Annotated in this window: 58 protein-coding genes and 2 tRNA genes (1 of these 60 running past the window's edge); 43 read left to right on the top strand and 17 right to left on the bottom strand. The window is 47.0% G+C overall.

Annotated features, from left to right (window positions below; all coding sequences use genetic code 11):
• The 4 genes from napA to BIZ37_RS05685 all read left to right on the top strand — a co-directional run.
• Positions 1–2,411 carry the 3' portion of a periplasmic nitrate reductase subunit alpha gene (gene napA, locus BIZ37_RS05700; RefSeq protein ID WP_187460660.1) on the top strand. Its footprint begins 76 nt before the window's first position, so only the last 2,411 of its 2,487 coding nucleotides appear in the window; its start codon lies off the left edge, out of view; the stop codon is at positions 2,409–2,411.
• A 124-nt stretch (positions 2,412–2,535) separates the two neighbouring features.
• Complete coding sequence (locus tag BIZ37_RS05695) at positions 2,536–2,967, top strand: nitrate reductase cytochrome c-type subunit (RefSeq protein WP_370577310.1); 432 nt, start codon at positions 2,536–2,538, stop codon at positions 2,965–2,967.
• A gap of 31 nt (positions 2,968–2,998) precedes the next feature.
• Positions 2,999–3,574 (top strand): NapC/NirT family cytochrome c, encoded by a 576-nt coding sequence (locus BIZ37_RS05690; protein ID WP_187460659.1) that lies wholly within the window; start codon positions 2,999–3,001, stop codon positions 3,572–3,574.
• A 20-nt stretch (positions 3,575–3,594) separates the two neighbouring features.
• Entirely contained in the window at positions 3,595–3,729 is a 135-nt protein-coding gene (locus tag BIZ37_RS05685) for a TIGR02808 family protein (protein ID WP_107299272.1), read from the top strand.
• 69 nt (positions 3,730–3,798) lie between these two features.
• On the opposite strand, the gene BIZ37_RS05680 is transcribed toward BIZ37_RS05685, so the two are convergent.
• The 3 genes from BIZ37_RS05680 to BIZ37_RS05670 form a co-directional block, all read right to left on the bottom strand.
• Positions 3,799–3,981, bottom strand: coding sequence for a hypothetical protein (locus BIZ37_RS05680; RefSeq protein ID WP_187460658.1), 183 nt, complete (start codon positions 3,979–3,981; stop codon positions 3,799–3,801).
• 76 nt (positions 3,982–4,057) lie between these two features.
• Positions 4,058–4,474, bottom strand: coding sequence for a DUF1499 domain-containing protein (locus BIZ37_RS05675; protein ID WP_187460668.1), 417 nt, complete (start codon positions 4,472–4,474; stop codon positions 4,058–4,060).
• Between the two features lie 63 nt (positions 4,475–4,537).
• A complete protein-coding gene (locus BIZ37_RS05670) occupies positions 4,538–4,885 on the bottom strand; it encodes a DUF2956 domain-containing protein (RefSeq protein WP_187460657.1) in 348 nt (115 codons plus the stop codon).
• Positions 4,886–5,379: 494 nt separating this feature from the next.
• On the opposite strand from BIZ37_RS05670, the gene BIZ37_RS05665 reads away from it, so the two are divergent.
• Both BIZ37_RS05665 and BIZ37_RS05660 read left to right on the top strand, forming a co-directional pair.
• The gene (locus BIZ37_RS05665) at positions 5,380–5,841 is read left to right on the top strand and encodes a DUF2919 domain-containing protein (protein WP_107299274.1); all 462 of its coding nucleotides are present in this window, start codon (positions 5,380–5,382) and stop codon (positions 5,839–5,841) included.
• Positions 5,842–5,846: 5 nt separating this feature from the next.
• A complete protein-coding gene (locus BIZ37_RS05660) occupies positions 5,847–6,257 on the top strand; it encodes a hypothetical protein (RefSeq protein WP_187460656.1) in 411 nt (136 codons plus the stop codon).
• Between the two features lie 83 nt (positions 6,258–6,340).
• On the opposite strand, the gene BIZ37_RS05655 is transcribed toward BIZ37_RS05660, so the two are convergent.
• Positions 6,341–6,652, bottom strand: coding sequence for a hypothetical protein (locus BIZ37_RS05655; protein ID WP_187460655.1), 312 nt, complete (start codon positions 6,650–6,652; stop codon positions 6,341–6,343).
• A gap of 316 nt (positions 6,653–6,968) precedes the next feature.
• On the opposite strand from BIZ37_RS05655, the gene BIZ37_RS05650 reads away from it, so the two are divergent.
• Positions 6,969–7,865, top strand: coding sequence for a Dyp-type peroxidase (locus BIZ37_RS05650; RefSeq protein ID WP_187460654.1), 897 nt, complete (start codon positions 6,969–6,971; stop codon positions 7,863–7,865).
• 350 nt (positions 7,866–8,215) lie between these two features.
• On the opposite strand, the gene crr is transcribed toward BIZ37_RS05650, so the two are convergent.
• The 5 genes from crr to cysZ all read right to left on the bottom strand — a co-directional run bounded on the left by crr (position 8,216) and on the right by cysZ (position 13,256).
• Positions 8,216–8,725, bottom strand: a complete 510-nt coding sequence (gene crr / locus BIZ37_RS05645; RefSeq protein WP_187460653.1) for a PTS glucose transporter subunit IIA — start codon at positions 8,723–8,725, stop codon at positions 8,216–8,218.
• 40 nt (positions 8,726–8,765) lie between these two features.
• Complete coding sequence (gene ptsI / locus BIZ37_RS05640; protein WP_107299279.1) at positions 8,766–10,493, bottom strand: phosphoenolpyruvate-protein phosphotransferase PtsI; 1,728 nt, start codon at positions 10,491–10,493, stop codon at positions 8,766–8,768.
• 53 nt (positions 10,494–10,546) lie between these two features.
• Complete coding sequence (gene ptsH, locus BIZ37_RS05635) at positions 10,547–10,804, bottom strand: phosphocarrier protein Hpr (RefSeq protein ID WP_007466533.1); 258 nt, start codon at positions 10,802–10,804, stop codon at positions 10,547–10,549.
• Between the two features lie 314 nt (positions 10,805–11,118).
• Positions 11,119–12,087, bottom strand: a complete 969-nt coding sequence (cysK, locus tag BIZ37_RS05630) for a cysteine synthase A (protein WP_187460652.1) — start codon at positions 12,085–12,087, stop codon at positions 11,119–11,121.
• 395 nt (positions 12,088–12,482) lie between these two features.
• Entirely contained in the window at positions 12,483–13,256 is a 774-nt protein-coding gene (gene cysZ, locus BIZ37_RS05625; RefSeq protein ID WP_187460651.1) for a sulfate transporter CysZ, read from the bottom strand.
• Positions 13,257–13,637: 381 nt separating this feature from the next.
• Between cysZ and zipA the strand changes: the two genes are divergently transcribed.
• From zipA to gltX, 7 genes are all read left to right on the top strand, one after another.
• A complete protein-coding gene (gene zipA / locus BIZ37_RS05620) occupies positions 13,638–14,906 on the top strand; it encodes a cell division protein ZipA (RefSeq protein WP_255526678.1) in 1,269 nt (422 codons plus the stop codon).
• Between the two features lie 127 nt (positions 14,907–15,033).
• Positions 15,034–17,049, top strand: a complete 2,016-nt coding sequence (gene ligA, locus BIZ37_RS05615) for an NAD-dependent DNA ligase LigA (protein WP_187460650.1) — start codon at positions 15,034–15,036, stop codon at positions 17,047–17,049.
• Positions 17,050–17,610: 561 nt separating this feature from the next.
• Positions 17,611–19,029, top strand: coding sequence for a porin (locus tag BIZ37_RS05610; protein ID WP_187460649.1), 1,419 nt, complete (start codon positions 17,611–17,613; stop codon positions 19,027–19,029).
• Positions 19,030–19,207: 178 nt separating this feature from the next.
• Positions 19,208–19,417 carry a hypothetical protein gene (locus BIZ37_RS05605; RefSeq protein WP_187460648.1) on the top strand — a complete coding sequence of 70 codons (210 nt, stop codon included), beginning with the start codon at positions 19,208–19,210 and terminating at the stop codon, positions 19,415–19,417.
• Between the two features lie 753 nt (positions 19,418–20,170).
• Positions 20,171–21,214 (top strand): porin, encoded by a 1,044-nt coding sequence (locus BIZ37_RS05600; RefSeq protein WP_255526681.1) that lies wholly within the window; start codon positions 20,171–20,173, stop codon positions 21,212–21,214.
• A 90-nt stretch (positions 21,215–21,304) separates the two neighbouring features.
• Positions 21,305–21,961: a DUF2057 domain-containing protein gene (locus tag BIZ37_RS05595; protein WP_187460646.1), complete on the top strand. Its 657-nt coding sequence runs from the start codon at positions 21,305–21,307 to the stop codon at positions 21,959–21,961.
• Between the two features lie 152 nt (positions 21,962–22,113).
• Complete coding sequence (gene gltX / locus BIZ37_RS05590) at positions 22,114–23,538, top strand: glutamate--tRNA ligase (protein WP_187460645.1); 1,425 nt, start codon at positions 22,114–22,116, stop codon at positions 23,536–23,538.
• 58 nt (positions 23,539–23,596) lie between these two features.
• On the opposite strand, the gene BIZ37_RS05585 is transcribed toward gltX, so the two are convergent.
• Positions 23,597–23,773: a hypothetical protein gene (locus BIZ37_RS05585; RefSeq protein ID WP_187460644.1), complete on the bottom strand. Its 177-nt coding sequence runs from the start codon at positions 23,771–23,773 to the stop codon at positions 23,597–23,599.
• Between the two features lie 403 nt (positions 23,774–24,176).
• Here BIZ37_RS05585 and BIZ37_RS05580 point away from each other — a divergent pair, with 403 nt between their 5' ends.
• The 14 genes from BIZ37_RS05580 (at position 24,177) to BIZ37_RS05515 (ending at position 35,880) form a co-directional block, all read left to right on the top strand.
• Positions 24,177–25,358: a UDP-N-acetylglucosamine 4,6-dehydratase gene (locus BIZ37_RS05580; protein WP_222939594.1), complete on the top strand. Its 1,182-nt coding sequence runs from the start codon at positions 24,177–24,179 to the stop codon at positions 25,356–25,358.
• Positions 25,359–25,366: 8 nt separating this feature from the next.
• Positions 25,367–26,518, top strand: coding sequence for a LegC family aminotransferase (locus tag BIZ37_RS05575; protein WP_187460643.1), 1,152 nt, complete (start codon positions 25,367–25,369; stop codon positions 26,516–26,518).
• 30 nt (positions 26,519–26,548) lie between these two features.
• Positions 26,549–27,301 (top strand): TylF/MycF/NovP-related O-methyltransferase, encoded by a 753-nt coding sequence (locus tag BIZ37_RS05570; RefSeq protein WP_187460642.1) that lies wholly within the window; start codon positions 26,549–26,551, stop codon positions 27,299–27,301.
• A 58-nt stretch (positions 27,302–27,359) separates the two neighbouring features.
• Positions 27,360–28,052, top strand: coding sequence for a class I SAM-dependent methyltransferase (locus BIZ37_RS05565; protein WP_187460641.1), 693 nt, complete (start codon positions 27,360–27,362; stop codon positions 28,050–28,052).
• On the top strand, positions 28,045–28,953 hold the full coding sequence (locus BIZ37_RS05560) for an ATP-grasp domain-containing protein (RefSeq protein ID WP_187460640.1): 909 nt from the start codon (positions 28,045–28,047) through the stop codon (positions 28,951–28,953). Before BIZ37_RS05565 ends, BIZ37_RS05560 begins: the two co-directional genes overlap by 8 nt.
• A complete protein-coding gene (locus BIZ37_RS05555) occupies positions 28,950–29,588 on the top strand; it encodes an HAD family hydrolase (RefSeq protein ID WP_187460639.1) in 639 nt (212 codons plus the stop codon). The genes BIZ37_RS05560 and BIZ37_RS05555 overlap by 4 nt, the downstream gene beginning before the upstream one ends.
• A complete protein-coding gene (gene neuC / locus BIZ37_RS05550; protein WP_222939593.1) occupies positions 29,572–30,741 on the top strand; it encodes a UDP-N-acetylglucosamine 2-epimerase in 1,170 nt (389 codons plus the stop codon). The genes BIZ37_RS05555 and neuC overlap by 17 nt, the downstream gene beginning before the upstream one ends.
• Positions 30,742–30,761: 20 nt before the next feature.
• Positions 30,762–31,433, top strand: a complete 672-nt coding sequence (locus BIZ37_RS05545; protein ID WP_187460638.1) for a PIG-L deacetylase family protein — start codon at positions 30,762–30,764, stop codon at positions 31,431–31,433.
• The gene (gene neuB / locus BIZ37_RS05540; protein ID WP_187460637.1) at positions 31,430–32,503 is read left to right on the top strand and encodes an N-acetylneuraminate synthase; all 1,074 of its coding nucleotides are present in this window, start codon (positions 31,430–31,432) and stop codon (positions 32,501–32,503) included. The genes BIZ37_RS05545 and neuB overlap by 4 nt, the downstream gene beginning before the upstream one ends.
• The gene (locus tag BIZ37_RS05535) at positions 32,493–33,155 is read left to right on the top strand and encodes an acetyltransferase (RefSeq protein ID WP_255526677.1); all 663 of its coding nucleotides are present in this window, start codon (positions 32,493–32,495) and stop codon (positions 33,153–33,155) included. Before neuB ends, BIZ37_RS05535 begins: the two co-directional genes overlap by 11 nt.
• Positions 33,156–33,162: 7 nt before the next feature.
• Positions 33,163–34,227 carry a nucleotidyltransferase family protein gene (locus BIZ37_RS05530; protein WP_187460636.1) on the top strand — a complete coding sequence of 355 codons (1,065 nt, stop codon included), beginning with the start codon at positions 33,163–33,165 and terminating at the stop codon, positions 34,225–34,227.
• Entirely contained in the window at positions 34,224–34,979 is a 756-nt protein-coding gene (locus BIZ37_RS05525) for a cytidylyltransferase domain-containing protein (protein ID WP_187460635.1), read from the top strand. The genes BIZ37_RS05530 and BIZ37_RS05525 overlap by 4 nt, the downstream gene beginning before the upstream one ends.
• Positions 34,980–35,116: 137 nt before the next feature.
• Positions 35,117–35,192: transfer RNA gene (locus BIZ37_RS05520), tRNA-Ala, on the top strand.
• A 184-nt stretch (positions 35,193–35,376) separates the two neighbouring features.
• Entirely contained in the window at positions 35,377–35,880 is a 504-nt protein-coding gene (locus BIZ37_RS05515) for a hypothetical protein (protein ID WP_187460634.1), read from the top strand.
• A gap of 55 nt (positions 35,881–35,935) precedes the next feature.
• Here BIZ37_RS05515 and BIZ37_RS05510 read toward each other — a convergent pair.
• Positions 35,936–36,012: transfer RNA gene (locus BIZ37_RS05510), tRNA-Arg, on the bottom strand.
• Positions 36,013–36,073: 61 nt separating this feature from the next.
• Positions 36,074–37,213, bottom strand: coding sequence for a flagellar assembly protein FlgT (locus BIZ37_RS05505; RefSeq protein ID WP_187460633.1), 1,140 nt, complete (start codon positions 37,211–37,213; stop codon positions 36,074–36,076).
• A gap of 228 nt (positions 37,214–37,441) precedes the next feature.
• On the opposite strand from BIZ37_RS05505, the gene BIZ37_RS05500 reads away from it, so the two are divergent.
• Both BIZ37_RS05500 and BIZ37_RS05495 read left to right on the top strand, forming a co-directional pair.
• On the top strand, positions 37,442–38,077 hold the full coding sequence (locus tag BIZ37_RS05500; RefSeq protein ID WP_187460663.1) for a FlgO family outer membrane protein: 636 nt from the start codon (positions 37,442–37,444) through the stop codon (positions 38,075–38,077).
• 8 nt (positions 38,078–38,085) lie between these two features.
• Positions 38,086–38,511, top strand: coding sequence for an LPP20 family lipoprotein (locus BIZ37_RS05495; RefSeq protein WP_187460632.1), 426 nt, complete (start codon positions 38,086–38,088; stop codon positions 38,509–38,511).
• 33 nt (positions 38,512–38,544) lie between these two features.
• Here BIZ37_RS05495 and BIZ37_RS05490 read toward each other — a convergent pair whose 3' ends face one another.
• From BIZ37_RS05490 to flgA, 3 genes are all read right to left on the bottom strand, one after another.
• On the bottom strand, positions 38,545–38,973 hold the full coding sequence (locus tag BIZ37_RS05490; protein ID WP_187460631.1) for a flagella synthesis protein FlgN: 429 nt from the start codon (positions 38,971–38,973) through the stop codon (positions 38,545–38,547).
• Between the two features lie 16 nt (positions 38,974–38,989).
• Positions 38,990–39,301: a flagellar biosynthesis anti-sigma factor FlgM gene (flgM, locus tag BIZ37_RS05485; protein ID WP_187460630.1), complete on the bottom strand. Its 312-nt coding sequence runs from the start codon at positions 39,299–39,301 to the stop codon at positions 38,990–38,992.
• 102 nt (positions 39,302–39,403) lie between these two features.
• On the bottom strand, positions 39,404–40,138 hold the full coding sequence (gene flgA, locus BIZ37_RS05480; protein WP_370577309.1) for a flagellar basal body P-ring formation chaperone FlgA: 735 nt from the start codon (positions 40,136–40,138) through the stop codon (positions 39,404–39,406).
• 163 nt (positions 40,139–40,301) lie between these two features.
• Between flgA and BIZ37_RS05475 the strand changes: the two genes are divergently transcribed.
• The 11 genes from BIZ37_RS05475 to flgJ all read left to right on the top strand — a co-directional run bounded on the left by BIZ37_RS05475 (position 40,302) and on the right by flgJ (position 50,058).
• Positions 40,302–41,219, top strand: a complete 918-nt coding sequence (locus tag BIZ37_RS05475; RefSeq protein ID WP_187460629.1) for a chemotaxis protein CheV — start codon at positions 40,302–40,304, stop codon at positions 41,217–41,219.
• Between the two features lie 53 nt (positions 41,220–41,272).
• Complete coding sequence (locus BIZ37_RS05470) at positions 41,273–42,103, top strand: protein-glutamate O-methyltransferase CheR (RefSeq protein WP_187460628.1); 831 nt, start codon at positions 41,273–41,275, stop codon at positions 42,101–42,103.
• A gap of 280 nt (positions 42,104–42,383) precedes the next feature.
• Positions 42,384–42,779, top strand: a complete 396-nt coding sequence (gene flgB / locus BIZ37_RS05465) for a flagellar basal body rod protein FlgB (protein WP_187460627.1) — start codon at positions 42,384–42,386, stop codon at positions 42,777–42,779.
• Positions 42,780–42,782: 3 nt separating this feature from the next.
• Positions 42,783–43,199: a flagellar basal body rod protein FlgC gene (gene flgC / locus BIZ37_RS05460; RefSeq protein WP_187460626.1), complete on the top strand. Its 417-nt coding sequence runs from the start codon at positions 42,783–42,785 to the stop codon at positions 43,197–43,199.
• Positions 43,200–43,216: 17 nt separating this feature from the next.
• Complete coding sequence (locus BIZ37_RS05455) at positions 43,217–43,942, top strand: flagellar hook assembly protein FlgD (RefSeq protein ID WP_187460625.1); 726 nt, start codon at positions 43,217–43,219, stop codon at positions 43,940–43,942.
• 6 nt (positions 43,943–43,948) lie between these two features.
• Positions 43,949–45,256: a flagellar hook protein FlgE gene (flgE, locus tag BIZ37_RS05450; protein ID WP_187460624.1), complete on the top strand. Its 1,308-nt coding sequence runs from the start codon at positions 43,949–43,951 to the stop codon at positions 45,254–45,256.
• Positions 45,257–45,519: 263 nt separating this feature from the next.
• Positions 45,520–46,272: a flagellar basal-body rod protein FlgF gene (gene flgF, locus BIZ37_RS05445; RefSeq protein WP_107299301.1), complete on the top strand. Its 753-nt coding sequence runs from the start codon at positions 45,520–45,522 to the stop codon at positions 46,270–46,272.
• Positions 46,273–46,289: 17 nt separating this feature from the next.
• Positions 46,290–47,078, top strand: a complete 789-nt coding sequence (gene flgG, locus BIZ37_RS05440) for a flagellar basal-body rod protein FlgG (RefSeq protein WP_044624008.1) — start codon at positions 46,290–46,292, stop codon at positions 47,076–47,078.
• Between the two features lie 13 nt (positions 47,079–47,091).
• Positions 47,092–47,859 (top strand): flagellar basal body L-ring protein FlgH, encoded by a 768-nt coding sequence (locus BIZ37_RS05435; RefSeq protein WP_187460623.1) that lies wholly within the window; start codon positions 47,092–47,094, stop codon positions 47,857–47,859.
• A gap of 42 nt (positions 47,860–47,901) precedes the next feature.
• On the top strand, positions 47,902–48,981 hold the full coding sequence (locus BIZ37_RS05430; RefSeq protein WP_255526680.1) for a flagellar basal body P-ring protein FlgI: 1,080 nt from the start codon (positions 47,902–47,904) through the stop codon (positions 48,979–48,981).
• Positions 48,982–48,993: 12 nt separating this feature from the next.
• Positions 48,994–50,058 carry a flagellar assembly peptidoglycan hydrolase FlgJ gene (gene flgJ / locus BIZ37_RS05425; RefSeq protein ID WP_187460621.1) on the top strand — a complete coding sequence of 355 codons (1,065 nt, stop codon included), beginning with the start codon at positions 48,994–48,996 and terminating at the stop codon, positions 50,056–50,058.
• A 17-nt stretch (positions 50,059–50,075) separates the two neighbouring features.
• Here flgJ and BIZ37_RS05420 read toward each other — a convergent pair whose 3' ends face one another.
• Positions 50,076–50,258, bottom strand: a complete 183-nt coding sequence (locus BIZ37_RS05420) for a flagellar hook protein (RefSeq protein ID WP_187460620.1) — start codon at positions 50,256–50,258, stop codon at positions 50,076–50,078.
• 520 nt (positions 50,259–50,778) lie between these two features.
• The gene (locus BIZ37_RS05415) at positions 50,779–52,899 is read right to left on the bottom strand and encodes a lipopolysaccharide assembly protein LapB (RefSeq protein ID WP_187460619.1); all 2,121 of its coding nucleotides are present in this window, start codon (positions 52,897–52,899) and stop codon (positions 50,779–50,781) included.
• A gap of 145 nt (positions 52,900–53,044) precedes the next feature.
• On the opposite strand from BIZ37_RS05415, the gene flgK reads away from it, so the two are divergent.
• Together flgK and flgL are read left to right on the top strand one after the other, a co-directional pair.
• Positions 53,045–55,006 carry a flagellar hook-associated protein FlgK gene (gene flgK / locus BIZ37_RS05410; RefSeq protein ID WP_187460618.1) on the top strand — a complete coding sequence of 654 codons (1,962 nt, stop codon included), beginning with the start codon at positions 53,045–53,047 and terminating at the stop codon, positions 55,004–55,006.
• A gap of 14 nt (positions 55,007–55,020) precedes the next feature.
• A complete protein-coding gene (gene flgL, locus BIZ37_RS05405) occupies positions 55,021–56,241 on the top strand; it encodes a flagellar hook-associated protein FlgL (protein ID WP_187460617.1) in 1,221 nt (406 codons plus the stop codon).
• Positions 56,242–56,441 lie beyond the last annotated feature (200 nt).

The raw sequence follows: 56,441 nt of genomic DNA, 5'->3' as shown, positions 1-56,441 counted from the left end.
CAGCATCAGCAACTAACTTAATTGTTAGTTCTGACGAAACCAAAATTAAGTGGGATAAAGCGCCTTGTCGTTTTTGTGGTACAGGTTGTTCAGTACTGGTTGGTACGCAGAATGGTCGTGTGGTTGCGACTCAGGGTGACCCTGAAGCTGCCGTTAACAAGGGCCTGAACTGTATCAAGGGTTACTTCCTATCGAAGATCATGTACGGCAAGGATCGTCTACAGACACCTATGCTGCGTATGAAAGATGGTAAATTCCATAAAGACGGTGACTTCCAGCCAGTATCTTGGGATCAGGCATTCGACGTGATGGCTGAGAAGTGGAAAGAAGCGCTGAAGAAGCACGGTCCTTCTGGTGTCGGCATGTTCGGTTCTGGCCAATGGACGGTAATGGAAGGCTATGCGGCATCGAAAATGATGAAGGCAGGCTTCCGTTCTAACAACATCGACCCGAACGCCCGTCACTGTATGGCGTCTGCGGTTGTTGGCTTCATGCGTACCTTTGGTATCGATGAGCCGATGGGTTGTTATGATGACTTTGAAAATGCAGATTCGTTCGTGCTTTGGGGCTCGAACATGGCGGAGATGCACCCAGTATTGTGGACCCGTTTGACTGATCGCCGCCTGAGCAACCCACACGTTAAAGTTAACGTGCTATCGACTTACTACCACCGCTCATTCGAGTTGGCTGATAACGGCATGATCTTCGAGCCACAGACCGACCTTGCGATTGGTAACTTTATTGCTAACTACATCATCCAGAATGATGCGGTTAACTGGGAATTCGTCAACAAGCACACCAACTTCAAGCGTGCTGATACCGATATCGGTTACGGACTACGTGACGAAGACCCTCGCCAGCAGAAAGCGAAAAACGCTAACTCTGGTGCAATGCACGCGATGACGTTCGAAGAGTACAAGGCCTCTGTTGCTGAGTACACTGTCGAGAAAGCCTCTGAAATGTCGGGTGTATCGCAGGATAAGCTGATCGAGCTAGCGAAGCAGTACGCAGATCCTAACACCAAGGTGATGTCACTGTGGACCATGGGTATGAACCAGCACACCCGTGGTGTGTGGATGAACAGCTTGGTTTACAACATCCACCTGCTAACCGGTAAGATCTCACAGCCTGGCAACAGCCCATTCTCCCTGACAGGCCAGCCATCTGCGTGTGGTACAGCGCGTGAAGTGGGTACTTTTGCCCACCGTCTGCCTGCTGATATGGTCGTGGCAAATCCTAAGCACCGTGCGGTTGCTGAGAAAATTTGGAAACTGCCTGAAGGGACAATTCCACCGAAGCCGGGTTACCACGCCGTATTGCATGACCGTATGCTAAAAGACGGCAAGATGAATGCTTACTGGGTAATGTGTAACAACAACATGCAGGCCGGTCCAAACATTAACGAAGAGCGTCTACCGGGTTACCGTAACCCAGAGAACTTCATTGTTTGTTCAGACCCATACCCAACAGCCACAGCGCAAGCCGCTGACCTTGTTCTACCAACCGCAATGTGGGTAGAGAAAGAAGGTGCTTACGGTAACGCAGAGCGCCGTACCCAGGCATGGTACCAGCAGGTTGAAACCCAGGGCGAGTCTAAGTCTGACCTTTGGCAGATCATGGAGTTCTCCAAGCGCTTCAAGGTTGAGGAAGTGTGGGGCGAAGAGCTACTGGCTAAAGCACCGCAGTACCGTGGCAAGACCATGTACGACATCCTGTTCCGCAACGGCCAGATCGACAAGTTCCCAATGTCTGAAGCCCAGCCATTGAACGATGATGCAAAAGCTCAGGGCTTCTACGTACAGAAAGGCCTGTTCGAAGAATATGCAGCATTTGGTCGCGGCAAGGCACACGATTTGGCGCCATACGACACCTACCATCAGGTACGTGGCCTGCGCTGGCCGGTGGTTGACGGTAAGGAAACCAAGTGGCGCTTCTCGGAAGGCCATGACTCCTACGTACCAGCCGGTGAAGGTTTCCGTTTCTACGGCCATAAAGACGGCAAGGCAAACATCATCTTTGCACCGTTTGAGCCAGCACCAGAAGTGCCAGATGAAGAATATGACCTATGGATGTCAACGGGCCGTGTTCTAGAGCACTGGCACACAGGTACCATGACGCGTCGTGTTCCTGAGCTTTATAAAGCAGTACCAGATGCGCTGTGTTATATCCACCCAGATGATGCTGAGTCGCGTGGTCTACGTCGTGGTGATGAAGTACTGGTTGCTTCTCGCCGTGGTGAAGTGCGCTGCCGTGTTGAGACCCGTGGCCGTAACCGTCCACCTGCGGGCTTGGTATTCATCCCATTCTTTGATGCCCGTATTTTGGTGAATAAGTTGATTCTTGATGCGACCGATCCGCTCTCCAAGCAGACCGACTTCAAGAAGTGCCCTGTGAAGATCACCAAAGTATAAATAGCAACAAATTGAAGAGGTTGGTTGTCTGGCACTTTGCCGGGCAGCCCGACCTTTACCTGAATTTAGCCTCTAGGCGGAGAATACAATGAAACGATTAGTTCTAGCAGTAATAGCATTTGGCATGATGCTGGCTGGCGCTGTACACAGTGCAGAAGAGCTGCACAACCCGGGTGGTATCGGTGGCCTTGAGTCACTACGTGGTGCCAGCGAGTTGGAAGCGACACGAGCGGCGGATCCGATGAAGCGTTTCCCTCGTGATCAGGGCACGATCGACAGCGATTATGTTTACCAGCCACCTTTGGTTCCGCACACGATCCGTAATTACGAAGTATCGAAGAATGCCAATAAGTGTCTGGCTTGCCACAGCTGGAAAAATGCTAATGAAATGGGCGCGACCAAGATCAGCGTGACTCACTACCAGTCACCGCGAGAAGGTCAGGTGTTGTCTGATGTGTCACCGGCACGCTACTTCTGCCTTCAGTGCCACGTACCACAGGCTGACGCTAAGCCATTGGTTGAAAATGACTTCCAGCGTGTTGATGCGTTGCGCTAATTATAGCCATCAGTGCTAAAGGGGCTATAAAATGAAACTATTGAAAGCATTTTGGCGCAGGTTCTCCTCGCCGAGTAAAGTGGCGGTCGGCCTGGTGTTGTTCATGGGCTTTATGGGCGGCTTGCTGTTCTGGGGCGCATTCAACACCGGTATGGAAGCGACCAACACCGAAGAGTTCTGTGCTGGCTGTCACGCACCGATTGTCAAAGAAATCCGTGAAACCGTTCACTTTGCCAACCGCTCTGGTGTTCGTGCGATCTGTTCTGACTGTCATGTACCGCATAACTGGACCGACAAAATTGTGCGTAAGGTACAGGCTTCGAAAGAGCTGGTGGCTCACGCAATGGGAACCATTGATACCCAAGAGAAGTTTGAGGCACGGCGGAGCCACTTGGCTAATCGCGAATGGCACCGGATGAAAGAAAATGATTCGCAGGAGTGTCGTAACTGTCACGAATTCGAGTACATGGACTTTTCCGAGCAGGGTAGCCGCAGTGCCAAGCAGCACTCAACGGCGCTGGCATCGGGTGACAAGACCTGTGTAGATTGTCACAAAGGTATTGCCCACAAATTGCCTGACATGTCGGGTATTGAAGGCTGGCAGTAAGCCTCAGATAAGGAGCAACAATGAGTACATTAGAATCAATCTTCTGGCATGTACTGGGCTATGCGGCCATGCCTGTTATCATCCTGTCTGGTTTTGCTGCGGTAGCTGTGATTTGTGTCTGGCTATTGTCGTTGGGCAAGGACAAAAATATCTAGCAACGAGATTTCGTTGTATATGTAGCAAAAGCCATGCTCTCGAGCATGGCTTTTTTAATGCTTGGAAAGCTATTTGGCGTGGTACCAGTGATATAACCCCAAGGCAATCAAGAAGAGCCAAAGGCTGTAGATAATAACCCATAGCGTCAGAGTGTTCATGGTGCCGGGTAGTAAAAGTGACTCGGCAAGGTTAACTAACACCATGCTCAGGAACCCCAGGATGCCGAATAACAAAAAACTGGCAATACTCATAGCGATCTTTCATCAGGAAACTAGTTTGATTTTAGATCTAAATGAGAACTATTTACAGTTGTTTTATTACTCTGGGTCAGTTTTTCTTCAGATATCCTGCTTCATTCAATAGTGCTCGGAATTGCTCTGCCCGTTCGCGGTTAACACCAAAATCAGAGTATCCAGTACGAGATTCAGATCGGACGGTAAGTTGGCCTGATTGCCGCTGTACTTCAAAATCATCAACAAAACGGAATACTGTGCTGGTGCATTCAATATGCAGGTAGTCCTCGGTACGTTTGGCTAGGGAGGCGCCGGGTAGGGTGAGGGCGAGTTGCTCGATATCTGCCCATTGCTCTAACCCTCTTTCATTGAGCTCAAAGGGGGCTAAGGCGTGCTCTTCACGGCTATCCAAGGTGCTGACACAGTTTGGCTTCTCGCCGCAGACTTGGTTGACTCTAACGGCGTTGCTATGGGCCGAGTCTGGGCTGCCACAACCGGTCAGTATGGCCATAAGCGCGACTAGAGGGATATAACGAAAACCTTGTTGCTGGATCATCCATGACTCCTTATGTGGTTAACCGAGTTGGAGGAAGCTAAAAAATCCAATCCAAGAAACAACCAGCAACAACCAAGGTAGCCAGTGCTGCTTGCTCACAACCACTTGTTCTTCTGCAGCAGCATCTGTAGTGGTTTGTTCGATGTCTTGCGTTTTGTCTCTTGCTTGTTTCTTACGTAACTTATCTCGTTCGCGGGCTTTGGCTTTCTGCTGTTTCTTGTATTGCTCGATACCGTGCTGGATCCCCTGTGCGATCAGCTTGGTTTGTTCTTTGCTCTGTCCGGGTTTCTGTGTTGCTCGCGCAATCTTCATTGCTTCTGCTTGGGTTTCTGGGGAAGGGGTCCCTTGACTCTTCTTGGTGGCCATCGTTTGTCCTATGAATGGGGTCTTTGGCAAGATTATACCGTGACATCAGAATTTGGCACCTTGCTGTAACTTCCCCCTCCAAAAGAGGTAGGAATCTTACATCAGCTGAATAAAATATGAACAGGGTGTGATTTGCGTTAATATTCATTAACATCATGAATTTCAATGGTTATTAAGTTAAACTGCTGGATGTTCAGCATATTTATTTCTGATGTGACTTTTGTAATAAAACTAGAAAATTCGTCAATCTCATCCCACAAAACGTGATCATTGCGACAAGACGGATACCCAAATAGTGCGTTGAACCACAGAATTTACCTCTTTGGGTGGTAGTTGTGAGCAGATAGATTAAGGTGGGCCTAACAGTGAACAGTGTTGTTATATCGGCCCCAGTCATTGAATTATGCCCATAGCTGCCAATAACGAATTTAGCTATTGAAATACTAGAGGCAAAGCTCCATTGCATATCATGCAGTGAGAAACGGGGAAAGTGAGTGTTATATCCGATAGACGCCTATGACAAGCATGGCTTGTTGAAACCATCTGCCATGCTATGGCTTTGCTGGTTGTTCAGTGCCAAAGGCTGGGTGATTTTTGTCATGGCGGGCGCAAGCCGCCAGCAAGGGGCCCAAGTCTTGGAGATTTTATATCCATTGCGAGAGAACCTATATCTGGCAATGCTATTAGGCCTTCCGGCCCTTATCTTTATGTGGATGGCCGGATACCGACATAAAAACAAAAAACTAATTAATTACGTATGGCTGCACGGGAGGGGAATCCTGTTGCTGAGCTTTACGACAGATTGTGTTCTGCAAATGTACCAACTGATGCTGACCCATGGGGCCTTCAGTTGGACCCGAGCAATCAGCTTGCTGCTGACATTCTGGCTAGGAGGGTACCTGCTCAGAAGCTCAAGGGTCAGAAATACATTCGCGGACAAGCCCGTAGAGAGGTAAGTACAATGAATGATTGGGGTAAAGGGTTGGTGCTGTTCAGCGCACTGCTAAGCCCGTTAGCCATGGCCGATTGGCTACTCGATGTCAATTTCGAACTGACTGGTGCGACAGGAAATACCCAGTCGGTCAATACATCTTTGTCGCTGCTGCCAGGTGAAGAAACTGTTTTCTTCGGTAGCAGCATCGACAGTGAACAAAACAGCCGTGAACTGGTTGGCAGCGCAGAGTTGCTGGAAGTCTCAGCGGAAGAAGTGAAGATCGCCTTTAAAGTTCAGGAGCGACTTGATGATGGCGGTTGGCGTACACTGGTGTCTCCAACGCTCTCTACTGGCCTAAATGCACCAACCATGTTTGAAGGGTTGGATAATAACGGCGATCAGCAAGTGAAGCTTCAGGTGGAAGTAACGTCGGTATAAGGTTTCTATCTACCTCTCGAATTGAAAAGCCCGCAGTCGAGATGCGGGCTTTTTGCATTTACAATAAGGTAAAGGCAAAAGTACTACACAGCGGTATCAAGGACATTACCACTGCCTGTTCCCGGATCAGGGGTAATGCTCTGGCTGTAAAAGTCCGGCTTTGGCTGGTGGTCGTTGATAGCATCAGCCACTTTCTTCTTGATGATTAAACGGTCTTCCTGAGTTTGCGCTTTGTTATCGGCGGAGATCACTACGGTGTCAGGATCCTTTTTCGGATCATCTTCGAATTTATTCGTACTGCTTTGATGGGTGTCTATCAGTTTCTGTGTCTGTTTGGCTTGGTAAAGGGTGCCAGCTACATCTTTGGTCGGAAATGATGATGAACCTGTCTCCACGATCTAGTCCTTGTTATTGGTATCAGCTAATGTGTTGTGTTTGTATAAATTTTACTCCAGCATAGCAGGTCAAAATAGACACAAGTTGAACATTTCAGCATTTTTCAGCATCTAATCCGTTCAGTAATGGCGGTAAGGTGGCAGAAAGATGCTTGAGGTGGTAGCTAAAGTTATTGAAAATCTCTATAAAACACATATTGATTTGAATTATGTAATCCCTCTCTGCTGATAACGATCAATTTTCCGAGCTGTATTCTCGATATACTTTAGGCTGCATAACGCTGGTACAGCAATGATAATAAATTAGGAGAAAAATATGGCTACGGCACAACCTTTGATTTTGCCTGAAGCAGGACCATTTGCACTGTATGTTGTTATGAAGGCAACAGGTGATAACAAGGCACTTGTTGAGCGCTGTCAGCAAGTCCACACATTGGTTGAAGAAATCAACAACCAACAGCCAGGTGCCGAGCTACGGGCGAGTATCGCGTTTGGTAAGACATTTTGGGCATCACTTGAAAAAGGCATGCCGGCAGAGTTCGATGACTTCACACCACTAGGTGAAGGTAAAGTGACAGCACCGGCAACTGGTGGTGATGTATTGCTTCATGTTAACTCAAGCCGTCACGACTTGAACTTCTACCTGCTGCGCCAGTTCGTCTCACCTATTGCCGAGCATGTTGAAATCATGGATGAAACGTACGGTTTCAAATACCTAGATTCGCGTGATATGACCGATTTCATCGACGGTACCGAGAACCCTAAAACGCTGGAAGCCCGTCAGGATGTCGCCTTGATCAAAGAAGGTGATTTTACCGGTGGTAGCTTTGTGATGCTGCAGCGTTTCGTTCATAACCTACCGGCCTGGAACCGCCTGAATATCCAAGCGCAGGAAAAAGTCGTCGGCCGTACCAAGCCTGATTCTGTGGAGCTTGAAGACGTACCTGCAGCTTCGCACGTAGGCCGAGTTGATATCAAAGAGGAAGGCAAGGGCCTTAAAATCGTTCGTCACAGCCTGCCATACGGCTCTGTAAGCGGCGATCACGGCTTACTGTTCATTGCCTACTGCCACACCCAACATAATTTCAAAGCCATGCTAGAGAGCATGTACGGCCACACAGACGGCAAGACCGACCAACTGCTGCGCTTCACTACCGCTGTAACCGGTGCTTACTTCTTCGCCCCGTCGGTAGAGATGCTGAATTCGTTGTAAGAACGGAAGAGCAAAAGCGGTTCTAAGGCCCTAAGGCCCTGTGGAGCTAAACTTTGAGTGAATCCTCGATCCTTGATCGGGGATTTTTTTTACGAGATGGTTCTAGGAGAAACGGGGACCTAGGAGAAGCCGGCCCTAGGCTCTAGGAATAACGAAAAGCAGAAGCTTGATTTATCGCAGTTATAAGAGAATGCTGCCTGCAGGACCACAGGACCACAGGACCACAGGACCACAGGACCACAGGACCACAGGACCACAGGACCACAGGACCACAGGACCACAGGACCGTTCTTCCAACAAACAAAAAGCGCCGCCCGAGGGCAGCGCTTTTGGCAAAGATTGTGACAATCTTACTTCTTGATGCGAAGAACTGGAGTTTCACCTACAGTTGTTGCGCCAGAAAGTTTGTTCAGCTCTTTGATTTCGTCCATGTTAGAGATAACAACTGGAGTCAGAGTTGACTTCGCTTTCTCTTCTAGAAGTGCTAGGTCGAATTCGATGATAGTGTCGCCAACTTTAACAGTCTGGCCTTCTTCAGCGATGCGAGTGAAGCCTTCACCTTTCAGTTCAACAGTGTCGATACCGAAGTGAACGAATAGCTCGATGCCGTCGTCAGACTCGATTGAGAAAGCGTGGTTAGTTTCGAAGATCTTGCCGATAGTACCGTTTACTGGTGCAACCATTTTGTTGCCAGCAGGTTTGATAGCGATACCGTCACCAACGATTTTCTCTGCGAAAACAACATCTGGCACATCTTCGATGTTTACGATTTCACCAGAAAGTGGTGCGATGATTTCGATAGCACCAGTTTCAGTGTTGTCATCAGAAACCAGCTTCTTAAGTTTGTCAAACAGACCCATATCGTTGCTCCTAAGCGTTTTTATTCTATCTGCAGCTATATTAGCAGATGGTCTTTTCTGCGATGAATTTTTCTACGTGAGCTTCAATTTCAGCAGCAGTAGGCATAGCAAGCGCCTGCTCAGCCATTGCTTTAACATCAGCAAAGTTAGCGTTGCGGATAATCTTCTTAACGCGAGGAATCGAAATTCCACTCATGCTGAATTCGTCCAGACCCATACCTAGTAGAAGTAGGGTTGCACGCTCATCACCCGCTAGCTCGCCACACATACCTGTCCACTTGCCTTCTTTGTGAGAAGCGTCGATAACTTGCTTAATCACAGTTAGGACAGCAGGTGATAGTGGGTTGTAAAGGTGAGAAATCAGCTCATTACCACGGTCAACAGCAAGAGTATACTGGGTTAAGTCGTTAGTACCAATACTAAAGAACTCAACTTCTTTTGCTAGGTGGTGAGCAATCGCTGCAGCAGCAGGGGTCTCAACCATTACACCGATCTCGATGTTTTCGTCGAACGCGTGGCCTTCAGCACGAAGCTCTGCTTTGTACTCTTCAATCGCAGCTTTCAGTTCGCGGATTTCCTCAACAGAGATAATCATCGGGAACATGATACGGATCTTACCGTGCGCAGATGCACGTAGGATGCCGCGTAGCTGGTCACGTAGGATTTCGCGACGGTCAAGGCTGATACGAACCGCACGCCAGCCTAGGAACGGGTTCATTTCTTGTGGCAGATCCATGTACGGTAGATCTTTGTCACCACCGATATCCATAGTACGGATGATCACTGGCTCGCCGTGCATTGCTTCCGCAACTTCTTTGTAAGCTGCGTACTGCTCTTCCTCGGTAGGAAGTGCATCGCGGTCCATGAACAGGAATTCAGTACGGTAAAGGCCAACACCCTCACCACCGTTACGGTTAACGCCGTCACAGTCTTTAACTGTACCGATGTTACCGCAAACTTCCACTTGCTTGCCGTCAAGCGTGATAGCTGGCAGGTCTTTTAGCTTAGCCAGTTCTTCTTTCTCGGCAACGTGTGCGTCACGGATCGCTTTGAATTTGGTCAGTTCAGCTTCAGATGGGTTGATAACAATCGTGTTGTTGATTGCATCAAGAATCAGCATGTCGCCATTCTTAACCTGAGCTGTAATGTCGTTAGTACCTACGATTGCAGGTAGCTCTAGAGAACGCGCCATGATAGAGGTGTGCGACGTACGGCCACCGATATCAGTGATGAAGCCAAGAACGTAATCTAGGTTGATTTGCGCAGTTTCAGAAGGCGTTAGGTCGTTAGCAACCAGGATAACTTCTTCGTTGATAGCGCTTAGGTTTACGATGCTGATACCCAGTGCGTTTTTCACAAAACGGTTACCGATGTCACGGATGTCCGTTGCGCGCTCTTTTAGGTATTCATCATCCAATGACTCTAGCGTAGATGCTTGCTCTTCGATGATAGAGTGAATCGCAAGATCTGCAGACGCATTGTTGTCTTTAATGAAGGCTATGATTTCTTCTTCAAGCTCTTCATCTTCCAGCAGCATGATGTGGCCTTCAAAGATGGCTTCCTTCTCTTCACCGAAGGTTGCACGTGCTTTTTCTTTGATAACTTCTAGTTGCTCAGAAGATTTTTTTCGAGCATCGAAGAAACGCTGAATTTCGTTCTCGATTTGGTCTGCAGCGATTGGAGCTTTGTTTAGAACAATCTCTTCTTCCTGCAGTAGTAGTGCTTTACCAAAAGCAATACCAGGAGATGCCAGGATACCTGAAATCATAGCCTTACCTTAAATTGACTTAAAACTAGGGGAAGTAATAAACGGACTGCGGATTAGTGCAGTTCGTCCATTAGAGCAACTAGGTGGTCAACAGCTTGTTGAGCTTGAGCACCTTCAGCAGAGATAGTTACTACTGTGCCTTTTACTAGACCTAGAGTCTGAAGCTTGAATAGGCTCTTAGCGCTTGCGCTTTTGCCGTTTGAAGTCACTGTGATGTCAGCGTCGAAGCCTTTAGCTTCTTTAACGAACTGAGCAGCTGGACGAGTGTGTAGACCGTTTTCTGCAGTGATCTCAACTTGCTTCTGATACATTTTTCACCCCGATATAGATATTATTTATTTAATATTAACGTAACTGAAAGTAAGCTTAACCTGTTTATGCTAAGCTCGCTATCTGGGATTATAAACTACCCAACAGTTCGGTGTTTGAGATTAATCCAAGTCAATTTTTTGTGACTTTTCTCTCTGTTCCAACCTCTAGCCGCCCGTTTTTTGACCGCTTTATTTTGAAGCTAGAAATAAAACACAACGGATTTATATTAAAGCTACGGCCAAAATGCAACAAAAAAGCCCCCCATAGGGAGGCTTTTGGGTAACATTCGTTACGTCAACATGTGAAAGTGTGATCACTGTTGGGTTTCTTTTTCTGTAAAGATACCGGCAAACAGTGCTGATGATAGGTAACGCTCACCTGAACTTGGTAGCACAACAACGATATTTTTACCTGCAAATTCTGGACGTTCAGCAATGCGGTTTGCTGCTACTACTGCTGCGCCAGAAGAAATACCTGCTAAGATACCTTCTTCTTCCATCAGGCGACGTGCCATATCAATTGCATCTTCTGAGCTAACGCGCTCAACTTCATCAATCAATTCAAGATCTAGGTTGCCAGGAATGAAGCCAGCACCGATACCTTGGATTTTGTGCGGAGCCGGTTTGATTTCATCGCCATTCAACGCTTGGGTAATAACTGGCGATTCAGTTGGCTCTACGGCAACAGTGGTAATGGCTTTGCCTTTTTGCTGCTTGATATAGCGGCTAACGCCTGTCAGCGTACCACCGGTACCCACACCTGATACAAAGACATCGACTTCGCCGTCAGTGGCATCCCACAGTTCAGGGCCGGTTGTCTTCTCGTGGATCTCAGGGTTGGCAGGGTTGTTGAACTGCTGAAGCAGTAGGTACTTGTTTGGGTTCGAAGCAACAATTTCTTCTGCTTTTTCGATCGCACCCTTCATGCCTTTTGGCGCTTCAGTCAGAACAAGGTTTGCACCTAGGGCTTTAAGTAGTTTACGGCGCTCAAGGCTCATGCTCTCTGGCATAGTCAGCGTTAGCTTGTAGCCACGAGCAGAAGCAACAAACGCAAGAGCAATACCTGTGTTGCCACTTGTTGGTTCAACAAGCTCAACACCTTCTTTCAAAATACCTTTCTTCTCGGCATCCCAAATCATATTGGCACCGATACGACATTTAACGCTGAAGCTCGGGTTACGGGCTTCAACCTTAGCCAAGACGTTTCCTTTACTTACTCGGTTAAGGCGAACGAGCGGAGTATTACCAATAGTCAGGGAGTTATCTTCGTAGATCTTGCTCATTGTTGTCGTTCCTTCGTAACGCGTTTAAAAACATAAGACACGTTAAGCATAACCCTTATATAGGGTTTGCAAAGTAATTTGTGGTTATATCTTATTGTTATATGGGACTGTTGGTATCGCCGAACAAGTTTCAAGCAGAGTAAGCGGTGAGTGGAGGGCAAGAGTAGGATGGAGAGGTATTTGGTCCTAGGAAAAGATGGTCCTCGGCCCTAGGAAAAGCAAAGCGAGAGCTTGACGTATCATAACAATCGACAAATTCTGCCTGCAGAACCACAGAACCACAGAACCACAGAACCACAGAACCACAGAACCACAGAACCACAGAACCACAGAACCACAGAACCACAGAACCACAGAACCCAAACTAAAAGAACAAAGTTTGGGTTCTGCCTAGATCAATAAGCCTTGTGCTGCTCGCGGTAATGGTCAACCCACATAGCCGTTGCGCCGCATACTGCTACCGGCATTACGAACAGGTTGAGGATTGGGGTCATGGTGCAAAGCATTACCAGGCTACCAAAGCTTAGCGATGTGCCGCGTTTGGTTTTCAGGGCATCGCGCATGGCTGGGAACGGCACCTTATGGTTGTCGAACGGGTAGTCGGCGTATTGGATGCTCATCATCCAGGCACTGAACAAGAACCACAAAACTGGGCCTACAGTCTGACCAATGGCCGGGATCCACATTAGGATAAACAGTCCAATGGCTTTTGGTAGGTAGTACTTTAGCTTGATCCACTCGCGGTGCATGATCCGAGGTAGATCTTTCATCACGCCGGTGATCCCGGTATCCGGGGCTTTTTGGCCAGTTAGCTTGGCCTCCAGATGTTCGGCGAGCAAACCATTGAACGGTGCGGCTATCCAGTTGGCAATGGTACTGAACAAATAGGAGAAGGTGACTAGGGTGGCAATAGCAATTAAAGGCCACAGCAGGTAAGACAGCCAATCTAGCCAGCTTGGCAGCTGGCTCATCCAGCCATCAATCCAGGTTCCCAGTTGGCTGAGCACTAAGCCAAAGGCTGTGCCAAACAGCACAATGTTAATCAATAGAGGAAAAAGGACAAAGCGACGCGTTCCAGGTTGGGTCGCCAGTGAAATGCCGCGAAAGAAATAACCGGCACCACTTATTGGGGCTGTTAGCTGGGGGCGAGGCTGCCGGGTAGATTGCATATAGGCTCCTTGGCAAGTCGAAAATGGGTTAAAGATGTAATCATTCTTGGCCAGATAGTAACGGTGATTAATAGCTATAAGCAAATTAACGCCGTTTGTGAACGCTCGGATGACGGCAAAAATGGTCAAACCTTGTCCATTTTTGTGCTCGGCAGCACTATCTTGCACGAATAACGACTTTCACCTTCTCATTCTGATTTGAGTTTTGATACATTAGAGTAAAGTTAAGTCCATAATGACTGATGTATACTACTTCAGTGAAGGGCTGTAGTTGGCTTTTTAATTTGCACTTTTTTGTCATAGCGGTATGACTGGCTATGATAAAAAGTAACAAGCTAAGTAGTAGAGGTTACCCGCTGGTGAGCAGTGGCTGTAACCTAGATGTTGATTTACCCGGTAATGGGTTACAAGTTAATTCAGAGTATTCGTATGCAGGAATTGCGTCTGGTTCTTATTATTGTCGGTGCGCTTGCCATTGCAGGATTGTTGCTTCATGGGCTATGGAGTAGCCGTAAGGAAAAACCTGCAAAGTTTGGTGAGAAGCCACTGGGTAAGTTGGACAAGTCTTCCCGAGATTCGGAAGGGTTTGATAAAGATGGTGTAGGCAGTGTCAGAGTGGTGAGCTCCGATACAACAGTAGCTGAGTCACCTCGTCAAGAAAGGAAAGAACCCGAATTGCACTTTGGTGCAAAGTTGGATGCTGACCCATTGCTAGATGGCCCTGCCATCAAAGATTCAGTTCCTACTCAGGGGCAAAATGCGCCGAGCCCAGTAATGACTGCAGTAGAGACACCCGCGCCTGAACAAGTGGTTGCTCCAGAGCCTGCACCAGTTGCCGTCGACAAGCCTCAAGTTGTTGAGCAACCTTCAGTTGCAGAGCCTAAACCGGTAGCGGCACCTGAGCAAGCGCCTGTCCAACAATCTCAAGAGCAGGTTGCTCCGACAGTTTTGGCAACAGAGCCAGCAGATAAGGTGGCAGAAAAAGTTGAGCCAGTGCTTAATGTTGCTACCGCTGAGCAAGTCACGCTTGACGAACCTGCTCAAGCTAAGGCGCAGCAACCGGAAACCGCTGAACCTCTTGCTACCGCTTCAGTCGTGGCTGAGTCCCAAACTAACGTTAAGGTAGAAACGGCCCTAGCGGAAGAAGCTGTAATTGAACCGGTGGCTGAGCCTGTTATTGAGCAAAGCCTGCCAGTTGAAGAGCCTGAACAACAGGTCGAGAAAGAAGTGCTTCCACCCGATTACTTGGTATTGAATGTCCATGCCCGTAATGGTGAGATGTTCCGTGGTAGCCGTCTCTTTAACGCTTTTGAACAAAACCACCTGATCTTCGGTGAAAATTCGGTGTATCACCGCCATGCCGATGCTGCGGGTACTGGGCCTGCCATTTTCTCTGTGACCAATATGGTACACCCGGCCCACTTCCCAGAAGGCGGTAGCGAAAGTTTCGAAACGCCTGGAGTGGCATTCTACCTGATGTTGCCATGTGAGATGGGCCGAGCCGATCAGAACTTTAATTTGATGCTGCAGACTGTCCAGCGTATTGCTGACAGCCTCGGTGGTGATGTGCTCGACCATGAGCGAAACCTAATCACCCCTCACCGCATCAGCGGTTACCGCGATAAAGCACAGCGCTATACTGTTAACTGACCTTTGTAGCATTTGAAGAACACAAATTGGCCCTTTATACATCTTGGTATAAGGGGCCTTGTTTTTTTATACCCTCCCCAAGCAAGACCTTTATGGCAAACCGCTTGGTTTTAGTACAGGTACATTTATGAGCCACGATATTCAGCTGCAGCTCGATGAGCTGCGCGAACTACTTGCCTACCACGGTCACCGCTATTACGTAGAAGACAATCCGGAAATACCGGATGTCGAATATGACCGTATGATGCAGCAGTTGCTGGCGATTGAGGCCGAAAACCCTGAGTTGGTTACGGTTGACTCACCGAGTCAGCGTATTGGCGGTAAGCCGCTTGATGGCTTTACCCAGATCACCCACGAAATCCCTATGCTGTCTTTGGACAATGCATTCAACGACGAAGATCTCCACGCTTTCGAAAAGCGAATGCTGGATCGCCTGTTTTCAGAATCCTCTCTGGCTTATTGCTGTGAGCCAAAGCTTGATGGCTTGGCTGTGAGCTTGATGTACGAAAACGGCGTATTGATTCAGGCTGCGACTCGAGGTGATGGCACAACGGGTGAAAATATCACCGAGAACGTGCGTACCATTCGTTCTATCCCCCTCAAGCTTCGTGGTGAGGGTTGGCCGGCACGCCTTGAGGTTCGTGGTGAAGTCTTTATGCCGAAAAAAGGCTTCGAAGCACTCAATGAAAAAGCCTTGAAGAAGGGTGAGAAGACATTTGCCAATCCGCGTAATGCAGCGGCAGGTAGCTTACGCCAGCTTGATTCTAAGATCACAGCCACACGCCCTTTGAGTTTTTATGCCTATTCAGTGGGAGTTGTTGAAGGACTGGAGCTTGCACCAAGCCAGTATGAACGTTTGGTCCAGCTTAAAGGATGGGGCTTGCCAATGTGCCCTGAAATCCGCCAGCTTGCCAATATGGATGAAGTGATCGCTTACCATCAGGAAATTGGTGGGAAACGCGAGGCACTGCCTTATGAAATTGATGGTGTGGTGATCAAAGTTGATGATGTTGCTATCCAGCAGCGCTTAGGCTTTGTTGCACGTGCCCCGCGTTGGGCTATTGCCTACAAATTCCCGGCACAAGAAGAGTTGACCACGCTCAAGAATGTTGAATTTCAGGTTGGTCGTACCGGTGCGATAACGCCAGTAGCAAAACTGGAGCCGGTATTCGTTGGCGGTGTGACGGTAAGTAACGCGACATTGCACAATGCCGATGAAATTGCCCGCTTGGGTGTCATGGTAGGGGATACCGTCATTATCCGCCGTGCCGGTGATGTGATCCCACAAATTGCATCTGTTGTCGAATCTCGCCGCCCGGCTGATGCCAAGGAGATTGTTTTCCCAGAAGTGTGCCCGGTTTGTGAGTCCAAAGTTGAGCGTGTGGAAGGGGAAGCGGTAGCCCGTTGCTCCGGTGGCCTGTTCTGCCAGGCCCAGCGTAAAGAAGCCCTCAAGCATTTTGTGTCACGTAAAGCCCTGGATGTTGATGGGTGTGGCGAAAAAATCATTGAGCAACTAGTTGACCGTGAAATGGTGGCAACACCGGCCGATCTCTTCAAACTGTCAGCGGGCGTATTGACGGTTTTGGAAAGGATGGGGCCTAAGTCGGCGCAAAAGCTGGTGGACTCATTGTCTTCTTCAAAACTAACAACACTGCCACGCTTCCTTTATTCCCTGGGTATTCGTGAGGTGGGTGAGGCCACAGCAGCGAACTTGGCGATGTACTTCGGCACTCTTCCTGACATTGAGGCGGCAACCAAAGAGCAGCTTGTCGAGGTACAGGACGTCGGCGAGATTGTTGCGGCACACGTTTACAACTTCTTCCGTGAAGAGCACAACCTGACGGTGATTAAAGAGCTTATTGACGTGGGTATCCATTGGCCGGCGATTGAACAGCGTGATGAAGAGGTTGAATTACCGTTGGATGGAAAAACGGTTGTGCTGACAGGTAGCTTGTCACAGCTAACCCGCTCTGATGCAAAAGCGGCATTGCAAAACCTTGGTGCCAAAGTGACGGGAAGTGTTTCCAAGAAGACCGATTTACTGGTTGCCGGGGAGGCTGCAGGGTCAAAATTGACCAAAGCTCAAGAACTTGGCATCGAAATCTGGGATGAGCAGCAGCTTGTTGACTTCATGGCACGGTAAAACCGTTAAAATCGTCAAAATATAATTATTTAACGAAATTAACGGAAAGCAGCTATAAGGCATTGTCTTTATAGCTGCTTTTTTTATGTCTTTGAGAAATTGGATTGTTATTTTTTGGGGCGAATTGATGGTGGTGAAATTGTGTTTCTATGGCAAAAAAGTGCCATCTTTCTAGCGAGAATAAGCTTTAAAACTCATGGTATATAGTGATGATTTTAATCTTTCAATGTTCTTATTCTGTTGTTTTAAATCGATTTTTTGTTTAATTTATATCTATTGATAGACTGGTTTGATCCGGATCACTATTCGCAATAAAGTTTGCACTGAGTCATATTTTTCGAATAATAAATTAAGTTATATTTGATGTTTTTTGATGTGAAAGTAGTCTTAAAGGGGAAGAAGGACAGAGGTTGAAAAGAATAGTTCAATCGAGTTTTTAAAAAATATAGCGGGTTGCTGATTAGCATTAGCGGCTTGCATATTGGGAGAGTTACTTGTTGCCCTCGGCGGCCAACCTTTTGGGCACAAGTAAACACAGCTAGTATTTTTAGGAGTTATTCCATGGAAAACAGTTCCAAGCTTTTCAAAGTGTCTGCGTTGACTGCAGCGATGTTTGGTGTGGTTGCTATGCCTGTTCATGCATCGACAGAAAGTGCAGCGGGTGATCAGTATGTTGAAGCTATCAATGAATTTACAGCGGACGCTGCTCTGAGCGGCACGTTGGTATTTGATACGCGTTCTCGTACTCGTACATCAGGCAAGCCTGGAGGCGAAAACGGCGATCGTTGGAGCCGTCTGGATTATTCAGCATACAACGCCATCCTTGATTTTACGTCTGGTTACCATGATGGTTGGTTAGGGGCTGATGTCGGTGCTTATTTCTCTGGCGATTTATATAACAATAGCCTAGTCAATGGCGATACAGGTGAGTATCTGTGTAATGAAATCTCAACCTGTAATAACCTTGATTGGGGTTCAGGCGAAGGTGACCAGCTTAAGGTTTATAAGGCGGCTATGAAGTTTAAGGCCGGTGAAAACGTTGATGGTCGCTTCGGTCTGCTTCAGGCCGGTGGTAACGGTACTATCGGTAATGTGTGGAGTTTTGTACCGGGTACATACCGCGGTGCTGAATTAAATGCGAATTTCGGTGATGTGAAATTAAGCTACTTCATTGCCGATCAGTTTACTGCGCCATGGCTATTGAGCGAGGATGACTACGCTCCTGCACTATGGTCAGATACAAGCTGGGGTATTGTTCACTCTCTGGGTGCTCAGTTTAATGCCACCGATGATTTGTTCCTGCAATTTGGTATTGGCCAAGCTACAGATGTGGTATACACCGACGGTGTTGATTGGGGCAATGGTGTTGTAACCGGTTATCAGGATGCTGTTGATACCACAGGTTACAAGGCTTATGGGCGTTATAATATCAACGATACGATGAACATCGCATTTGATTTTTACGGTGTCGATGATGATCGTCAGTATGATGGTTTAGGTTACACTGCGGGCCTAGCGTTTAACGCAAGTTTTGGTCAGTGGTCATGGATGTCTAACCTGCAATACGCTAAATCTGACAACGACCGTGATGTTAACCCTCGTATGATTTACACGTACGGTATGACCAATGGTAATTACTCTTTGTGGTGGGATGCCTTGTCTGATTGGAACAAATCGGGTCAGACTTCCTGGTACAACCGTATCTCTTACGACCAAGGAAATGGTTGGAACTACTACCTAGGCTTTGGTTATGGTACTGGCAGTAAGTCCGCTGCTGAAGGTGCAATGGGTGACTGGGATTACGAAAGCGAGTACGCAATCAATGGTACGGTTTCTTATTCACTACAGAGTGGTTCACTGAAAGGCACGACAGTTCGTCTACACGGTACCATCCTAGAGCGTGATGAATATGCTGGCGCGGCTGATGCCGATGAAACTGACCTACGCTTCCAGGTTATTGTTCCTTATAACTTCCTATAAGTTAATATGACTTAGAATAAAGAGCAGGCCCCTAAGTGGGGTCTGCTTTTTTTTATTTTTGAAAAAAGATCCCGCTAAGTGCATAAATTTTTTAAAGAAAAATAATTCAATAAAATGGCGCGTCATTTATAAGCTCCTATACTCAATGTGACCTAAATCATGTTTTATTGGGGGTTCTATGAAAAAAGCAATATCTATAACGTTAGCCGGGTTGTTTTTAGCTGCTTCAGTTTCATTACCTGTCAGTGCGTCAGGTAATAATGCTAATAGTGGAAACGGAGGAGGGTTTGGCCAGACATACTGCAAACTTCCGTCTGGCGATGTAGTTTTTGTTCCTTGGTTCTACTGCAAAGCTAAGGATGGTCAGGGAGACCCAGCAGACTTTTAAGGAAGCGCTTTATACTGAATATGAGAAACATTTTACTATGTGAACAATGACCAGTACCTTACGTGCTGGTCTTATTTTTATCCAGTTTCTAAACGATCTCTAATATTGAAAGCACAACAATAGTTGTTCACTATATATCGGCCATATAGTGTTCTTAAACATTGTTTATTGAGACGATACCTACCGTTACAACCTCTTTTAATATTACAACTCTATTCGTTATCCTTATTTCTGCAGTTATGTTTCTCGGCGGACATTAATACTATTCAAAGCATCAATGTCAAAAACGTCAAAAAACTCTTAAAATTTGAAAATCACTCTTAGCGATAAAATGCATGCATTGAGAGCATGATCACTCTTTCCTCATCAAGAAAAATAATAAAAAACCATAGACTGTAAATCTTTCTAATAAATACAAAAAAATGTTCTCGCTTTCACTACATTCTGTGATTGGGCGCACTCTTTGTTTTTACTGCAAAAACAGTATTGTATTTATGTTTTTCAGTTAAGTGCCTGTATTTTATGGTTTTATGTTGAGTTTAGGTTTTGCTGTTTTGAAGGTGATCATATTTTCCCTTGAGCTATCTTCACGATAAAAAAAAAGCCGATAGCCTTATTTATGAACAACAAATGATAGAAATTAAGGCAATCCTCCTTCGGCGGCCAACTGAGGAGGTGTTGCCTAAACAGCTATAATATTAGGAGTTTTTCATGGATAAGATGTTCAAGCGTACCCTTTTAAGTGCAGCTATCATGTCTGCTGCTGTTGCTGCGGTACCGGCACAGGCAAGTGATTCTGATGCGAAATATGAAGTTTACGGCATTATTGCTGTACAGGCTGCATACCGTGACTATGACACCGGTAACTCGGTTACTGACGATAATCTTGGTGGCATGCAGCTAAACAACGAATCACGTATTGGTTTCCGGGGATCCAAACAGTTCAAGAATTTTGGTCCTAGGTTTATATGGCAAATCGAAGGTGGTTATGTTGACCCAAGCTTCGGGGGTGAAGGTGCTGGCCTTGGTGAGCGTGATACGTTTGTCGGTTTTGAAAGTGATAGCCTTGGCCAAGTCAGGTTCGGCCGCGTATTGACGCCATTGTACGAGCTGGTGGATTGGCCTGCATCTAACCCTGGTCTCGGTGATGTGTGGGACTGGGGTGGTGCGATTGGCGGGGCGAAATACCAAGATCGCCAGTCTAATACTATCCGTTGGGACTCCCCACTTTATGCCGACGCGCTAACCTTTGATGTGGCAGTGGGTGCTGGTGACAAGGCCGGCTTAGGTGAAGGTGATGACTACTGGGGTGGCTTGGCGGCTCACTACAAGGTCGGCCCTGTCCAGTTTGATTTGGCGTATGAAGGTAACCGCAATATTTCCTCTGAAGGTACGTTCTGGGATAACGACACTTACCTAGCGGGTATCCAAGGTTGGTTCGATAACGGTATTTCATTCTTCGCGCAGTACAAATACATGGAAGCGTCCGCTGATACTGGCCGTGATGAAAAACAAGATGGGGTCTCTGCGGGGTTGATGTACAACATTAATGACTGGCAGTTCAAGTTAGGCTATGCCGCTAACTTTGACTTGGAAGTTGATGGTAAGACGATTAAGAATACCTCTGATGACGTGATTTCTGCACAAGCAATGTACTTCGTTGATCCGGCTGCGGTGATTTACTTCCGTGCCCGTACCCTAGACTTTGGTGACGGTGCCGAGGGTGTGGATTCGAACACGCGTTGGAAGTCCGGTGATTTTGATGAACTGTCTGTCGGCGTAGAGTACTACTTCTAAGCGCTGGAGCTGGATAAGACCCATAACTAATAAAAAATAAAGGGCGAACATTTCGCCCTTTTACTGACTGTGCGTATTGGGAGCTGAAAGATGAAACCACTATATAAATTTATTGCTGTGGGCTTGATGTTTGGGGCGGTGTCGGTGAATGCGCAGACTACGCTCTCACTCCAGAGTGAAATTCAACCACTGATCCTAAACTCGGCGGATGCCGAAGATGCGATGGTTGAGTCAGGCCATAACCGCTTGCTCGTTGAAGAAGGAACAAACCAGTTACTGTTTAGGGTTGGGCAGTTAGTTTCTGAAGATGCCAAGCACCGCAAGTATAATTCCCCGGCCTTTATCATCCGTTTTGAGGCAGCAGATACCCCACTTGAGTTGAGCTACCCCAAAATGCGGACCATCGCTGAAGCTAAAGCCTTTGAGAAGTCGCCGTCTTTTAGCCTAATTAATGAAGGCAACAGGCCGGTTGATTTCACCATCGACACACTTAGAGCCGGTGGCCTGCAAAACCTTAGGGACTATCAGAATGAGTTGGCAGCGTACAACAAGCGGGCTGATGCAATTGCTGCTGTTACACCGACTTCAACGTCAACGATAAAACATTCCTCTTCTATCGAACCTCAACCAGTGACTGGCGTTAACAGCAGTTCTCGAATGAATATACTGCAAGCGTCTTTTTCACGGCTAAGTGCCCAAGAGCAGCAACAGTTCATGTTGTGGGCGATGAAAAACTTGAAGGAATGATTTGAACGGGTGAACATCTCTTGCTGGTGTGCACCCTCATTAATGACTGATTGCTGACGGGTCATTGTAGATTTAACAGACGGTGGTAAAATACCCGCCATCTGATAGCAGTGAATCCACTGCATACTCCTTCATTAATTAGGTATTGTTCAATGACGGTTAAAACTCGCTTTGCACCGAGCCCAACAGGCTTTTTGCACGTCGGTGGTGCTCGTACAGCTCTTTATTCTTGGTTGTTTGCTAAACACATGGGTGGCGAATTTGTTCTTCGTATCGAAGACACTGACCTGGAACGCTCTACACAGGAAGCGATCGATGCCATTCTTGAAGGTATGGAATGGTTGGGTCTGAACTGGGATGAAGGTCCTTACTACCAGACCAAGCGTTTTGATCGTTACAACCAGCTTATTGACCAGTTGATGGCAGAAGACAAGGCATACAAATGCTACTGCCCGAAAGAGCTTCTGGATGAAATCCGTGAAGAGCAAATGGCTGCTGGCGTGAAGCCTCGCTACGATGCTAACCACCCGAAAGTGGTGGCAGCTAACGCTGCTGCGACGGAAGACTCGCCGTTTGTGATCCGTTTCCGTAACCCGAAAGAGGGTACGGTCGTATTTGACGACCACGTGCGTGGCCGTATCGAAATTGCCAACAGCGAGCTAGATGACTTGATCATCCGCCGTACTGATGGCAGCCCGACATACAACTTCTGTGTTGTGGTTGATGACTGGGATATGGGTATCACTCAGGTTGTTCGTGGTGAAGACCATATCAACAACACCCCTCGCCAGATCAACATCTACGAAGCACTAGGCGCACCAGTACCTGAGTTCGCTCACTGTGCAATGATCTTGGGTGACGACGGTGCCAAGTTGTCTAAGCGCCACGGTGCGGTAAGCGTAATGCAGTACCGCGATGAAGGCTACCTACCTCAGGCTCTTCTGAACTACTTGGTTCGCCTAGGTTGGTCTCACGGTGATCAGGAAATTTTCTCCCTAGAAGAAATGATCAAACTGTTTAGCCTAGACTCAATCAGTAAGTCAGCATCTGCATTCAACACTGATAAACTATTGTGGCTAAACAACCATTACATCAAGACGGCTGAGCCTGAGTACGTTGCAGAATACTTGCAGTGGCACTTGGATCAGAAAGAAATTTCTATCACAGACGGCCCGGCAATCACTGATGTGATCAAGCTAGTGGGCGAGCGCTGCAACACGCTTATCGAGCTTGCTGAGCAGTCTCGTTACTTCTACCAAGACTTCAGCGAATTTGAAGCGGGTGCGGCGAAGAAGCACTTGCGCCCAGTTGCTAAGGAAGCGTTGGAACTGGCTCTTGCTAAAGTTGAAGCTGTTGAAGAGTGGACAACTGAAAACCTTCACAACGTTATCAAAGATACTTGCGAAGAGCTTGAGCTAGGTATGGGTAAAGTAGGTATGCCACTGCGCGTATCTGTAACAGGCCAAGGCCAGTCACCATCTGTTGATGCGGTTATGCAGTTGATTGGCAAAGAACGCGTTGCTGCACGAATCAAGATGGCTTTGGCATTTATTGCCGAGCGTGAAGCAAACAGCTAATCCAGCTTACCTGAGCTAGAACAAAATGAAACGGAAGAGTGAAAACTCTTCCGTTTTTTCATTTCTTATGCATTTGTTTGTAGTTATTGATGCAGACATAGAAGCTTTTGGCTGTAGCACAATGTCTAACGGCATCTTCTGGCAGATCAGCCTCAGTACCTGACAACGTGAAAGCCCCAACATTGAAACTTGCAGCGACCATCATTGCAGCAAAAACAGTGATGATTTTCTTCATGGCGTCCTCCTTCTTAATAAAACGCATGTGATTAAAGCCTCAAAATTTCATGTACGGCATGTTTCTGTACCATTAGATAGTAGGTGAAGATCATTTTTTTCAAGCATTAAAAAGAGACGGGGTATCATTTATTTGGAAATTAAGGCTTGATGCTGAGATTTTATGCAGTGAGCCAACTGTATGGGTGATGAGTGCTCAACTATTGCTGTAATTCCTTTTATCTATATTTGCGACGTATTAGAATTTATCTTTCGAACAAATAACGTTGAGATATCTTCCTTTCGAACCGTGCGCCAAACGTATTGTGTAGAAACAGGCAAATTCGGTATGCCCCTAAATCCACTGGGCTGCGTTGAGTTATAGGCAAGGATGGCATCTTCACGATACCTACAGGATAACCGCTATGCTGTCTTTAATAGGACGCGAAACCCCTTTATTTGAGCGTGATATTGCTTGTTTTGAGCAAGAGATATCGCGTTTGGTGTCAACTTCACGCTTTTTGGTTCTAGGCGGAGCAGGGTCTATTGGGCAGGCGGTCTGCAAAGAAATCTTTAAACGCAATCCAATAAAACTCCATGTCGTCGATATTAGTGAAAATAACCTTGTTGAATTGGTGAGGGATATACGTAGTTCGTTTGGCTACATCGACGGTGATTTTCAAACCTTTGCATTAGATATTGGTTCGCTAGAGTATGATGCCCTTATCCAAGCTGATGGCCAGTTTGATTATGTGTTAAACCTTTCTGCCCTTAAGCATGTACGCAGCGAGAAAGACCCATTTACATTAATGCGAATGATTGATGTGAATGTGTTTAATACAGAAAAAACACTGAGGCAATCAATTGCTTCTGGTGTTAAGAAGTATTTTTGCGTCTCTACCGATAAAGCGGCAAACCCTGTCAATATGATGGGGGCTTCCAAGCGTATCATGGAAATGTTTTTGATGCGCAGGAGCGAAGAGATAGCGATTTCAACTGCTCGTTTTGCCAATGTTGCCTTTTCAGACGGCTCGTTATTGCATGGGTTTAACCAGCGGTTGCAGAAGCAGCAACCTCTGGTTGCCCCAAGTGATATTAAGCGGTATTTCGTGACGCCACAGGAGTCTGGTGAATTATGCCTGATGTCGTGCTTGCTAGGGGATAACCGAGATATCTTCTTCCCTAAATTGAGCGATTCCCTACATTTAATGTCTTTTGCAGATATTGCCGTTGAATACCTTAACCAGCGAGGGTTTGAACCTTATCTATGCCAAAGCGAAGATGAAGCGCGTGAATTGGCCGCGACTTTACCGCAAAAAGGGTACTGGCCGTGTTTGTTTACACAGAGTGACACAACCGGCGAAAAAGACTTTGAGGAGTTTTTTACGGTTGACGAAACTCTGGATATGACACGCTTTTCCGGCCTAGGCATCATCAAGAGTCAGTTGGGTTATCAAGCGGCATTGTTGCAAGAATTTGAGTCTCAAATTAATCAGATGAAGTTGGGCAAAGCGTGGAGTAAAGAACAACTAGTCGAACTGTTTTTTCACATGCTTCCCGGGTTTGGCCATAAAGAAACCGGCAAGCACCTAGACAGTAAGATGTAGGAGTTAGGATGCAACCTTCGTCAATTATTGAATTTGTTCAAGAGACTTACCAGACAGAGGCGTTTATCCCGCTGCATGCGCCTAGCTTTAATGGGAATGAAAAAGCCTATGTTGCCGACACACTCGACAGCACTTTTGTGTCGAGTGTGGGACGTTATGTCGACGATTTCGAACAGAAAATTGAAGCTTTCACCGGCTGCGCTAAAGCCGTGGCGACAGTCAATGGTACGGCAGCCCTACAAACAGCTCTTTATATGGCAGGCATCCAGCGGGGGGATTTAGTCATCACCCAAGCGCTGACGTTTGTCGCCACATGCAATGTGTTATACCACATGGGGGCAGCCCCTATTTTTGTTGACGTTTCACCGATTAGCCTCGGGTTATGCCCGAAAGCGGTGGAGGCGTACCTTACCGAATATGCCCAATTAACAGATGAGGGCTGCATCCATAAGCACACCGGTCAAAGGATCAAGGCTGTTATGCCGATGCATACTTTTGGTCATCCGGTTGAACTGGACGAACTGGTTGCCGTATGTCAAAAGTGGCAATTGGTATTGGTTGAAGATGCCGCCGAGAGCCTTGGCTCTTATTACAAAAGTAGGCATACAGGCACTGTGGGGATGCTTGGCGCTTTAAGCTTTAACGGGAATAAAATTATCACTTCAGGCGGTGGCGGGATGGTTTTATGCCGCAGTGAAGAGTTAGGTGCTCATACCAAGCATGTAACGACCACAGCGAAAGTCCCGCATCCTTATGAGTTTTACCATGATGAGCCTGGCTTTAATCACCGCATGCCAAATTTGAATGCGGCCTTGGGTTGTGCACAGATGGAAAGGCTGGATTCTATTTTGGCGAATAAACGAACACTGGCTCACCAATACCAGGCATTTTTCGCCGGTAGTGGGTGGCAGTTTGTTGCTGAGCCAGATTATGCACGCTCAAACTATTGGTTAAATGCTGTGATATGCCCGAGTCAAGAAGCTCGGGATCAGTTGCTATCAGAGACCAATGCAGCAGGGGTTATGACTCGCCCAGTTTGGCAATTGATGCATCGTTTGCCGATGTTTGAGAAAGCGATGCGTGGGCCCTTGCCTTATTCCGAACATTTGGAATCGCATTTGGTCAACCTGCCGAGCTCACCAGTTATCAAATTAGCTTGAGTTATCCAACTTACAAGAGCTGGAGGAAAAATGAAACAAAATGAAAAGGGTGAAGGATTCATCCGCAGTGAACAAGAAGAGTCTAGCTTGGATAAGCTGAAGGATATTCATCTTAACTTGGTCCCTAAACTAGGTGAGAACTGGAACCAACATTCATTGGTTACGCTTCGCAGACAGAGTATCTCAAGGATTTTATATTACGACTGGGTCTATAAGAAATTATTGGGCAAGCCAGGTGTTATCTGTGAGTTTGGCGTGCAGTGGGGAAGTGGTTTAAGTGTCTTACAGAGCCTACGTGGCATGTATGAACCATACAATCATCAACGCAAATTGATTGGTTTCGACACCTTTGAAGGCTTTCCTGATGTCTGTGAGTTAGATGCTGAAGCCAAGGTTGGTGACTATGCAACTGATGTGGGATATGAACACATATTGCAGAACATTCTTGATGCTCATGAGCAGCAAAGTCCTTTAAGCCACATAAAGAAAAATGAATTGGTTAAAGGCGATGCATCTGAAACAGTCAAAACTTGGTTAGAACAGCATCCCGGACTACTGATTGGTATGGCCATTTTTGACATGGATATTTACAAACCTACCCGTGACGTGCTGGAAGCAATAAAACCACGATTATTTAAAGGGTCGGTATTGGTATTTGATGAGCTGAGTTGTGACAGTTGGCCTGGCGAGACGATTGCGGTACAGGAAGTGCTAGGGATAAACTCTTTACGTTTTGAGCACTTTCCCCATCAGCCGAACTGCGCTGTTGCAATTTATGAGTAAGGCTCCAGTTTGCTAAGGGGCTAGTTAGGGGTGATAATTTTTTGCTTTGGATTAAGGGATGACAGTATATAAGAAGAACTGGGAAGCCAGTTATGAAAGAGAAGAAAATCATATTTACTTTCCAAAAGAGCAATGCGTTAAGTTCTTGTCTCGCTTCGTTGGCAAGCGTATAGGACTTGAAGGTATTGCGTATTACGATGAGCGTTTTGCCGCATCGGAGGCACTGGATTTTGGATGTGGTATTGGAGCACAAACCCAACTTCTTGCTGATTTTGGCTTTACAGTTACAGGCGTCGACATATCTCAGTCAGCGATTTTTAAGGCAAAAGAAATATACCCAGAGCTTAGTGATAGTTTTCGGCTTATCTCTGGCGATGGAAGTTTAGTTTTTGAGGACAATCAGTTTTCTGTGGCAATAGCTGATTCCGTTTTAGACAGTATGCATTTTGAATATGCAAAAAAAAGCCTTGCTGAATTAGATCGTGTGACCGACGGCTATGTGTTTATTAGCTTAGTCGGCTCTTCAATGAGTCCAAACTCAGCGATGGAAGAAGTTGTGAAAACAAAGCATGAGTTCGGAACCATACAGTCCTATTTTGACAAAGCAAAGACAGAAGCACTATTGGAAAACACTCAATTTCGAATTGTATACCAAAATACTGTCACTGATTTTAACGACTTAGCTGGTCAGTTATACGATGCTCGTACCTTTATTGTCCTATCAAACAGAGCGACGGAATCCAATGTCTAAGCGTATTTTGGTTGAAGCCTCTGGAAGCCCGGTTAGCGCTTACATGATAAAGGCTATTCAGGATGCCGGGCATACTGCCATCGCTTCGGACATCTCACCGGATTGTGCTGCTAGTGTGTTCGCGGATGAATTTGTCCTGTTTCCACGAAAAGATGATCCGTGCCTATGGGAAAAAGTAGAGCAAAGCTTGGTCGATAACCGTATTGACCTCGTTGTTCCTTCGTTCGATGAAATGCTGCTTGGTTGGTCGCAGCGCCGAGAGACTTTGGCTTCAAAGGGGGTAAGAGTCCTTATTTCCGCGGTGAGTACGGTTGAAGTCTTTCAGGATAAGTGGCTAACCGCCCAGTTTTTTGAAAAACATCATTTACCCTGTGCCAAGTCCTCCTTAGAACCTGATTATCCTTTGGTCAAACCAAGGCACGGCCGGGGGAGTATGGGGGTTTACATAGAGCATTCTGCTGAGCGGCGTGCCAAGCAGTTTGGTGAGGGGGATATATCTCAGAGTATTTTGACCGGTGAGGAGTACACTGTCGACTGCTTGTTTAGCCACGATGGCCAGCCGGTTTATATTGTACCGAGAAAAAGGCTGGGTGTGGTGAATGGCAAGTCCATGGGTGGGGTCGTCGAATATAACGAGAATATTGATCGGTTGATAACTCAACTTGCCAAGGCCACCCATTTTGTAGGGCCCGTTAACGTTCAATGCTTTGTAGAGGGCAGCAAGGTTTCGTTGGTGGAAGTTAACCCGCGCATTGCTGGTGGGATGGCACTGGGGTTTGCCGCCACAGAGAACTGGGTTCCTCTATTTATTCGTATTATCAACGAAGAGCTACTTTCTTCTGTTCCCATTCAATGGGGCATGAAAATGTATCGTACCTACCAAGAATTTTTCACCATATGATATCGCTGGTTATTTTCGACCTTGATGATACTTTGTATCCGGAAAAGGCTTATTTTTCAGCTGCCTTTGATCGTTTTGAGCAATGTTATGGTTATCAGCCTGGATGTTTGAACCAAGCGTTTGGGCGCATAGACCGTAAGTTAAGCCGAGATATCCTTAAAGATACCTTGCTCAAAGCCGACATATATAGTCAGCAGAACCATGACAAATTGTTTGAGTGTTACCGCTCTGTTGACGTCAAGCTAGAACTACCGTTAGAAACCCTGCATGTGTTGGAGCGATTAAAAAGAAGCGGTTGCAGTGTGGCTCTTCTTACCAATGGCGTGGTGGTCGTCCAACAAAACAAAGTAAATTGTTTGGGGATTGAACGCTGGTGTGATGCTGTCTTTTATGCGCGGAATAACTCCTTAGGTATAGAAAAGCCCGATCCACGTTGTTTCACGCAAGTGTTAAACCACTTCGGGGTGCCGGCAAAAGAGGCAATCATGATTGGAGACAGTGCTGAAAATGATTACTTTGGGGCAAAACGTGCAGGGCTTAAAGCTCTATTGCTCGGCGGGGAAGGTGTGGGATCTATCCAAACTTTAAGCCAGGCTCTTCCACATATATTGGACACCCATGATGAAAAAGATTAAGCGCATTCTGGCCGTCACTGGCATTCGTTCAGAGTATGACATTTTATATCCGGTGATAAAGCGGTTTCACGACAGTGATGAATACGAATTGAAAGTGGTGGCCTCAGGCGCACACTTGTCTGACTGGCATGGAAATACAGTAGATAGGATTGTCAGCGACGGATTTACCATCGCGGATCGGATTGATACGTTGTTGACCACAAACCGTTCTACCCAGCGGAGTAAGGCTGTCGGGCAGCTTATTACGGGCTTAACTCAAACTGTTGAACGTGAACAACCTGATATGTTGTTGGTAGTGGGAGACCGTGAAGAGAGCATTGCCACTACTATCGTCGGGAATTACATGGATGTCTTGGTTGCCCACATTGGCGGCGGGGATCCGGTTTGGGGTAACGCTGATGACCCGATTCGCATGGCGGCGAGTAAATTGGCGCATGTCCATTTTACGACGGCTAAGCCCTATGCCGACAACTTGGAGAAGATGGGCGAAGACAGTTGGCGTATTGCTTTTTGCGGAACGCCAGGGCTCGATAATATCTGCCAGGAGCCGGCTGTTGGCCTAGATGTTGTCTCTGACTATGTCGGCTCAAAGCTCGAAGATTATATTGTGGTGCTAAAGCACCCCCTTTCTTCTGAACACCATCAAGCTTATGAGCAAATGACCTCGGCGTTATCTGCGATCGACCGTGTTTGCAAGGAGCGAAATTTGAAAGCGGTGTGTATTACTCCCAATAGTGATCCTGGTTCTTTTGAGATCATCCAGGCTTATAAGGCGTTCGAGTCTGAGCACATCATTTTGCAGCAAACACTGCCGCGCAACATTTTCGTTAATTTGCTTCGTAACGCCAAGGCTTTAGCTGGTAATTCCAGCATGGGGATCCTAGAGGCACCTATGTATCAGTTACCGGTGATTAATATTGGCCACCGCCAACAAGGCCGGCTCAATGCAGGCAATGTAGAATTTGTCAGCTATGAAGAACAAGACATTGTCAGAGCTATCGAACGAGCGGTGTTCGATAATGCGTATCGAGATGAGGTTGCTCAATTGGAAAACCCCTACGGCTGTGGACGGGCGGCACAAATCATCGAGCAGTTTATCCAAAATATCGATTTGTTAGATCCGAAGTGGTTGGTCAAAGAAAAGCTGGTGTAGAGCAATAACCGGAAAATGATATGAATAAATCAGTTTTAATTGTAGCGCCACACGCCGATGATGAGACACTGGGGTGTGGTGGTACTATCTTACGTCTAATCCAGGAAGGGTATCAGGTCAGTTGGCTGCTGGTTACCGGGATGAGTGAAGATTCTGGCTATAGCGTGGGTCAGATACACCGACGCCAGCAAGAAATTGATAAGGCCGCGGCTGCTTACCAATTTTCAAATACCTACACACTTGGCTTGCCTCCTGCACAATTGGATGCATTGCCAAAAGGGGAGGTGATTGGTGCTGTCTCGGGGGTTATCCAATCCCTCAAGCCAGAGCAAATCTATTGCGTGTACCGCAACGATGCCCACAGTGATCATGAAGTGGTGTTCGATGCGGTCATGGCTTCAACCAAGTCATTCCGCGCGCCTTTTGTTAAGCGTATCTTAGCTTATGAAACCCTATCAGAAACTGATTTTGGCTATAAACCGGAAGATCCGGGCTTTCGTCCCAATGTCTTTGTCGATATCTCGCCATTCCTAGAAAAAAAGCTAGAAATATTGGCCTATTTTGAGTCAGAGGTTGGCCCGTTTCCTTTTCCCCGCTCTACCGAGGCACTGAAGGCGTTGGCCAAGGTGCGGGGCGTTCAATGTAATACCCATGCGGCTGAAGCCTTTATGCTTATCAAGGAGATCCTATGACGTTGGTTATTGCCGAGGCTGGGGTTAACCACAATGGGGATGAAGCGCTGGCTTTTGAGTTGGTCAACGTTGCACACCAAGCGGGGGCGGATGTCGTCAAATTCCAAACCTTTAAAGCTAAGAACCTGGTGACTGAGGAGGCTGGGCTAGCCGATTACCAAAAGAACAACCTGCAAAGCACAGAATCACAGTTGGCTATGTTGAGCAGGTTGGAACTACCCTATGATACCCACCATGCGCTGGTTAACCATTGTCAGTCCCTAGGTATCGAGTTTCTTTCTACCGCCTTTGATGAAGAGAGCTTGACCTTCCTTGTTGATGACTTGGGGTTGAAGCGCCTAAAAATACCCTCGGGGGAGCTCACTAACGCGCCCTTGGTCTTGGCTCATGCCCGCAGCGGATGCGATTTGATTGTGTCAACTGGGATGGCGACCTTGTCCGAGATCGAAATGGCACTAGGTGTTATTGCATTTGGTTTTACCTCAGAGGGAAGAGCTCAGCCTTCGGTGCGTGCCTTTGAGGAAGCCTATGGCTCTGAGGCTGGGCAACAGGCCCTGAAACAAAAAGTTACCCTACTACATTGTACCACTGAATATCCGGCCCCCATGACCGACATCAACCTTCGGGCGATGGATACGCTTGCTTCTTCGTTTGGCTTGCCAGCCGGTTACTCTGACCATAGCGAAGGGATCACGATTCCGGTGGCAGCGGCAGCTCGGGGGGCTGTTATCCTTGAGAAGCATTTTACCCTAGATAAAAACCTGGAAGGCCCGGATCACAAGGCGTCGTTGGAGCCATGTGAGTTGTCGGCAATGGTTTGTGCAATCCGCCAAGTTGAACAAGCATTGGGCGATGGGGTGAAGAGGCCGATGGCATCTGAAATTAAAAATAAAGCGGTTGCACGGAAAAGCCTAGTTGCGGCTAAACCGATTGAAGCCGGAGAGTCCTTTACTCCAGCGAATTTAACGGTAAAGCGACCAGGAACCGGCGTTTCTCCCTATTGTTATTGGGAAATGCTTGGGCAATCGTCAGGGAAAGCCTATTCCAAGGGGGCCTTCATTGACGAGTAGCCAAACAGGGATGCCGATTGTGCTGATTGGCGGGGGTGGGCATGCGAGTGTTCTTGCCGATATATTGATCAGCCAAAACAGGGAGATCTGCGCAGTAATTAGCCCTGACGATGTTTCAACGCGACAAGTTTTCGAGAATATACCGGTTTTAACATCAGATAAAGAAATCGCACAGTTTTCGCCGCAATCGGTCATGTTGGTTAATGGTATAGGGATGCTACCCTTTTTCGGCTTCCGCTGTGATGTCACTAAATGGTACACATCAATGGGCTACCGTTTTGAAACAGTGGTTTCAGAGCAGTCGCTAGTGTCCAAGTATGCAGTCTTGGAAGAAGGGGGACAGGTTTTCCCTGGCGCTATCGTTCAAGCCGGTGCTGTTGTTGGTCAGCAAACCATCGTCAATACCGGTGCCATCGTTGAACATGATTGCCTAATTGGGCCGTTCAGCCATTTGGCGCCGGGGAGCGTGGTTTGTGGTGGGGTAAAAACAGGGAAACAGGTATTTATTGGGGCAAATGCGACGGTTACCCAAGGCTTGTGTTTGGGAGATCAGTCTATTGTTGGCGCAGGCGCTATGTTAAGCGAAGATTTATCAGCCAAGGCTGTTTGCTACTCCTCTCGTAGTGTCATTAAACCTCATACAGAAAAATAGGTATGTTATGAGTCTATCCTGGAAAAGTGTGGCGATTAAGCCAGAGCACACTATCCGTGATGCACTGGAAGTGATTAACAGGGAAGCGTTGCGGGTTGCACTGGTCGTTGATGACTTACAGCGTTTAACGGGAGTCGTTACTGACGGTGATATACGCCGGGGGTTATTGAAAAACTTGGCGTTGTCTGACTCTGTGTCGCTGGTAATGAATACAAAACCAATGACAGCCATTGCAGGGACGTCACGGGAAAGGCTCTTATCCCTGATGGAGCAAAAAGGGGTTTTATCCATACCGTTAGTCGATGGCGCCGGCCAGGTTGTTGGGCTGGAAACCTTGCACAGTGCGCTCCACCAACCGAGGTATGATAATCCTGTTTTTTTGATGGCAGGAGGCTTTGGCACACGGTTACGGCCTCTGACAGATAACTGCCCAAAACCGATGCTGAAGGTTGGCAATAAGCCTATTTTGGAAACTGTCATCCAGAGTTTTATCAAGGCGGGGTTTGAGAATTTCTACATTTCAACCCATTACATGCCTGAACAAATCCAAGAGTATTTCGGTGATGGAAGCAAGCTTGGCGTAAATATTTCCTATATCCATGAAGATAAGCCTCTGGGGACGGGAGGTGCGCTTGGTTTATTACCTGATGATTTGCCGCAAGGGCTTCCTTTAATCATGATGAATGGCGATGTGCTGACCAAGGTGGACTTTCAACAGTTGTTGAATTTTCATCTTGAGCAAGAAGCCGATGCGACAATGTGTGTCCATGAGTACGACTACCAGATCCCATATGGCGTCATTAATGGTGAGGGAAACCGTGTGACGAGTATGGTGGAAAAGCCGATCCAGCGTTTTTTCGTTAATGCAGGCATTTATGTAGTGTCACCAGAGGTGATAAGGTCTGTCCCTAAGAATCACCCCATCGATATGCCTACTTTGCTAGAACAGCACATGAAAGAGCGGGAAAGGGTACTGATGTTTCCTATACATGAATATTGGCTGGATATAGGGCGGATGGAAGATTATAACCGTGCACAAGCGGATATCCTGTCATTGGGAATAAATGGATGATTGATAATAAAAAAGTACTAGCAGTGATCCCTGCTAGGGGGGGCAGTAAGCGCCTACCTGGAAAAAATACCAAGTTACTGAATGGCAAACCGCTAATCGCTTGGTCAATTGAAGCGGCTAAGTCTTCCCAACTGATCGATCGTGTTGTGGTGAGTACAGATGATGAAGGTATTGCATCTGTTTCTCGAGCTTTTGGGGCTGATGTCCCTTTCTTGAGGCCTGCTGGCCTGTCAGGCGATCACGCGAGTACCGATAGTGCAATAATTCATGCGTTGGACACTTTGCCGATGGAGTATGGGGTTGTTGTAATCCTACAACCGACTTCACCATTGAGAACCGCTGATGATATTGATAATGCACTAGCAATGCTCAACGATACAGGTGTAAATGGGGTAGTTTCGGTGTGTGAGTGTGAGCATCCTCCGTTATGGTCAAATACGTTGCCGGATGACCGGTTAATGGGCGGTTTTCTTCGGCCGTCAGTTTTAGGTAAGCGCTCACAAGATTTGCCGCAATACTATCGCTTGAACGGATGCCTTTATGCTTTTGATGTCGAGGCGTACCGGCAGAGACAAGGTACCTATTATTCTGATGATGTGAAAGCGTACATCATGCCGTCAGAAAGGTCAGTTGATATAGATACACAGGTGGACTTCTGTTTTGCTGAGGCCCTGATTAGTTATTTCAGCACTGGCAAGACTAAAAGTCACCTTAATGAACAGAAAGCCTGTCAAGAATCCATCTTGGATTGATGATTTAGACATCAATGTATGAGCTTGGATGTGATTATTATCACGAAAATATGATCAAGTTAAACTTTAGTTTGGGTTGGTGGGGTTATCTCTATTGACATGATTTAACTAAGTTTTTATTATCCTTTGCACGATTTGGGGCTATAGCTCAGCTGGGAGAGCGCTTGCATGGCATGCAAGAGGTCGGCGGTTCGATCCCGCCTAGCTCCACCAAATTAAGAAAACCTCGCTTCGGCGGGGTTTTTGCTTTTTTAGGCTTTTTTATCTTTCCCCTCCTTTTTAAGACACCCATATTCTTGGCCTAACTGTTTTTTTCATATGAATTAAGCTTCGCGTTGCTTTCTATCAACACCGTGTTGTTGTATTTTTCAACCAAATTTAGAACGGCGTTTTTTATATGATTAAGAAGCTAATTCATCAAGCTGCATTGGGCAGCTTATTGCTTGCTTGTATATCGACAGCAGTGGCGGCCGAGGTGAAAGAGTCCAAGTCTTTTATCGGTATTGGTGTCACGGATGGGACGAAGTATGAGTCGCCACTGGAGTTTGAGCCGGTGTTCCGCTTAGGGGCAATATTTGATGAAAAGCATCGCTTTGCGGCAAATTACTCTCATGGTTTTAGCTCAGGGGTAACCAGTATCCATTTTGCTTATGACTATCTATATCCTTTCACTGATAACGGGAATTGGCAGGTATTTGGTGGTGGTAGTCTGGGTTATAAATTTGGCTTACATGATACAAACGATTGGACTTTTGGTGGTCAAACGGGTATCCGTTACCAATACAGCCCAGAGACCAGTTTTGATTTTGGTTATCGGATGTTTGATACGCTCGATGAGTGGAAAGAACATGAACTCGGGCAACTGGGCAACATCTATATCAGCATTGATTTTACAATGTAGGTGTAAGCCCAAACGAAAAAGGCCCAGTTACGAGAGGGTAACTGGGCCTTAAATATGGCGCTCCCTACAGGAGTCGAACCTGTGGCCTTCCCCTTAGGAGGGGGACGCTCTATCCAGCTGAGCTAAGGGAGCAGCAAGCACTGCTTGGTTTTTCCATTATACAAAAAATTACCAATAAATTAAGTGATTAGTCTTAATCTTCCATCTGTTTGGTTAGCAAATCGCCAGGTTGGATGCTGTTGGCAAGCTCAGGCTGCTCAATACTTAGCTCCGCAGATTTCTCATAGACACGACCGACAACCAAAGTGATCTCGGTTTGGACCATACGGTTTCTTGGGATCCCGTTTTGATCAATAAAGCCAGCACTGTGCCACAGGGCAAGTTGGTCACCTTGCTTAACGCCGTGTTTGCGGCCTTGGTTGATATGTACGGTATTGCCATGGTGGCGGACGACTTCAGGCAAGTTGGTACGGCAGGCTAACGAGCTTTCCAGATCCAACATCATATTTTGGCTGACCCGTTGGACAGCTTGGCCGTAAGCAGACTGCCAGAACCGGGCACTGCTGGTGTCGACCTGGCTGGTGCGGGAAAATGGCCAGTTGGCGACTTCACGGTATTGGTTCTGCATCAGTATTTCGCCGGTTTTACCGTCCATGAGCTGAAGCTCGGCAGCAAATTGCCGGTTGATCTTATCGCTGCGCAATAGCTTTTGATCGAGCGTCGAGGTTAAATCGGTGATTTGGCCACTGATGATGTATTGGGCGTCATTATCTTCAGCCAGCATAACCATTTGGCTTGGGTAGCCCGGGTTGATTTGGACACGGGTGGTGCCGGAGACCACAAAGCTTTGCGAGCGGGTTTCAAGTTGGCGTTTTAATACGGAGGTGAAGTTGTTCCCTAGCTGGTAGACCCCTCCGAGTGAAGCGTGTTGAGGTGAGCGGATATTAAACTCCCCCAAGAGCAGGCCTTTCTTGTATTGTACCTTGTGGCAAGTTCTTGCCGACGGGAAAACTTCAATTTGTGCTGTCAGGTATAGGCTACCACTTCTCTTTTTACTCTTAGTGACGGTAATTTGACGTAACTCGCTGCCACTGAACTGGTAAGTATCCTGACTGTTTTTGAGATAGGGTTTGATGCGGTTGAATGAGGATAGATCGGCTCCGGAATAGCGGATCACCTGTAACACAGCATCTTCAAGCGCGCTCTGGCGGGCTTGGGACTCACTTTGCAGTACGACAGCAGAGCCAGTGACTTCATACCATGCCGCGCTCGCCGGTAAGGCAAAAAGAATTAGCCAGGTGCTGCTCAGGGTGAGGAGGATCTTTTTTATCATTTCGTCCACTTTCGGTATAAAAATTGCTTTAAAACTCTATGTTGGATGCTTACGAGTTTAAGCGAGTGTGCCACTATCGGTTAAAACATTGAATGGCGGCTTTCATAGTATTCCAAGGGTAATGCAAAGAGCATTCCTGATTTTTTGTGTTTACCAATAAAGTTTTTGTTTGAAACTACGATAACAAGCTATGGGTCTGAAGTCTCTCTTCAATTGGAGCTGTATATGATGAAAAAATGGGTAATTGTATTGATGGCAATGTTGGTAACTTCTTGCGCCTATTCTCCCATTTATAATGGTAAAGAGCCTTATACCGGTAGCCGACACAGTTTGGATGAAATGCCGCGCCATACCATGGATTTCTTCATCGAAGGGATGGCTGACAAACTGATTGCATCCAACCAGTACTTGACGGCCCGTACACCGTTGGCTGTGACGTCATTTGTTGACCTGCAAGATATGGACGAGACCAATTGGCTGGGGAATTCAGTTTCGGAAGGTTTGATTTACCAAATGCAGCAACGCGGCTATACCGTTGTTGACTATAAAATCACGGGCGGTATCAAAGTGACTCCAGATGGCGATTTTGCATTGAGTCGTGACTGGCAGCAGTTATCATCAGAGCAGCCCGTTGATTATGTGTTGGCTGGCACTATGCTCCGTCAATCGGCAGGGGTACTGGTCAATGCCCGTATTATTGGTATTCGCTCCCGTGTGGTGATTGCCTCGGCGCAAGGCTTCTTGCCTGCTGATCGGATTGGTCGAGATCTCGATAGCCTTAATCGTATGCGAATGGATAATGGGTGGATTATTCGTGACGAGACATTGTCCCACGATAGAAACACCGTAGTAATTAAGCCTTAGGAGAAAAAATGCGTTATTGGTGCCTGTTGGTTTTAGCTTTCCTCGTCGGTTGTCAGCCTTTGGTTGAAACGCGCAGCACAGACATTATTACCGCTGTTGGCTATGCCTCTATTAGCGAGCAGCCAGGAAAGAATATAGAAGAGAAGCGGATGCGGGCTATGCGAGCGTCAAAACTCGATGCATACCGTGAACTGACTGAGCAGGTATACGGTATTCGTATTTCAGCCCGTTCAGAGATGGATGATCAGCAGTTGAACTATGAAAACAATAATAGTTCGGTTGATGGCAGTATCCGTGGGGCCGAAGTGATCCGTAGTTATCCCATTGGCGACAACTATGTGACTGAAATGCAACTGGATCTCAATAGAATGGAGCGTCTAAAGGGGAGTGCAGAAATCTATGCTGTTCCCCAGAGCCAGGAAGTGATGTTCTAAGCGGTATTCCCGAAAGGTTAAATAACTGCTTGATTATGCTTTCAGATCAGTGCCCAGAGTGCGGGTGTTCTGGGTCATGCCCTCGCTGGTATAGGTCATTTGATGCTTGCCACGGCTTTGCTGCAATAGGTTATTGAGCTTGTGGAAGCTCAGCTGAGCACGCATTAAGGCTTCACCATTGACATCATTGGTGGACTGGCAATCGTCTGCCAGTGAACGCAAGGTTGCGACGTTGGCGGATAAGTCGCCGCCTTCTGCCAGCCTTGACTGCTCAGGATGGACGGAAAGCTGGTGATCGACCAGTTTGATACTGTCGATCAATGCCGACTTTTTCTGTGCACATTCAAGAATTTGTTCAGACTTGCGTTCAACAATGGCTTTTTGCTCTTGTGCGAGCAAAGTGGTGAGAGAGGTGAGGTTCACCTGTTGCTGTTCAAGAAGCTGTTCTATAGATGTAGACATACTCTCTCACTTGTCCTTAAAGGCCTTTCAAATCGTCTTCGAGTTTAATCATGTTAGCCGCTAGCTTATCGGCATCAATGACATAGGAACCATTGGCAATTGCTTCTTTGATTGCATTGACTTTTTCTGTGTCGAACGCTTCCTGGGTAGCAAGCTGCTGGTGGATTTGACCCACAGACTGACCTTGGCTGCTAAGGGATACCGAATCTGACTCGGTTGCATTAGATTGCGTACCTGAAGCCGGTTTGCTTTTACTGGTATCGGTATTCGATACATTCCCGCCGGTAGTCAACGGCTGGTTAGTGCGTATGTTATTGATAGTAGGCATTAGAAACTCCTTGAACGTGCAGTTAGGCTCTATAGCTACTGTATTATCGACAACGATAGCAAAACCTTTAGGTATTGTACGTAAAATTTCGGAATTTTCGTATCAATAGCGAACGGTGACTTCACCCACAGCACTGACGATACCGGTGATCACCTTTTTAGAACGGTTATTCTGCACCCTGATCTGTTCACCGAGCGACCCGTCCGACAAGGCTTTGCCCTCGGTAATTATAGATAGTCCGTCATTGCCAGCCTTAATCAGGACAGCGTCATTCCTGCATACCAGGCAGATATCACTGGCAAGTATAATTTCCCCAAGCCGGACAGGACGTTTTACTTTGGAGCCGATGAGTTGTTCGGGGTTGGCAAAAGAGGCACCGCGTTGCCGCCTGAGTTCCACTTGCTCAACATCAATGTCTGCCGCTGAAATAACAGTGCCTCTGGGAAGCGGCGCTTTGGCGACAACCCGTTCTAGCACCTGCTGGACTCGGACAGGGACATAAATTTGCCAGTTGAGGGATTCACACCGAACCAATACCGAGACAGTGCCGCTCAGCGAGCTCTTGTTGGGGATATCGGTCGAGAGTGGTTCAGGGCATTGGGGCAGGCGGAGCCGGTTATCGAGGTTTGGGGCTGTGATGGTAAAGCTCCCATTTGCCTCACGGGTTAGCGCCGTAACATGTTCTTGCGCTGCTTGGCTGATAACGTCTGGTGATATATTGGCTGTAGCGGGTTGGCTTGCTTCCAGATTAGCAAACGCAGGGCTAATGCTGCTAAAGAAAAAAAGCTGCAGGCCGATAAAACACATTAGGTGAATGTTATGCGAGTAACTAAGCACGTATTTATCTCTTTAATGTCACCGATCACAATGGGATACTGTGCCTTACCGCAGGTATTTCAATAAAGCAGCTTTAACTTGCTATGATATGTGATTTACCCTTTGGTTTCTCTAGTAAACACGTATCAAATTATAAAAACAATCAACAAGGAGACGTCTTCATATGTCGGGGATATTAGATTCGGTGAATCAACGTACCCAGCTGGTCGGTCAAAACAGGCTAGAGTTGCTAACCTTCAGGCTTAATCGACGTCAACGTTATGGCATCAACGTATTTAAAGTCAAGGAAGTGCTCCAGTGCCCTAAATTGACGACTATGCCTAACTTGCATCCCTTGGTGAAGGGAATTGCGCATATCCGTGGGCAAACTATTTCCGTAATTGATATGAGTCTGGCAACCGGTGGCCGCCCTATCGATGATCTCGACAATTGCTTCGTGATTATTTCTGAATTCAACCGTTCGATTCAGGGCTTTTTAGTATCTTCTGTTGAACGCATCATTAATATGAACTGGGAGTCAATCCTGCCGCCGCCAAAAGGGGCGGGGAAGGCGAATTACCTGACCGCAGTGACTGAAATTGATAATGAGTTGGTTGAAATCCTGGATGTGGAGAAAATTCTTGATGAAATCTCCCCAGTTAATACCAGTATCACGGGCTCTGTACTTGAAGAGCTTATTAATGATATGCCAGCGGTACGGCGCGTATTGGTAGCGGATGATTCCAGTGTTGCTCGCAAGCAGGTTCAGCGTGCAATTGAAGCGATTGGCTGTGAGTGTGTGCTCGTTAAAGACGGCAAAGAAGCCATTATCAAGCTTCGGGAAATGGCACAGGAAGGCGATATCTACAAACAACTGGCGTTGGTGATTTCAGATATCGAAATGCCAGAGATGGATGGCTATACTCTCACGGCAGAAATCCGTAACGATCCGAAATTGAAAGATTTGCATGTTATCCTTCACACATCCCTGAGTGGGGTGTTTAACCAAGCGATGGTTGAACGTGTCGGAGCCAATGCCTTCATTCCTAAATTTAATCCTGATGAGTTAGGCGCAGCAGTAAAAGCAGCAATGCCGCAATAAAAAACGCCGAAATAAACAGGCTCGAGCAAAGAACAATCATACTAGAGCAGTAGATGACAGCTATAACTATAAACGATCAGGAATACCGCGAGTTTTGCCGTTTCCTAGAAGCCCAGTGTGGAATTGTATTGGGTGACAGTAAACAGTATTTGGTAAGAAGCCGGCTTAGTCCTTTAGTCAGTCAGTATTCATTATCTTCACTCTCTGAACTGTTGCAGGTGGTCATTGCCGGTCGGAATCGTGAACTGCGGGTTGCTGCAGTCGATGCGATGACCACCAATGAAACACTTTGGTTTCGCGATACCTATCCTTATACCGTGTTGGCTGACCGCATCTTGCCGGAGCTGGCTGCGAATAAACGCCCGATTAAAATTTGGTCCTCAGCCAGTTCCTCAGGGCAAGAACCTTATTCTATCGCGATGACGGTACTGGAAACGCAGAACCGCCGTCCTGGGATGTTGCCTAGCAGTGTACAAATTACTGCGACCGATATTTCGCAAACTATGCTGGAGACCTGCCGCACAGGTGCTTACGACAACTTGGCACTCAGCCGTGGGTTATCGATGGAACGTCGCCGCATGTTCTTCGAGGACAACGGTGATGGTCGCCTCAAAGTGAATGACAAGGTTAAACGGATGGTGAACTTCCGTCCGCAGAACCTCAAAGACAGCTACGCGCTGCTTGGCAAGTTTGATGTGATTTTCTGCCGCAATGTGCTGATCTACTTCTCGCCGGAGATGAAAGCCAAGGTGCTCAACCAAATGGCGGCCAGCCTTAACCCGGGCGGCTATCTTCTGCTGGGCGCATCGGAATCACTTACCGGCCTGACCGACAAGTTTGAGATGATCCGTTGTAATCCGGGGATAATCTACCGGCTTAAATAGGGCCTATGGCCCATAAGCCTTTAGGGGCCTCGGAAAAGAAGGTCCTAGGGTCTGGGAAGAACTATAAAAGGGCTTAGGAGTATAAATCCTAGGCCCTAAAAGCTCTTAAAGGGCCTAGGAAGAGCGGGTCCTTGATCCTAGGTAAAGCAAAAGGCGAAGAAAGAATTTGACGTTCTATAGCCTTTTCAACATTCTGCAGCAACCCATCACCTTTTCCCCTCTTTTCAAACTTTTGGCACAGCCTTTGCTTTCTATTTGGTAACAAATTTTGGAGGCAGACATGTCCATTTCTTTTGATAAAGCATTAGGCGTTCACCAGCATACCGTCGGCGTACGCGGCAAACGTGCAGAAACGCTGGCTAGCAACCTGGCCAATGCCAACACGCCGGGCTACAAGGCGAAAGATATCGACTTCCAGCGGGCCCTCAATGCGGCAACTTCGGGGGCAAAAGTTGGCCTCAGCCGCACAGATGGTCGGCATATTTCTGCCTCCACGCAAGTATCAGGTGAGCAAAAGTACCGTGTGCCTACCCAGCCGGACACCGGTGACGGCAATACCGTCGACGCCCAGTTGGAGCAAAACCTGTTTATGCAGAACTCGCTTGAGTATCAGGCATCGTTGGATTTTCTCGGGTCAAAGTTCAAAAACCTGAGCAAGGCACTGAGAGGGGATTAATAAATGAGTTTGTTTAATATTTTCAACGTAACGGGATCGGCCATGAGTGCGGAGTCGGTACGTTTGAATACCACTTCCAGTAACCTTGCCAATGCCAACACGGTCAGTAGTTCTGCGGAACAAACTTACAAGGCAAGGCATCCTGTTTTCGCTGCTGAACTGCAAAGTGCCAGTTATAAGCGCAGTGAAAGTGTACCGGTTCAGGTCAAGGCGATTGTCGAGAGCGAAAAGCCATTGAGTGCCGAGTATAATCCGGATCACCCGTTGGCGAATGCCGAAGGCTACATCTACAAGCCGAATGTCAATGTGATGGAAGAAATGGCCAACATGATTTCGGCATCGCGTTCGTACCAGAACAATGTCCAGGTGGCAGATGCCAGCAAGCAGATGCTAATGAAAACCTTGCAGATGGGTAAGTAAGGTAGGGAGAAACGGCAATGAGCAGTATTAACGGTGCAGGTTCTAACAACCTTTCCTACCTCGACCAGCTAAAGTCGATGCAGGAAAAGAAGGTTCAGGAAGAGCAGAAGGTCACTGGCCAGAACCAACTAAAGCAAGAAGACTTCCTTTCCCTACTGACCAAGCAGTTGTCTCAGCAGGATCCGTTCGAGCCAGTCGGCAATGACAAGATGATCGCCCAGATGGCATCGTTTGCCACAGTGGATGGTATTAACCAGATGAACGAGCAGTTCGGCTTGCTCAATACCGCCATGACCTCCAACCAGGCACTTCAGGCCTCGACCTTGGTCGGCCAGGATGTACTGGTGCCAAGTGCCACTGGGATGAAAGCAACAGAAGGCGGCTTAACAGGCCGTGTTCGTCTAACCAACTCCCTCGACCAAGCCATGATGCGGGTGGAAACCCCTCAGGGCGAACTGGTCAAAACGATCAACCTCGGTGCCAAAGGAGCCGGTGACCACGATATTGAGTGGGATGGTAAGAACGAGCAAGGTAAGATGATGCCGGAGGGACAATACACTATCCGGGTGTCGGGCCTTGTCGGTGGCGAAACACAGAACTATGACGTATTCACCCATGCCAACGTAAACAGCGTGGTAATGGGGCAGGGGGACGGCCAGGTGTTACTCAACCTAGCGGGCCTTGATAAACAATTTAATTTGGCTGATGTACTTCAGGTCGGAAAAGCACAAGCGAAAGGATAATCAACTATGAGCATGAATATTGCCTTGAGTGGCCTGGGTGCGGCTCAAAAAGATCTCAACACAACCAGTAACAACATCGCCAATGCCAATACCTATGGCTTCAAAGAGTCTCGCGCCGAATTCTCTGATGTGTACTCCAACTCTATCTTTTCGAACTCCAAGACCACGACCGGTGGTGGCGTACAAACGGCAACTGTCGCCCAGCAGTTCCATGAAGGGTCGAGTATCTATACCAATAACCCGCTGGACTTGCGTGTTTCGGGTACAGGCTTTTTTGCGGTAGCACCCAATAAGACAGAGCCAGCTAACAACAACCTGACGCGTAATGGTGCTTTCCACCTCAACAACAACAACGAGATTGTTAACTCTGACAATAATTACCTGCTTGGCTATGAAGTCAACCAGGATACCAATACGGTTGCTTCTTACGAGCCGAAGGCGATGGCAATCGATGACACGTTTGGTCAGCCAAATATGTCAAATAACATGAACATTTCCATGAACTTACCTAGCGGTGAGGCTCCACCTAAGATCACGCCGTTCGATTTCAATGATCCTGACTCATATAACAAGTCGACCTCTTCGACGATTTATGACTCGCTAGGCAACCCGCTAAAAATGTCTGCATATTATGTGAAGCAGGATGACAGCGCGCCGGGTGCGCCAGAAAACACCTGGAATGTTTATTACACGGTCAGTGACAGCGGTGGTGAAAAAGCCTTGAATGTTGATGACCCAAACAATACGACAGGTCATGTTGGTCACCAATTGCAGTTTGATGCGGGCGGCCAATTGATCACAACACCACCAAACTTCCAAACAGTGGATTTCCAAACGGCAGGTATTCAGCTTGGTGGTGCAGATGGCTCCCAGAACCTGATTTTTAACTATGATGAGCCGACCCAGTACGCTTCACCGTTTGAAATTCGCAAGTTAGAAGATGAAGACGGTGCGACGACGGGCTACCTATCAAATGTCGATATTGATTCTGACGGCAACATCCTAGCCTCGTACTCAAACGGCAAGGACAAGGTGATTGGCCGCGTAGCTATGGCACGAGTGGCCAACGAGCAGGGCCTAGCCCAGCTTGGCGGTACGCTATGGAATGTGACCCAAGACTCCGGTGCAGCTGTATGGGGTGATGCGTCACAAGGATCATTTGGTTCGATTAAAAATGGTACCTTGGAGCAGTCGAATATCGACATGACCCAGGAGCTAGTGGATTTGATCACCGCGCAGCGTAACTTCCAGGCCAGTTCGCGTGCTTTGGATGTAAATAATCAGCTGCAGCAGAACATCTTGCAGATCCGCTAATCATATCCTGCTAGATAGTGAGCCCATAGCCTAGACGGTTATGGGCTTTTTGTGCCATTTTTTTGACATGACTATTGGCCAGTTATATTTAGTTGGTCGCTCTTTGACCACAACCGTCAGTGAAGCGGCAACTCTTTTCCCCTTTATTTTCTCTAGTCTCCCTTTTTTGCTTTGTTTTCTTTAAAATCAGCACTCTAGCGACAAATTTATCACTGGTATGCTTTTTGCATTGCTAATGCTTATCGATATAGGGGACAGCATAGATGGATCGCGCATTATTTCTTGCCATGAGTGGCGCTAAACAAGATATGTACGGCATGCAGGTTGCAGCAAACAACCTCGCTAACGTTAATACCACAGGTTTCCGTGCAGATCTGCAGCAGGCAAGAAGTATGCAGGCTTATGGTGAAGGTTTGCCGACCCGCGTTTTTTCAATGACTGAGCGTCCGGGTAACAACTTCGAGCAGGGTTCGGTAAAAATGACCGGGCGTGCCATGGATGTTGCGGTTGAAGGCAATGGTTGGTTGGCCGTACAAGATGCCTCAGGCCAAGAAGCCTATACCCGAGCAGGTCACTTGAAAATTGATGAAATGGGTATGCTGCAAAACAGTAACGGCCAGCTTATTTTAGGTGAAGCCGATGCACCTATCTTCGTACCGCTCCCTATCAACAAGATTGAAATCCAGAAAGACGGCACGGTCAGCATCTTGCCGCAGGGGGCGCCGCCGGAAGCGATGGTCGCGATCAACCGGATCAAACTGGTTAACCCAGAAAATAATAGTTTGTATAAAGACGTTGATGGCTTGTTCAAGCCAACAAACCCAAATCCGCAAGGGTTAGAAGCTGATGCGGGCGTAACCTTGCTCAGTGGTGCCCTTGAAGGCAGCAACGTCAATGCGGTGGGTGAAATGGTCAGCATGATTGACCTTCAGCGCCACTTTGAAATGCAAGTCAAATTGATGAAAACCGCAGAAGACATGGATAAAGCGTCTTCATCTTTAATGCGTATCGGATAATAGCGAGGAGTTAATCAATGCATCCAGCTCTATGGGTTAGTAAGACTGGCCTTGATGCCCAGCAAACCAATATCTCAACGGTTTCCAATAACCTAGCTAACGCCTCGACTGTAGGCTTCAAAAAAAGCCGTCCGGTTTTTGAAGACTTGTTCTATCAGAATATCAACCAGCCAGGCGGCCAGGCGACACAAGATACCACCTTGCCATCGGGTTTGATGCTAGGGGCAGGCTCGAAAGTCGTCGCCACGCAGAAGGTGTTCACCCAGGGCAATACCCAAACCACCGACAATGCCCTTGATATGATGGTCGAGGGTGATGGTTTCTTCCAGGTGATGCTGCCAGACGGCAATATCGGGTATACCCGCAACGGCCAATTCACGGTCAGTAACGAAGGTCAGATTGTGACCTCGGGTGCGGGCTACGTCTTGGAGCCAGAAATTGTTGTTCCAGATAACGCTGTGGCGATCACTGTCGGTACGGATGGTGAGGTTTCTGCCCGTATCCGTGATCAGCAGGAAAACCAGGTACTGGGCCAGATCAACCTGACTAACTTTATCAATCCAGGCGGTTTGGAGCCGATTGGTCAGAACCTATACTTGCCGACAGGGGCAAGCGGCGATCCGCAGGAAGGGATCCCGGGGCTTGATGGCTTTGGTAGTGTTCGCCAGTCAATGCTGGAAACCTCAAATGTGAATGTCACAGAAGAGCTCGTCAATATGATTGAGGCACAGCGGGTTTATGAGATGAACTCCAAGGTGATCTCAACCGTGGATCAGATGCTGAGCTACGTTAACCAGCAGCTATAACAGGGAGTAAGGTATGGGTAAGTATTGGCTGGTTTTGCTGGTGGCAATCGTCTCGGGCTGTGTACAGGATTTCGATACGGGCTCCGATCAAGATAGTGCTGTGAGCGATGTTGATGCCGTGGAAGGCACGACAGAACAAAGCGATGGCATTATCGGCTTGGTCAGAACCCGGGAAGATGCGGTACAGGGCGATCCGAACTGGTCATCTGTCCGCCCACCGGAAAAGCCGGAACATTATGCGACCTCAACCGGTTCTCTATTTAGCAATACTAACTCTATGGGGCTGTATAACGATTCTCGCCCAACGGGCCTTGGCGATATCGTCACTGTATTACTGGAAGAAAACACCCAAGCCAGAAAGAGTGCCAGTTCGGATTTGGGCAAATCAACCGATATGAACATGCAGCCCATCATGTTGGGCGGCCGTCCGGTTAACATTGGAAGCTATGACTTATCCTATGCCCTGACCAATGACAATTCATTCTCAGGTAGCCTTTCCTCGGATCAAAGCAACAGTTTCTCAGGCTCTATTTCTGTCGAGGTGATTGAAGTCCTGCCAAATGGCAACTTGCTGGTGAGAGGAGAAAAGTGGCTGACCTTGAACAGTGGTGATGAATATATCCGGGTAAGCGGTACCATTCGTCCAGACGATATCGACTCGGAAAACTCCATTCCATCAACGCGTATCTCCAACGCCCGTATCCAATACTCGGCAACCGGTGACCGCCAAGATACCCAAACCCCAAGTTGGTTTGCCCGATTCTTCAATGCGGCGATGTAAGTCATGAAAACGTTATTTCAATCAGTGCTTGTTGGCTTATTGATGGTGTCGGTACTGCCAGCCGTCTTGCCGCAAGCACACGCTGCACGAATTAAAGATGTTGCAGCTGTTGCCGGTGTACGAGACAACCAACTGGTGGGTTATGGTTTGGTGGTTGGTTTGCCGGGAACCGGCGAATCGTCATCGGCGTATTACACCGAGCAAAGCTTCCGTGCCATGCTAAATAACTTCGGCATCAACATCCCGGAAGGTGAGCGTTTCCGTACCCGAAATGTTGCTGCAGTGGCTGTTCATGCCACGCTTCCGCCTTTTTCTAAACAGGGGCAGCAAATTGATGTGACGGTTTCTTCGGTAGGCTCAGCCAAGAGTCTGCGTGGCGGCACGTTGTTGCAAACATTCCTTAAAGGTTTGGACGGGAACATCTATGCGGTCGCACAAGGTAGCCTGGTGGTGGGTGGTTTTACCGCTGATGGCGCTGATGGTTCGCGTATTGTCAGCAACACCCCAACGGTTGGCACCATTCCTTCCGGTGCGATTGTCGAGCAGGAAGTACCGAACCCGTTTGGCCGTGGCGACTTCCTGACGTTCAACCTGTTCGAGCCTGATTTTTCTACCGCACAGAATATGGTCGATGCCATTAACGGTTTCCTTGGCCCTGATGTGGCTTCTGCGATGGACGCAGCATCGGTAAGGGTTCGAGCACCGCGTGATGTGAGTCAGCGCGTTGCTTTTCTCTCAACCATTGAGAATGTTGAGTTTGAAACTGCAGATTCCGGTGCGCAGATTATCGTTAACTCCCGCACTGGTACGATTGTTATCGGTCAGCATGTCCGATTGAAGCCTGCGGCGATCACCCATGGTGGGATGACGGTATCTATCAAGGAAAACCTATCGGCCAGCCAGCCGAATGCTTTTGCTGGTGGTCAAACTGTGGTGGTGCCAGACAGCGAAATTACCGTGACTGAAGAAGACTCACGTATGTTCTTGTTCGAACCAGGGGTGACGCTCGACGATTTGGTTCGTGCAGTAAATCAGGTTGGGGCTGCACCGTCTGATCTAATGGCGATTTTGCAAGCGTTGAAGCAAGCCGGAGCCATCGAAGGCCAGCTGATCATCATCTAACGGGAGAGCCAGATGAAAAGTCCGACTGATACCAGCTTTGTTCTTGATATCTCAAGCCTTGATCGCCTGCGGGCCGGGGTAAAAACAGGTAAGGATGGTGAGCAGGCCAGTTTGCAGGCGGCGGCCGAGCAGTTTGAAGCGATCTTTACCCAGATGATGTTTAAGTCAATGCGCGAGGCGAACTCTGCGTTTGAGTCGGACTTGATGAGCAGCCGCAATACCAAGTTCTTCGAGCAGATGCACGATGAGCAGATGGCTAGTGAGTTGAGTCGCAGTAATTCTTTGGGCCTGGCGGATATGATTGTCCAGCAACTTGGGGCCCATCAGGATACTGATGCAGTCAAGCAAAGTGACGGTTCGTTAGACAAAGAAATGCAATTTGTTGAGTTGGACAAGGGCGGCAAATACCTGCCTTTTGAGCGGCAAGACATTAAAGCCAACGATCACCTTGCGGTTAATCACGCCAACTCGCCTTCTATGGCAGGCCCTAAACCTGAAATCAGTGAAGAAGAGATCACCCAGATAGCCAATAAAGCGATTGCCCAGCGGAATATGGCCAATACTGCCCCTTTAGGTTTGGACTCTTCCCGAACGCCTGAAAGCTTTGACTCCCCACAAGCGTTTGTTACCCATATGGCTCCGTATGCCCGTCGTACGGCCAATGTCCTAGGCGTTGATCCTGCAGTATTGATTGCTCAAGCAGCCCTGGAAACAGGCTGGGGCAAAAAAGTCATCAGCAATGCTGGCGGTAACAGTAATAACCTTTTCAATATCAAGGCTGATCCGAGTTGGAAAGGGGACAAGATGGCAACGCAGACACTGGAGTACCACCAAGGTATTGCTGTTCAGGAGAGGGCGGCATTCCGCTCGTATGGCTCTTTCGATGAAAGCTTCAATGACTACGCACAGTTCTTGAAACAGAACCCAAGGTACTCGGTGGCGCTAGAAAACACCCAAGATCCGAAGGCGTTTATTGATGAGATCCACAAGGCAGGCTACGCAACTGACCCAAGGTATAGCGAGAAAGTCATGAGGGTTTATGATCAGGTAAGCGGTTTAATGGATAAAGAGTTCTAACCGATCAGAAGAAAGGTCTAAACAAACACATCCACAATGGATGAAATAATCTTCAACGTATCTTCACTTTCAGACAAGGCAGACTGAATTTCGTTTGTCTCTACCTTTGATTGATTACCTTCCCGTACATTATCCAAAATCACAGGCGCAATGATTTCTTTAATGGCATAGCCGAGCAATGTTGCGAGACCAATATTCATAATTGCCACCTATAAAGTGCTTGAGGATTAATGTAATAATTATATATACAATCTATACTGTTAATCCAGTGTTACCTAAAAAAAAATAAAATTATCTGATCTGGCTATCAATAATAGGTTTGGGCCCCATACGTATGAAGTCGTTTTTTGCGTGAACATATAATAAATATATAAAATGCTATTTCTTTACAAGCTTGATCGTCAAATTTTTGACCGTTTTCATCTTTTTGAAATGAACAATCAAATAATTCCTTGTTTCTTTGTAAGGTGTTGATTTTATTTACTTAAATAACCATTTTTATTGATGGGCTAGGATTGTTATCAAGGTGAGGGCTTTTAGGTATTTTCAATACAAGCCTAAATAAAATATAACGAATTAATATATAGAGAGGAGGGGGTTGAGGGATGAGTATTGGTAAAAGTTAATTGAAATTAAAGTAAGGTAGATAATTGATGGTAATTTATATAGAGGTGATGGCTTACTCCATGTTTAATCTGGAGTAAGCCATATATTCTAAATTTAAGCGAAATCTGACTTTATTTGGTTAGCAATAGATTCAACTAATGGGTATTTATTTTTAAGTAAGGGCGGGTAAGCAAACAGGTGTTCATGCCGCTTGCTGTTGCCTTCACCATGTAATGCAACTTGTTGAGTGAAATCGTCGCTTTGTTCCCTTGCATAATAGACATAACTCGGAACCCCTGCCGCGACGGCAAGTCGGAATACGGCATTACCACAGCTAAAGACAGCATCAAGGTTGTTCATTAATGCCGCAGTGGACAAGAAATCATCTTTCAAGTCGAGATCTTCAAAATTGATTACATCGATCCCTGTGAGTTGCTTTATTTTTTTAAGCTCCTTTTGGCAGTCGCCATATTGTAAATTGTAAAACGTAGCATTTGGGAATTGCTTCATGAAATGGGCAAGTTCATTAAGAGAAAGGTAGTGGGCATTTCGGACGCTTGAGCGAAGTCCACTTCGCCAACTGATGCCTATTTTTAATGAATCATCATTTCTGTCGTACTGAACTTTTTGCTCCCACTCATTTTGTAATTCAAGGGGCAGTGTTACACAACTTTCGTCAAGCCAATGTTGCTGGCTATCATTATAGATATGCTGCTTGATACTTCCTATAGGTAACCAACTATCAACTTTCTCTAATAATTTAAGAGGGATTTGGTTACGGATAAACGATGAGTTTGGCTTGATCGCTATTGTTTCCACTGTAGGGAAAGATGAATTAATTAAAGGGATGAGGCGTTCATCACAGGCGAAATAGACTTTATCGACTCTTTGGATCAAGTAGTTAAGGTTGTGGCAGAAGTACAACTCATCACCAACACCTTGCTCTCGAAGAACCAGCACAGTATCGGTTGATGGTCTTAGCGGTGTCCAAAAAGGTTTATTTGGGTTGTATGAAAGTCGATCACCACTTTCGATCCCTTTCTCGAAAGCATAATAGTAGTTTTCCCAGTCATGGTTATAGTTATGTAAAATATGCTTGTTCCATAACACCTTACTATCATCTGGGTAATCTTTTTCAATACGGTTAAGGTAGGTGCTTGCTACTTCAAAATTACCAACATAGTAATTTAGATCGAATAATGCCTTTGATATTTGAACTGCTCTTCCGTGATCTTTGATATTGGCTTGCATTGCAAACTCTAAGCTACGCTCAGCTTTTTCCATCGATTTGAGATCGAAGTTCTGTCGAGTATGGACTTTTTTGTATGAAGCTAGAGCATAGATCCACAATAAATCCTTATCTTTAGGGTTAGTGCTCAATAACTTTTTACTTTCGACGAAGGCTGTATGAAACTCATCGGACAGTAGGCTTAGCTCCGCAAAAAGTTTTTTTGTCTCAAAAGATGGTTTATTACCTTGGCTGATAAAGTCCTTATATGTCTTTATCCCCTCATTATACTGCTTAGTTTCTCTATATAGCTTTATTATCATCAACGCTATATTTTCATTATGAGGATTTAGGGATAACGCTGATTTCAACTGATGAACGGCATTGGTATATTTTTCTTGTAGGGCATAAACAGTAGCTAGCTTAAGGTGCAAGTCTAAATGGTTAGGGCTAAGCAATAGCATTGACTGCAACAGTTGCTCTGCAGGTTGGAAATGCTTACCTGCCAACAATTGAGCGACTGTCTCTAGGGTTTTGTGTATCTCATGATCGAGGTGTTGCTTTTTGTGATGTTCGGCTTGCTGCAGAGCCTTATTAGATTGTTGGCTCTGACTGCGATTACCTGTTGCTTGGTGAATTTCCCCTTGAAGCTGAAGGGCTCCTTGGTGCTGTGGGGAAAGGGATAAAATTTCATCAAGTACTGATAGCGCTTCAATATTCAAACCTTGGAGTTTGAGGGTATGTGCGAGATCGAGTTTGATAGCAATGTCATTGGGGCTCAATGACAGCGCTTTACGAAGCTTGTTTTCTGCGACTTTGTAATTGCCATCATCAGCATCAAGCACGGCTAAAACTTGCAATACATCGATAGCTTCTGGGGCTTTTTCAAGAATTGATTCGAAAATTTCACGCGCTTTTGTCTTTTTACCCTCTTGGTACGTGTTAACACCAAGTTGGAAGGCCTGCTCTAGTGTGAGCGTCGTGGTTGGGGTTAAGTCTATCTTCATTGCAAACTCTTCATATTGGTTTGGATTGCTAATTAACCACTTTTATGCAATATCTATGCCTGCCTTTTGTTGGTATAGATTTTGCTTTAGTGCAAGAGTTCTAAAAACGGCAATGTTGCTGGGTATTTGTGGCTGGAGATAAATAATGGCGTTGGATTTACTCAATATTGGTATGAGTGGATTGAGGACATCTCAGAAACAACTGAATGTCACCAGTCATAATATCTCAAACGTAAACACGCCGGGTTACAGCCGCCAAAGTGCCGAGCAGAAAGCGGATGATGCCCATTGGATTGGTGGTAGTCAATATGGCACGGGGGCTTATATCGACAATGTGCGCCGTGCTTACGATCAGTTTGCAGCAAGGGAACTGACCCAGTCGACCACCCAACTTCACCAGGCCAATGAGAGTCATGCCCAACTTGCAGTGATGGATGAATATATCTCCAATAATGCCAGCAAAACTGTCGATAGTATGAATGATTATTACGACTCGGTGAAAAGTTTGGCCGATCATCCTAACGATCTCGGGTCGAGGAAAGCAGTGTTGGAAAATGCCTCGCTGGTTAGTCAAACCGTCAATAGTACCTACGATACCCTTTCAGGTATGCAGCGTGATGTTAATGATCAGTTGGTGGCAACCGTTGACCGAGTAAATAGTCTGGGGCAAGAAATTGCCACCTTGAACAAGCGTATTCAGGAAAATCCTGCCGGTGAGAAAAATGATTTGTTTGACCAGCAACAGAGTTTGGTCAATGAACTTGCCCAGTACGCCAAGGTAACTGTACTAAAAGGAAAGGATAATCTTGCTAATACCGTCATCATCGGTGAAGGGCAAACATTGGTTTCTGGAACCGAATCATCTCGTTTGACGGTCATCCCTGGTGAGCCAGATCCCCTACAAAGCCAGGTTGCAGTTGATGATGGTCATAATACGGCTCCCTTAAATCCCGATAGCCTGGGGGGCAAACTGGGTGCAATGGTTTCCTTTCGACGGGATGTTATCGAACGCAGCCTTGATGAAGTTGGCAGAATGGCCATAGGTTTTGCGGGACAGGTTAATGCTATTCAGCGTCAAGGTCTTGACCTGAATGGTGAACAGGGGAAAAACCTGTTCGCTGATGTAAACGACTCTATTGCTATGTCACAAAGAGTACTCAAGCCGGTTGGCAGCTCGGCCGACATGACCGTTGCTATTGATGATGTATCTAAGCTCCAGACGGGTGATTATCAGCTTACTGCTAGTACAGATGGCGTCACCAACTCTTATCAGATGTTTAACGCAAAAGGGGAGGAAGTTTTTAACCAGTCCCTTCTGGCGACAGATCCTCAGGTGATTCAAGCCGATGGCATGACAATTGACGTAAATAGTTTGTCAGCAGCCCCTTCTTCCGAGACGTTTACCATTCGACCTGTCCGTTTGGGGGGGGCACAAATGACGATGAATGCTAACGAGGCATCAGACATTGCTGCTCAGCGTGTTGTTTTTGCTGCTGAAGGAAATCAGGGAACGGCACAGTTGGAGCCATTACCGTCAGCGCAAGTAACGGGGAGTTATCAGGTAGTGATTAGCAATACTGGTGACACGCTATCGGTTTACAACGATCAAGGCATTAAACAGGCACTGATTGATGAAAATGGCTCTCCGACAACGGATTTGAAATATCCAGTACAAGGTAATGCAATTAATTTTGACGATGGAATGAACAACCCAGTGCCAACGTTGGCGATTTCAGGTGGTGCCATAGCGGGGGATTCCTTCACCGTCCAGTTAGGAGCCACGCCTGCCGAAGGTGACAACAGCAACCTGATGGAAATGCAGCAGGTACAGACGCGCAAAAGTATGAACAAAGGACGCTCTAGCGTTATTGAGCTTTTTCAGACGTTGAGTACTGATGTTGGTATCCAGAAGATGAATGCCGAAAAATTCAGCCAAATTAGCCAGCTTGACTTGGATGCTGCTACCGAGCGGGTTGCCAGTGTTTCTGGCGTTAATCTGGATGAAGAAGCCGCCAATTTGATGAAGTTCCAGCAGGCCTATATGGCATCGTCGCGGATCATGAGTGTGGCCCGTGAAACCTTCGATACGCTGTTGCGTGCAGTATAAAGTTTGGAGGCGATATGATTAATCGAGTGTCGACTTTTTCCCAGTATCAGAACCTGACTTCCAACTTGATGCGCAAGCAGGGAGCAGTGAATAACACTAATGAGCAACTGGCAACGGGTAAGCGTATTAAAACGGCGGGAGATGACCCCATCGCATCCGTATCTACCCAGAAGTACAAGCAGCAACTGGTGCAGATAGAGCAGTTCCAGAAATCCATTACACTTGCCAATAACCGCTTGGGTACTTTGGAAACATCACTGAAAAATGTCGAAACCCATGTCGATAGTGCCAAGCAGAAAGTGATCGGTATGATTAACGGTGCAATGGCGGGGGATGACAAAACGGCGTTTAAGAATGAGTTGGAAAGCTTATATGAAGGTCTATTGAATCTAGCTAATACTCAGGATGAAGGCGGTAATTATGTCTTCGCCGGCCATCTGGTTCGTACCCAGCCTTTTATGGAAGGTTCAAACGGTGTAATGGACTACAAAGGGGACAGCGGTCACCGTGAAGCGCGTATTGATACCTCAGTGCATGTTAAAACTAGCCAGCCCGGTGACTTGGTCTTTCAGGGTATAGACAATCCGTTTGGTGATTACCGGCCCGATTATGCAGGCTTGCAACCAGACTCTGAGCTTGCACTGTTATCAGCCAAGAACGCGGTGTCGGCAGACACATCAGGCTATCGCGTAAATTTTCATGATGATGGTCAGGGTGGTTTGAATTATGAGCTATTCCGTAATGGCCAGTCACAAGGAGTAAATCAATATGACCCCGCCAAAGGTATTCAGTTTGTTGATGCGACGGTAGGTTCTGAAGCGGATCTTGATGTTCAATTGGATGGCGATATCAAGCCAGGCGATAGTGTGTCTTTGGATAAAACCTCAACGATAGACCTATTCCAGACACTCAACGATGCCATTAAGTATTCAGAGTACCCAACATCATCCCCGGAAGCCCGCGCAAGCTTGCAACGTTCGATAGAAGAGCTCAATGCCAGTTACGTCCACATGAACCAACGTCGCGCTGAAGTTGGTACCGAGATGAAAACCCTCGATACTTACGAATCACAACATAAAGATTTCGAGCTAAGCCTTAATAAGGCCAAAGGTAGCCTCGAAGACTTGGACTACAGTAAAGCAATTATTGAACTCAATGAAGATATGCTGGCCCTGCAGGCCTCACAAGCCGCCTTCAACCAAACCAAGCAGCTCAGTTTGTTTAACTACTTGTAAGTCACTTCGCTTTTTCCGGATTAAAGCGGCAAAACCCTGCCGCTTTAAAAGCATCGGTACTGTGGAGTTAAGAGCGGTGCTATGGCCCTATGGGAAAGTTAGCAGCGATATATGGCATTTAAAGTTAGAGTTTGACCAAGAAGTGTAGCTCGTAGAGTATTCTTGCAGACCCACAGACCCACAGACCCACAGACCCACAG

The organism is Photobacterium sp. BZF1 (genome assembly GCF_014349205.1).
Classification (GTDB): domain Bacteria; phylum Pseudomonadota; class Gammaproteobacteria; order Enterobacterales; family Vibrionaceae; genus Photobacterium.
This window is presented reverse-complemented; position numbering and strand designations above follow the sequence as displayed.

What these genes read in the sequence shown, in the direction of transcription:
- cysK (WP_187460652.1), bottom strand. Translation starts at nt 12,087, where the DNA reads ATGAGCAAGATCTACGAAGATAACTCCCTGACTATTGGTAATACTCCG.
- flgC (WP_187460626.1), top strand. Translation starts at nt 42,783, where the DNA reads ATGAGTTTGTTTAATATTTTCAACGTAACGGGATCGGCCATGAGTGCG.
- gltX (WP_187460645.1), top strand. Translation starts at nt 22,114, where the DNA reads ATGACGGTTAAAACTCGCTTTGCACCGAGCCCAACAGGCTTTTTGCAC.
- zipA (WP_255526678.1), top strand. Translation starts at nt 13,638, where the DNA reads ATGTTGATTTACCCGGTAATGGGTTACAAGTTAATTCAGAGTATTCGT.
- BIZ37_RS05605 (WP_187460648.1), top strand. Translation starts at nt 19,208, where the DNA reads ATGAAAAAAGCAATATCTATAACGTTAGCCGGGTTGTTTTTAGCTGCT.
- BIZ37_RS05435 (WP_187460623.1), top strand. Translation starts at nt 47,092, where the DNA reads ATGGGTAAGTATTGGCTGGTTTTGCTGGTGGCAATCGTCTCGGGCTGT.
- BIZ37_RS05575 (WP_187460643.1), top strand. Translation starts at nt 25,367, where the DNA reads ATGCAACCTTCGTCAATTATTGAATTTGTTCAAGAGACTTACCAGACA.
- flgF (WP_107299301.1), top strand. Translation starts at nt 45,520, where the DNA reads ATGGATCGCGCATTATTTCTTGCCATGAGTGGCGCTAAACAAGATATG.
- flgL (WP_187460617.1), top strand. Translation starts at nt 55,021, where the DNA reads ATGATTAATCGAGTGTCGACTTTTTCCCAGTATCAGAACCTGACTTCC.
- BIZ37_RS05690 (WP_187460659.1), top strand. Translation starts at nt 2,999, where the DNA reads ATGAAACTATTGAAAGCATTTTGGCGCAGGTTCTCCTCGCCGAGTAAA.
- ptsI (WP_107299279.1), bottom strand. Translation starts at nt 10,493, where the DNA reads ATGATTTCAGGTATCCTGGCATCTCCTGGTATTGCTTTTGGTAAAGCA.
- BIZ37_RS05675 (WP_187460668.1), bottom strand. Translation starts at nt 4,474, where the DNA reads ATGGCCATACTGACCGGTTGTGGCAGCCCAGACTCGGCCCATAGCAAC.
- BIZ37_RS05495 (WP_187460632.1), top strand. Translation starts at nt 38,086, where the DNA reads ATGCGTTATTGGTGCCTGTTGGTTTTAGCTTTCCTCGTCGGTTGTCAG.
- BIZ37_RS05695 (WP_370577310.1), top strand. Translation starts at nt 2,536, where the DNA reads ATGATGCTGGCTGGCGCTGTACACAGTGCAGAAGAGCTGCACAACCCG.
- BIZ37_RS05610 (WP_187460649.1), top strand. Translation starts at nt 17,611, where the DNA reads ATGGAAAACAGTTCCAAGCTTTTCAAAGTGTCTGCGTTGACTGCAGCG.
- BIZ37_RS05490 (WP_187460631.1), bottom strand. Translation starts at nt 38,973, where the DNA reads ATGTCTACATCTATAGAACAGCTTCTTGAACAGCAACAGGTGAACCTC.
- BIZ37_RS05560 (WP_187460640.1), top strand. Translation starts at nt 28,045, where the DNA reads ATGTCTAAGCGTATTTTGGTTGAAGCCTCTGGAAGCCCGGTTAGCGCT.
- BIZ37_RS05680 (WP_187460658.1), bottom strand. Translation starts at nt 3,981, where the DNA reads ATGAGTATTGCCAGTTTTTTGTTATTCGGCATCCTGGGGTTCCTGAGC.
- BIZ37_RS05470 (WP_187460628.1), top strand. Translation starts at nt 41,273, where the DNA reads ATGACAGCTATAACTATAAACGATCAGGAATACCGCGAGTTTTGCCGT.
- neuB (WP_187460637.1), top strand. Translation starts at nt 31,430, where the DNA reads ATGACGTTGGTTATTGCCGAGGCTGGGGTTAACCACAATGGGGATGAA.
- cysZ (WP_187460651.1), bottom strand. Translation starts at nt 13,256, where the DNA reads ATGCAATCTACCCGGCAGCCTCGCCCCCAGCTAACAGCCCCAATAAGT.
- neuC (WP_222939593.1), top strand. Translation starts at nt 29,572, where the DNA reads ATGATGAAAAAGATTAAGCGCATTCTGGCCGTCACTGGCATTCGTTCA.
- BIZ37_RS05530 (WP_187460636.1), top strand. Translation starts at nt 33,163, where the DNA reads ATGAGTCTATCCTGGAAAAGTGTGGCGATTAAGCCAGAGCACACTATC.
- flgB (WP_187460627.1), top strand. Translation starts at nt 42,384, where the DNA reads ATGTCCATTTCTTTTGATAAAGCATTAGGCGTTCACCAGCATACCGTC.
- BIZ37_RS05670 (WP_187460657.1), bottom strand. Translation starts at nt 4,885, where the DNA reads ATGGCCACCAAGAAGAGTCAAGGGACCCCTTCCCCAGAAACCCAAGCA.
- crr (WP_187460653.1), bottom strand. Translation starts at nt 8,725, where the DNA reads ATGGGTCTGTTTGACAAACTTAAGAAGCTGGTTTCTGATGACAACACT.
- BIZ37_RS05525 (WP_187460635.1), top strand. Translation starts at nt 34,224, where the DNA reads ATGATTGATAATAAAAAAGTACTAGCAGTGATCCCTGCTAGGGGGGGC.
- BIZ37_RS05580 (WP_222939594.1), top strand. Translation starts at nt 24,177, where the DNA reads ATGCTGTCTTTAATAGGACGCGAAACCCCTTTATTTGAGCGTGATATT.
- BIZ37_RS05430 (WP_255526680.1), top strand. Translation starts at nt 47,902, where the DNA reads ATGGTGTCGGTACTGCCAGCCGTCTTGCCGCAAGCACACGCTGCACGA.
- flgJ (WP_187460621.1), top strand. Translation starts at nt 48,994, where the DNA reads ATGAAAAGTCCGACTGATACCAGCTTTGTTCTTGATATCTCAAGCCTT.
- BIZ37_RS05660 (WP_187460656.1), top strand. Translation starts at nt 5,847, where the DNA reads ATGAATGATTGGGGTAAAGGGTTGGTGCTGTTCAGCGCACTGCTAAGC.
- BIZ37_RS05585 (WP_187460644.1), bottom strand. Translation starts at nt 23,773, where the DNA reads ATGAAGAAAATCATCACTGTTTTTGCTGCAATGATGGTCGCTGCAAGT.
- BIZ37_RS05500 (WP_187460663.1), top strand. Translation starts at nt 37,442, where the DNA reads ATGAAAAAATGGGTAATTGTATTGATGGCAATGTTGGTAACTTCTTGC.
- BIZ37_RS05565 (WP_187460641.1), top strand. Translation starts at nt 27,360, where the DNA reads ATGACAGTATATAAGAAGAACTGGGAAGCCAGTTATGAAAGAGAAGAA.
- BIZ37_RS05685 (WP_107299272.1), top strand. Translation starts at nt 3,595, where the DNA reads ATGAGTACATTAGAATCAATCTTCTGGCATGTACTGGGCTATGCGGCC.
- BIZ37_RS05515 (WP_187460634.1), top strand. Translation starts at nt 35,377, where the DNA reads ATGATTAAGAAGCTAATTCATCAAGCTGCATTGGGCAGCTTATTGCTT.
- flgG (WP_044624008.1), top strand. Translation starts at nt 46,290, where the DNA reads ATGCATCCAGCTCTATGGGTTAGTAAGACTGGCCTTGATGCCCAGCAA.
- BIZ37_RS05455 (WP_187460625.1), top strand. Translation starts at nt 43,217, where the DNA reads ATGAGCAGTATTAACGGTGCAGGTTCTAACAACCTTTCCTACCTCGAC.
- flgE (WP_187460624.1), top strand. Translation starts at nt 43,949, where the DNA reads ATGAGCATGAATATTGCCTTGAGTGGCCTGGGTGCGGCTCAAAAAGAT.
- BIZ37_RS05555 (WP_187460639.1), top strand. Translation starts at nt 28,950, where the DNA reads ATGATATCGCTGGTTATTTTCGACCTTGATGATACTTTGTATCCGGAA.
- BIZ37_RS05570 (WP_187460642.1), top strand. Translation starts at nt 26,549, where the DNA reads ATGAAACAAAATGAAAAGGGTGAAGGATTCATCCGCAGTGAACAAGAA.
- BIZ37_RS05415 (WP_187460619.1), bottom strand. Translation starts at nt 52,899, where the DNA reads ATGAAGATAGACTTAACCCCAACCACGACGCTCACACTAGAGCAGGCC.
- BIZ37_RS05505 (WP_187460633.1), bottom strand. Translation starts at nt 37,213, where the DNA reads ATGATAAAAAAGATCCTCCTCACCCTGAGCAGCACCTGGCTAATTCTT.
- flgK (WP_187460618.1), top strand. Translation starts at nt 53,045, where the DNA reads ATGGCGTTGGATTTACTCAATATTGGTATGAGTGGATTGAGGACATCT.
- BIZ37_RS05475 (WP_187460629.1), top strand. Translation starts at nt 40,302, where the DNA reads ATGTCGGGGATATTAGATTCGGTGAATCAACGTACCCAGCTGGTCGGT.
- flgM (WP_187460630.1), bottom strand. Translation starts at nt 39,301, where the DNA reads ATGCCTACTATCAATAACATACGCACTAACCAGCCGTTGACTACCGGC.
- ptsH (WP_007466533.1), bottom strand. Translation starts at nt 10,804, where the DNA reads ATGTATCAGAAGCAAGTTGAGATCACTGCAGAAAACGGTCTACACACT.
- BIZ37_RS05595 (WP_187460646.1), top strand. Translation starts at nt 21,305, where the DNA reads ATGAAACCACTATATAAATTTATTGCTGTGGGCTTGATGTTTGGGGCG.
- BIZ37_RS05420 (WP_187460620.1), bottom strand. Translation starts at nt 50,258, where the DNA reads ATGAATATTGGTCTCGCAACATTGCTCGGCTATGCCATTAAAGAAATC.
- BIZ37_RS05600 (WP_255526681.1), top strand. Translation starts at nt 20,171, where the DNA reads ATGTCTGCTGCTGTTGCTGCGGTACCGGCACAGGCAAGTGATTCTGAT.
- BIZ37_RS05650 (WP_187460654.1), top strand. Translation starts at nt 6,969, where the DNA reads ATGGCTACGGCACAACCTTTGATTTTGCCTGAAGCAGGACCATTTGCA.
- BIZ37_RS05545 (WP_187460638.1), top strand. Translation starts at nt 30,762, where the DNA reads ATGAATAAATCAGTTTTAATTGTAGCGCCACACGCCGATGATGAGACA.
- ligA (WP_187460650.1), top strand. Translation starts at nt 15,034, where the DNA reads ATGAGCCACGATATTCAGCTGCAGCTCGATGAGCTGCGCGAACTACTT.